Annotated in this window: 50 protein-coding genes, 29 tRNA genes and 2 pseudogenes (1 of these 81 only partly in view); 57 read left to right on the top strand and 24 right to left on the bottom strand. The window is 41.7% G+C overall.

Translation table 11 applies throughout. The features are described from left to right. Positions 1–48 carry the 3' end of a hypothetical protein gene (locus HWQ39_RS25660; protein WP_292851383.1) on the top strand. The gene continues 201 nt to the left of window position 1, outside the view, so only the last 48 of its 249 coding nucleotides appear in the window; its start codon lies beyond the left edge, outside the window; the stop codon is at positions 46–48. A 169-nt stretch (positions 49–217) separates the two neighbouring features. Next, positions 218–418 (top strand): PIN domain-containing protein, encoded by a 201-nt coding sequence (locus HWQ39_RS25655; protein WP_292851380.1) that lies wholly within the window; start codon positions 218–220, stop codon positions 416–418. Between the two features lie 161 nt (positions 419–579). On the opposite strand, the gene HWQ39_RS25650 is transcribed toward HWQ39_RS25655, so the two are convergent. Beyond that, on the bottom strand, positions 580–3,030 hold the full coding sequence (locus HWQ39_RS25650) for an ATP-binding protein (RefSeq protein WP_292851377.1): 2,451 nt from the start codon (positions 3,028–3,030) through the stop codon (positions 580–582). Between the two features lie 162 nt (positions 3,031–3,192). Between HWQ39_RS25650 and HWQ39_RS25645 the strand changes: the two are divergent. The 6 genes and pseudogenes from HWQ39_RS25645 (at position 3,193) to petJ (ending at position 6,824) form a co-directional block, all read left to right on the top strand. Next, positions 3,193–3,733, top strand: a pseudogene (locus HWQ39_RS25645) (sugar ABC transporter permease). Next, positions 3,730–4,571 (top strand): annotated as a pseudogene (locus tag HWQ39_RS25640) (carbohydrate ABC transporter permease). The pseudogenes HWQ39_RS25645 and HWQ39_RS25640 overlap by 4 nt, the downstream one beginning before the upstream one ends. Positions 4,572–4,725: 154 nt before the next feature. Then, positions 4,726–4,941, top strand: coding sequence for a hypothetical protein (locus HWQ39_RS25635; RefSeq protein WP_179065905.1), 216 nt, complete (start codon positions 4,726–4,728; stop codon positions 4,939–4,941). A 135-nt stretch (positions 4,942–5,076) separates the two neighbouring features. Continuing rightward, positions 5,077–5,568, top strand: a complete 492-nt coding sequence (gene psbV, locus HWQ39_RS25630) for a photosystem II cytochrome c-550 (RefSeq protein WP_292851372.1) — start codon at positions 5,077–5,079, stop codon at positions 5,566–5,568. A 243-nt stretch (positions 5,569–5,811) separates the two neighbouring features. Continuing rightward, entirely contained in the window at positions 5,812–6,228 is a 417-nt protein-coding gene (gene petE / locus HWQ39_RS25625; RefSeq protein WP_292851369.1) for a plastocyanin, read from the top strand. A 251-nt stretch (positions 6,229–6,479) separates the two neighbouring features. Beyond that, positions 6,480–6,824, top strand: a complete 345-nt coding sequence (gene petJ, locus HWQ39_RS25620; protein ID WP_292851366.1) for a cytochrome c6 PetJ — start codon at positions 6,480–6,482, stop codon at positions 6,822–6,824. A gap of 360 nt (positions 6,825–7,184) precedes the next feature. Here petJ and HWQ39_RS25615 read toward each other — a convergent pair whose 3' ends face one another. Next, positions 7,185–8,726, bottom strand: a complete 1,542-nt coding sequence (locus HWQ39_RS25615; protein WP_292851363.1) for a hypothetical protein — start codon at positions 8,724–8,726, stop codon at positions 7,185–7,187. 629 nt (positions 8,727–9,355) lie between these two features. Here HWQ39_RS25615 and HWQ39_RS25610 point away from each other — a divergent pair. Together HWQ39_RS25610 and HWQ39_RS25605 are read left to right on the top strand one after the other, a co-directional pair. Continuing rightward, on the top strand, positions 9,356–10,051 hold the full coding sequence (locus HWQ39_RS25610) for a triacylglycerol lipase (protein WP_292851360.1): 696 nt from the start codon (positions 9,356–9,358) through the stop codon (positions 10,049–10,051). Positions 10,052–10,151: 100 nt separating this feature from the next. After that, positions 10,152–10,754, top strand: coding sequence for a cytochrome b N-terminal domain-containing protein (locus HWQ39_RS25605; RefSeq protein ID WP_292851356.1), 603 nt, complete (start codon positions 10,152–10,154; stop codon positions 10,752–10,754). A 51-nt stretch (positions 10,755–10,805) separates the two neighbouring features. Here HWQ39_RS25605 and HWQ39_RS25600 read toward each other — a convergent pair whose 3' ends face one another. Next, complete coding sequence (locus HWQ39_RS25600; protein WP_292851353.1) at positions 10,806–12,725, bottom strand: cation:proton antiporter; 1,920 nt, start codon at positions 12,723–12,725, stop codon at positions 10,806–10,808. 327 nt (positions 12,726–13,052) lie between these two features. On the opposite strand from HWQ39_RS25600, the gene HWQ39_RS25595 reads away from it, so the two are divergent. Beyond that, positions 13,053–13,125: transfer RNA gene (locus HWQ39_RS25595), tRNA-Glu, on the top strand. A gap of 90 nt (positions 13,126–13,215) precedes the next feature. Here the strand turns inward: HWQ39_RS25595 and HWQ39_RS25590 are convergent. From HWQ39_RS25590 to HWQ39_RS25575, 4 genes are all read right to left on the bottom strand, one after another. Then, positions 13,216–13,803, bottom strand: coding sequence for an SRPBCC family protein (locus tag HWQ39_RS25590; RefSeq protein ID WP_292851350.1), 588 nt, complete (start codon positions 13,801–13,803; stop codon positions 13,216–13,218). Positions 13,804–13,811: 8 nt separating this feature from the next. Next, positions 13,812–15,830: a GAF domain-containing protein gene (locus tag HWQ39_RS25585; protein ID WP_292851347.1), complete on the bottom strand. Its 2,019-nt coding sequence runs from the start codon at positions 15,828–15,830 to the stop codon at positions 13,812–13,814. After that, entirely contained in the window at positions 15,827–15,955 is a 129-nt protein-coding gene (locus HWQ39_RS25580; RefSeq protein ID WP_292851344.1) for a hypothetical protein, read from the bottom strand. Before HWQ39_RS25580 ends, HWQ39_RS25585 begins: the two co-directional genes overlap by 4 nt. A gap of 523 nt (positions 15,956–16,478) precedes the next feature. Continuing rightward, positions 16,479–16,814 carry a hypothetical protein gene (locus HWQ39_RS25575; protein WP_096535028.1) on the bottom strand — a complete coding sequence of 112 codons (336 nt, stop codon included), beginning with the start codon at positions 16,812–16,814 and terminating at the stop codon, positions 16,479–16,481. 71 nt (positions 16,815–16,885) lie between these two features. Between HWQ39_RS25575 and HWQ39_RS25570 the strand changes: the two genes are divergently transcribed. From HWQ39_RS25570 to HWQ39_RS25560, 3 genes are all read left to right on the top strand, one after another. Further along, a complete protein-coding gene (locus HWQ39_RS25570; protein ID WP_292851341.1) occupies positions 16,886–17,137 on the top strand; it encodes a hypothetical protein in 252 nt (83 codons plus the stop codon). A 113-nt stretch (positions 17,138–17,250) separates the two neighbouring features. Further along, a complete protein-coding gene (locus tag HWQ39_RS25565; RefSeq protein WP_292851445.1) occupies positions 17,251–17,757 on the top strand; it encodes an HNH endonuclease in 507 nt (168 codons plus the stop codon). 16 nt (positions 17,758–17,773) lie between these two features. Then, positions 17,774–18,163, top strand: coding sequence for an alr0857 family protein (locus HWQ39_RS25560; RefSeq protein ID WP_292851338.1), 390 nt, complete (start codon positions 17,774–17,776; stop codon positions 18,161–18,163). A gap of 122 nt (positions 18,164–18,285) precedes the next feature. Here the strand turns inward: HWQ39_RS25560 and HWQ39_RS25555 are convergent, their stop codons facing one another. After that, on the bottom strand, positions 18,286–19,131 hold the full coding sequence (locus tag HWQ39_RS25555) for a polysaccharide deacetylase family protein (RefSeq protein ID WP_292851335.1): 846 nt from the start codon (positions 19,129–19,131) through the stop codon (positions 18,286–18,288). A gap of 199 nt (positions 19,132–19,330) precedes the next feature. Beyond that, positions 19,331–19,453 carry a hypothetical protein gene (locus HWQ39_RS25550; protein ID WP_262984296.1) on the bottom strand — a complete coding sequence of 41 codons (123 nt, stop codon included), beginning with the start codon at positions 19,451–19,453 and terminating at the stop codon, positions 19,331–19,333. Between the two features lie 187 nt (positions 19,454–19,640). Here HWQ39_RS25550 and HWQ39_RS25545 point away from each other — a divergent pair. The 27 genes from HWQ39_RS25545 to HWQ39_RS25415 all read left to right on the top strand — a co-directional run bounded on the left by HWQ39_RS25545 (position 19,641) and on the right by HWQ39_RS25415 (position 22,491). After that, a tRNA-Asp gene (locus HWQ39_RS25545) sits at positions 19,641–19,714 on the top strand. Positions 19,715–19,877: 163 nt separating this feature from the next. After that, positions 19,878–19,950 (top strand) — tRNA-Cys (locus HWQ39_RS25540). Positions 19,951–19,954: 4 nt separating this feature from the next. Further along, a tRNA-Met gene (locus HWQ39_RS25535) sits at positions 19,955–20,030 on the top strand. A 3-nt stretch (positions 20,031–20,033) separates the two neighbouring features. Continuing rightward, a tRNA-Trp gene (locus tag HWQ39_RS25530) sits at positions 20,034–20,105 on the top strand. A gap of 88 nt (positions 20,106–20,193) precedes the next feature. Beyond that, positions 20,194–20,264 (top strand) — tRNA-Glu (locus tag HWQ39_RS25525). Positions 20,265–20,271: 7 nt separating this feature from the next. Further along, positions 20,272–20,354: transfer RNA gene (locus HWQ39_RS25520), tRNA-Tyr, on the top strand. Positions 20,355–20,358: 4 nt separating this feature from the next. Continuing rightward, positions 20,359–20,444, top strand: a tRNA-Ser gene (locus tag HWQ39_RS25515). A 4-nt stretch (positions 20,445–20,448) separates the two neighbouring features. Continuing rightward, positions 20,449–20,542: transfer RNA gene (locus HWQ39_RS25510), tRNA-Arg, on the top strand. Positions 20,543–20,563: 21 nt separating this feature from the next. Next, positions 20,564–20,638: transfer RNA gene (locus HWQ39_RS25505), tRNA-Phe, on the top strand. Between the two features lie 6 nt (positions 20,639–20,644). Then, a tRNA-Asn gene (locus HWQ39_RS25500) sits at positions 20,645–20,719 on the top strand. A gap of 5 nt (positions 20,720–20,724) precedes the next feature. Further along, positions 20,725–20,797, top strand: a tRNA-Gln gene (locus HWQ39_RS25495). Between the two features lie 3 nt (positions 20,798–20,800). Next, a tRNA-Gln gene (locus HWQ39_RS25490) sits at positions 20,801–20,876 on the top strand. 6 nt (positions 20,877–20,882) lie between these two features. Then, positions 20,883–20,959 (top strand) — tRNA-Leu (locus HWQ39_RS25485). 6 nt (positions 20,960–20,965) lie between these two features. Then, positions 20,966–21,043 (top strand) — tRNA-Leu (locus HWQ39_RS25480). A gap of 1 nt (position 21,044) precedes the next feature. Next, positions 21,045–21,117, top strand: a tRNA-Pro gene (locus HWQ39_RS25475). 3 nt (positions 21,118–21,120) lie between these two features. Further along, positions 21,121–21,194 (top strand) — tRNA-Leu (locus HWQ39_RS25470). A 4-nt stretch (positions 21,195–21,198) separates the two neighbouring features. Then, positions 21,199–21,275, top strand: a tRNA-Leu gene (locus HWQ39_RS25465). An 81-nt stretch (positions 21,276–21,356) separates the two neighbouring features. After that, a tRNA-Leu gene (locus HWQ39_RS25460) sits at positions 21,357–21,429 on the top strand. Between the two features lie 96 nt (positions 21,430–21,525). Then, positions 21,526–21,598 (top strand) — tRNA-Thr (locus tag HWQ39_RS25455). A gap of 102 nt (positions 21,599–21,700) precedes the next feature. Beyond that, positions 21,701–21,772: transfer RNA gene (locus HWQ39_RS25450), tRNA-Gly, on the top strand. Between the two features lie 5 nt (positions 21,773–21,777). Further along, a tRNA-Val gene (locus HWQ39_RS25445) sits at positions 21,778–21,853 on the top strand. Between the two features lie 6 nt (positions 21,854–21,859). Beyond that, positions 21,860–21,933: transfer RNA gene (locus HWQ39_RS25440), tRNA-Arg, on the top strand. Between the two features lie 6 nt (positions 21,934–21,939). After that, positions 21,940–22,016 (top strand) — tRNA-Ala (locus HWQ39_RS25435). A 5-nt stretch (positions 22,017–22,021) separates the two neighbouring features. Next, positions 22,022–22,095, top strand: a tRNA-Ala gene (locus HWQ39_RS25430). A 6-nt stretch (positions 22,096–22,101) separates the two neighbouring features. Further along, positions 22,102–22,175 (top strand) — tRNA-His (locus tag HWQ39_RS25425). A gap of 7 nt (positions 22,176–22,182) precedes the next feature. Beyond that, positions 22,183–22,265, top strand: a tRNA-OTHER gene (locus HWQ39_RS25420). Positions 22,266–22,420: 155 nt separating this feature from the next. Further along, positions 22,421–22,491, top strand: a tRNA-Lys gene (locus HWQ39_RS25415). Between the two features lie 88 nt (positions 22,492–22,579). On the opposite strand, the gene HWQ39_RS25410 is transcribed toward HWQ39_RS25415, so the two are convergent. Further along, positions 22,580–23,668 carry a glycoside hydrolase family 3 protein gene (locus tag HWQ39_RS25410; protein WP_292851329.1) on the bottom strand — a complete coding sequence of 363 codons (1,089 nt, stop codon included), beginning with the start codon at positions 23,666–23,668 and terminating at the stop codon, positions 22,580–22,582. A gap of 437 nt (positions 23,669–24,105) precedes the next feature. On the opposite strand from HWQ39_RS25410, the gene pds reads away from it, so the two are divergent. The 4 genes from pds (at position 24,106) to HWQ39_RS25390 (ending at position 28,187) form a co-directional block, all read left to right on the top strand. Further along, a complete protein-coding gene (gene pds / locus HWQ39_RS25405) occupies positions 24,106–25,545 on the top strand; it encodes a 15-cis-phytoene desaturase (protein ID WP_292851326.1) in 1,440 nt (479 codons plus the stop codon). Further along, positions 25,529–26,461, top strand: a complete 933-nt coding sequence (gene crtB / locus HWQ39_RS25400; RefSeq protein ID WP_292851323.1) for a 15-cis-phytoene synthase CrtB — start codon at positions 25,529–25,531, stop codon at positions 26,459–26,461. The genes pds and crtB overlap by 17 nt, the downstream gene beginning before the upstream one ends. Before the next feature lie 119 nt (positions 26,462–26,580). Beyond that, a tRNA-Ser gene (locus HWQ39_RS25395) sits at positions 26,581–26,672 on the top strand. Between the two features lie 192 nt (positions 26,673–26,864). Then, complete coding sequence (locus tag HWQ39_RS25390) at positions 26,865–28,187, top strand: ABC transporter substrate-binding protein (protein ID WP_292851320.1); 1,323 nt, start codon at positions 26,865–26,867, stop codon at positions 28,185–28,187. A gap of 91 nt (positions 28,188–28,278) precedes the next feature. On the opposite strand, the gene HWQ39_RS25385 is transcribed toward HWQ39_RS25390, so the two are convergent. Then, positions 28,279–29,136 (bottom strand): hypothetical protein, encoded by an 858-nt coding sequence (locus HWQ39_RS25385; protein WP_292851318.1) that lies wholly within the window; start codon positions 29,134–29,136, stop codon positions 28,279–28,281. 507 nt (positions 29,137–29,643) lie between these two features. Between HWQ39_RS25385 and HWQ39_RS25380 the strand changes: the two genes are divergently transcribed. The 3 genes from HWQ39_RS25380 (at position 29,644) to HWQ39_RS25370 (ending at position 32,373) form a co-directional block, all read left to right on the top strand. Continuing rightward, positions 29,644–29,961 (top strand): hypothetical protein, encoded by a 318-nt coding sequence (locus HWQ39_RS25380; RefSeq protein ID WP_292851316.1) that lies wholly within the window; start codon positions 29,644–29,646, stop codon positions 29,959–29,961. A 364-nt stretch (positions 29,962–30,325) separates the two neighbouring features. Beyond that, on the top strand, positions 30,326–32,053 hold the full coding sequence (locus HWQ39_RS25375; protein ID WP_292851314.1) for a succinate dehydrogenase/fumarate reductase flavoprotein subunit: 1,728 nt from the start codon (positions 30,326–30,328) through the stop codon (positions 32,051–32,053). A gap of 134 nt (positions 32,054–32,187) precedes the next feature. After that, the gene (locus HWQ39_RS25370) at positions 32,188–32,373 is read left to right on the top strand and encodes a DDE transposase family protein (protein ID WP_292851312.1); all 186 of its coding nucleotides are present in this window, start codon (positions 32,188–32,190) and stop codon (positions 32,371–32,373) included. 71 nt (positions 32,374–32,444) lie between these two features. On the opposite strand, the gene ctpC is transcribed toward HWQ39_RS25370, so the two are convergent. Continuing rightward, on the bottom strand, positions 32,445–33,728 hold the full coding sequence (ctpC, locus tag HWQ39_RS25365; RefSeq protein WP_292851310.1) for a carboxyl-terminal processing protease CtpC: 1,284 nt from the start codon (positions 33,726–33,728) through the stop codon (positions 32,445–32,447). A 223-nt stretch (positions 33,729–33,951) separates the two neighbouring features. Further along, a complete protein-coding gene (gene ispG / locus HWQ39_RS25360; protein WP_292851307.1) occupies positions 33,952–35,178 on the bottom strand; it encodes a (E)-4-hydroxy-3-methylbut-2-enyl-diphosphate synthase in 1,227 nt (408 codons plus the stop codon). 179 nt (positions 35,179–35,357) lie between these two features. On the opposite strand from ispG, the gene HWQ39_RS25355 reads away from it, so the two are divergent. After that, positions 35,358–36,290, top strand: coding sequence for a hypothetical protein (locus HWQ39_RS25355; RefSeq protein ID WP_292851304.1), 933 nt, complete (start codon positions 35,358–35,360; stop codon positions 36,288–36,290). Positions 36,291–36,360: 70 nt separating this feature from the next. Beyond that, positions 36,361–37,395, top strand: a complete 1,035-nt coding sequence (locus tag HWQ39_RS25350; protein WP_292851301.1) for an isochorismatase — start codon at positions 36,361–36,363, stop codon at positions 37,393–37,395. A 73-nt stretch (positions 37,396–37,468) separates the two neighbouring features. On the opposite strand, the gene HWQ39_RS25345 is transcribed toward HWQ39_RS25350, so the two are convergent. Beyond that, positions 37,469–38,362 carry a M23 family metallopeptidase gene (locus HWQ39_RS25345; RefSeq protein ID WP_292851299.1) on the bottom strand — a complete coding sequence of 298 codons (894 nt, stop codon included), beginning with the start codon at positions 38,360–38,362 and terminating at the stop codon, positions 37,469–37,471. Positions 38,363–38,773: 411 nt separating this feature from the next. Here HWQ39_RS25345 and HWQ39_RS25340 point away from each other — a divergent pair, with 411 nt between their 5' ends. Beyond that, positions 38,774–39,982 carry an HhoA/HhoB/HtrA family serine endopeptidase gene (locus HWQ39_RS25340; protein WP_292851297.1) on the top strand — a complete coding sequence of 403 codons (1,209 nt, stop codon included), beginning with the start codon at positions 38,774–38,776 and terminating at the stop codon, positions 39,980–39,982. A gap of 43 nt (positions 39,983–40,025) precedes the next feature. On the opposite strand, the gene HWQ39_RS25335 is transcribed toward HWQ39_RS25340, so the two are convergent. The 4 genes from HWQ39_RS25335 to leuB all read right to left on the bottom strand — a co-directional run bounded on the left by HWQ39_RS25335 (position 40,026) and on the right by leuB (position 43,126). Then, entirely contained in the window at positions 40,026–40,373 is a 348-nt protein-coding gene (locus HWQ39_RS25335) for a DUF760 domain-containing protein (RefSeq protein ID WP_094347414.1), read from the bottom strand. Between the two features lie 220 nt (positions 40,374–40,593). Beyond that, entirely contained in the window at positions 40,594–41,415 is an 822-nt protein-coding gene (locus HWQ39_RS25330; protein WP_292851295.1) for an A24 family peptidase, read from the bottom strand. A 109-nt stretch (positions 41,416–41,524) separates the two neighbouring features. Next, on the bottom strand, positions 41,525–41,785 hold the full coding sequence (locus HWQ39_RS25325; protein WP_179065938.1) for a hypothetical protein: 261 nt from the start codon (positions 41,783–41,785) through the stop codon (positions 41,525–41,527). A 252-nt stretch (positions 41,786–42,037) separates the two neighbouring features. Beyond that, the gene (leuB, locus tag HWQ39_RS25320; RefSeq protein ID WP_179065939.1) at positions 42,038–43,126 is read right to left on the bottom strand and encodes a 3-isopropylmalate dehydrogenase; all 1,089 of its coding nucleotides are present in this window, start codon (positions 43,124–43,126) and stop codon (positions 42,038–42,040) included. Here leuB and HWQ39_RS25315 point away from each other — a divergent pair. After that, entirely contained in the window at positions 43,118–43,297 is a 180-nt protein-coding gene (locus tag HWQ39_RS25315; protein ID WP_292851255.1) for a hypothetical protein, read from the top strand. The two genes, leuB and HWQ39_RS25315, sit on opposite strands and share 9 nt — an antisense overlap. A gap of 199 nt (positions 43,298–43,496) precedes the next feature. Here HWQ39_RS25315 and cobO read toward each other — a convergent pair whose 3' ends face one another. From cobO to HWQ39_RS25300, 3 genes are all read right to left on the bottom strand, one after another. Then, positions 43,497–44,174 carry a cob(I)yrinic acid a,c-diamide adenosyltransferase gene (gene cobO / locus HWQ39_RS25310; RefSeq protein ID WP_292851252.1) on the bottom strand — a complete coding sequence of 226 codons (678 nt, stop codon included), beginning with the start codon at positions 44,172–44,174 and terminating at the stop codon, positions 43,497–43,499. A 472-nt stretch (positions 44,175–44,646) separates the two neighbouring features. Continuing rightward, positions 44,647–45,102: a GFA family protein gene (locus HWQ39_RS25305; RefSeq protein WP_292851249.1), complete on the bottom strand. Its 456-nt coding sequence runs from the start codon at positions 45,100–45,102 to the stop codon at positions 44,647–44,649. 128 nt (positions 45,103–45,230) lie between these two features. Next, positions 45,231–46,499, bottom strand: coding sequence for a plasmid pRiA4b ORF-3 family protein (locus HWQ39_RS25300; protein WP_292851246.1), 1,269 nt, complete (start codon positions 46,497–46,499; stop codon positions 45,231–45,233). A gap of 194 nt (positions 46,500–46,693) precedes the next feature. Here HWQ39_RS25300 and HWQ39_RS25295 point away from each other — a divergent pair, with 194 nt between their 5' ends. The 3 genes from HWQ39_RS25295 (at position 46,694) to HWQ39_RS25285 (ending at position 53,960) form a co-directional block, all read left to right on the top strand. Continuing rightward, positions 46,694–47,230 (top strand): nucleotidyltransferase family protein, encoded by a 537-nt coding sequence (locus HWQ39_RS25295; protein ID WP_292851244.1) that lies wholly within the window; start codon positions 46,694–46,696, stop codon positions 47,228–47,230. Positions 47,231–47,414: 184 nt separating this feature from the next. Continuing rightward, the gene (locus HWQ39_RS25290; protein ID WP_292851241.1) at positions 47,415–52,862 is read left to right on the top strand and encodes an ATP-binding sensor histidine kinase; all 5,448 of its coding nucleotides are present in this window, start codon (positions 47,415–47,417) and stop codon (positions 52,860–52,862) included. 435 nt (positions 52,863–53,297) lie between these two features. Continuing rightward, positions 53,298–53,960: a nuclear transport factor 2 family protein gene (locus tag HWQ39_RS25285; RefSeq protein ID WP_292851238.1), complete on the top strand. Its 663-nt coding sequence runs from the start codon at positions 53,298–53,300 to the stop codon at positions 53,958–53,960. 176 nt (positions 53,961–54,136) lie between these two features. On the opposite strand, the gene HWQ39_RS25280 is transcribed toward HWQ39_RS25285, so the two are convergent. Beyond that, positions 54,137–54,562 carry a (2Fe-2S) ferredoxin domain-containing protein gene (locus tag HWQ39_RS25280; RefSeq protein WP_292851235.1) on the bottom strand — a complete coding sequence of 142 codons (426 nt, stop codon included), beginning with the start codon at positions 54,560–54,562 and terminating at the stop codon, positions 54,137–54,139. Between the two features lie 256 nt (positions 54,563–54,818). Between HWQ39_RS25280 and HWQ39_RS25275 the strand changes: the two genes are divergently transcribed. Further along, positions 54,819–55,352: a dihydrofolate reductase family protein gene (locus tag HWQ39_RS25275; RefSeq protein ID WP_292851233.1), complete on the top strand. Its 534-nt coding sequence runs from the start codon at positions 54,819–54,821 to the stop codon at positions 55,350–55,352. A 128-nt stretch (positions 55,353–55,480) separates the two neighbouring features. On the opposite strand, the gene trxA is transcribed toward HWQ39_RS25275, so the two are convergent. Together trxA and HWQ39_RS25265 are read right to left on the bottom strand one after the other, a co-directional pair. Continuing rightward, on the bottom strand, positions 55,481–55,819 hold the full coding sequence (gene trxA / locus HWQ39_RS25270; RefSeq protein WP_292851230.1) for a thioredoxin: 339 nt from the start codon (positions 55,817–55,819) through the stop codon (positions 55,481–55,483). 220 nt (positions 55,820–56,039) lie between these two features. Further along, a complete protein-coding gene (locus HWQ39_RS25265; RefSeq protein ID WP_179065585.1) occupies positions 56,040–56,351 on the bottom strand; it encodes a hypothetical protein in 312 nt (103 codons plus the stop codon). A 201-nt stretch (positions 56,352–56,552) separates the two neighbouring features. On the opposite strand from HWQ39_RS25265, the gene HWQ39_RS25260 reads away from it, so the two are divergent. Then, positions 56,553–56,768 carry a hypothetical protein gene (locus tag HWQ39_RS25260; RefSeq protein WP_292851227.1) on the top strand — a complete coding sequence of 72 codons (216 nt, stop codon included), beginning with the start codon at positions 56,553–56,555 and terminating at the stop codon, positions 56,766–56,768. The last annotated feature ends 45 nt before the right edge of the window (positions 56,769–56,813 follow it).

Genomic DNA, 56,813 nt, shown 5'->3' with positions numbered 1-56,813 from the left:
CAAGGAGATGCGGTAGGAGCGCAGAGGGATCTACGCGATGAGTGGTAATCGCTACGTGTTAGATACGAATGCGATAGTAGCTCTGCTTCAAGGAAATTCTCAACTTATTCAATTAGTTCAAGGTGCTGATTGGATTTGAGTTTCAGTCATTAGCCAAATTGAATTTCTCGCGTTTTCTGGGCTGAGTCAAGAGGATTGTTAGCTTTTTGAGCAGTTTTTGCAACGAGTTGAGGTTGTCAATTTAGTGGCGAGTGATGCTGTTTTGATTAATAAAATCATTAAAATTCGCCAGCAATATCGGTTGAAACTACTAGATGCAATTATTTCAGCAATGGCGATCCAAAATTCAGCAAGTTTGGTGACTACCGATCAAGAGTTTGCGGAAGTAACAATTTTAACGGGAATCAATTGGTTTTGAAAAGGTTTAGGCGAATATAATTCGCTACTAAAAAAACTTAGTCCGCCTGCGCGGACTAAGCAAAAACTAGGTCTTTCAAACTCACGGAGGTGGGTTTAGTCTGTATAGCCCCGATTTCTAATCGCCGAGGCTAGTATTAATTTAGACTTTTGAAACAAGCTCTAATACAGTCCCCACTCTAATTTCAGAGTTTCTAACTTAGGATTCTTTACACTCATTCTCTTACACTCTTCCAAAAATTCTTTGACTTGTCCTTCGTTAAGACTTAAGCCACCATCTTGCAGATTATTGATGTAAGTAATCACATCTGAAGTTGTTAAAGCCGAACTGATTTCTTCTAGAAGAATAGCATTTCTAACTTCTCGACAAACCAACTCAATATCTGATGAAGTAAATCTCCCACTTTTATCTGCCAGAATTTCCAAGTTAACTAGCTGATTCATATCAATTTTGGACAGGTAGTGTTTGAACAAATCTATTCTCTCTGCTTTATCGGGTGGAAAAACAGGAATCTTCCAATCCAATCGACCAGAACGTTTCAAAGCACTATCAATACCACTCAAATAATTAGTAGCAGCAATGACAATTACATCACTATTTTGCAGATTATTTAGTTCTATCAGTAATTGGTTGATAGTCGCCTTTTGGTCTGTGTGTGCGTTGTCTTCGTTACGATTAAACCCAATACTGTCTAACTCATCAATGAATAAAAGCGAAGGAGATTTTTTCTTAGCTTGAGCAAAGATATCTCGAATATTCTTTTGACTTTGCCCTATCCAAACACTGACAATATCAGCAGGAGAGAACTTAAAGAAATATCTTCCAGATTCATTAGCAAAGGCATTTGCTAATAGAGTTTTGCCGCATCCTGGTAAACCATAGAAAAGAATTCCACCAATTGAACTTTTATGTCCTTTAGATTGCAACTTCAAAAGTCTAGTTAGTTTTTCTTTTTCTTCGTTTAGGCCTTGTACTTGGCTAAAGTCAAGCTTAAATTCTTTGATGCGGTTAGTAATTGGATATGCTTGGACTAAACTAGGTTTTTTGGCTCCATACTTAAAAGATGGATACTCGATAGAATCAAATGATACCGGGACTAATTGGTGTTTTTCATAATCAGGAGCCATGATTATAACTTGGAAGCGATCGCCATAATATCCAGAAAACTTATATTCTAATATTTCCTTAGCTTTTTTCAGTTGGTAATAGTTGCGTGCGATCTCAAAACCGGGAATTACCAACCAAAGACTTTCTAGTTTATTTGGCCATACTTTTGATTTTCTCAAAACTCTTTTAATTGAATCTAAAAAGAGATTGTTATCTTGAAACTCTTGGTATTTGAGAGTTTCTATCTCAACCACTACCTGATTTTTTACATAGACTTCTATGATTTCACTTTGGTACTCTTCATCCTCATCGGATGTATCTTCATCGATTGTTTCTTCATCCCTAGAAGTCAACTCAACTTCACAGTCAATATTAGACAATCCATATCCTAAGTTTTCCAATGTTTTAATAGCAAAATACTTAAGATAAATATATTCTTTACTTTCTTGCTGCCACTTCAGAGTATAAAAATGCTCAGACTTCATCTTCAGAAATAGCTGAGACTCAGCCTGTATTTGAGCCTTTTGTAATTCAACAAAATAATCTTGCAAAGAGGCATCATCTTCCTCTATTTCATAATATGGAAGTTCCAGCAGTAGACGGAAATGGGCGTACACTTCCTCTTTATATTCAATAGATGCTTCATTTGGATATTTACACCTGAGAGTAAAAGTAAAAGGAATTTTACTAGCAACTCTATCTACCAAGTATCCTAAAGCATCTTCTTGCTGGTGGGCTTGGATTTCTAATGCCGATGGACAATGAAATAAAATGAAGAACTGTTCGGAATTATATTTATTTGCATATAGAGATATCTGTTCAAACTGCTGATCGAATTTTTCAGAATCAAGCAACTCTAAACCAGTATTGCCAAGGATAATGCTGGTCATGGTTGAACGATAAAACTGAAAAATGCTAGCATCAAAAATGGGTTTTTCTTGCTCATCTTCACAATCTTTATCATCTGAAGCAATACTTGTAGGAATTTTCTTAGTGGCAAGTTTGGGTATACTACTATAGCCTCCATATTGATATTTTCTAATTAATTCATAATTAAAGATTTTGACAACAATATCACAGAAGAAATCTTCTCCTTGTGGAATCAAAAAAATACCTACTGGCTGATGAGAATCTAAACACGCTTGAAATCGTTCATATTCTTGTTCAGAACCAAAATCAAACAAGTAGTAGAAAAAATCGTGTTTGACTGAAATTGCCTCTTTTAGTTTGGCTGAAATTGATTTAGATTCAACAACTTCACTTGTTGGTTCTACACCTTTAATAGAAATAGCTATTTTTGTATCTAAGGGAACATGTAAATCTAACCGAGGATTTGCACAAAGCCCCAATTCATCAAGGGCAGTATTAAAATCGTCTATGAATGATTGACTTCTACGCTGGTAGCCAAACTGTTCTATGATGGTTTTGATCCGTAGATTTTTTTGAGTTTTACCAGTTCTTTGAAGTTTACTTTTAATTGAACGTAAATAGGCTGTATATGACATTTTGTGAGCATCCCAAAGAAACTAAATATATAGTTCCCTAACTGACATATCCAGCTAACGCACACAAGCAATGTCTTTAGTTTTGTCTGGGAATACGATAAATAATCATGCACAATTCATCGCTACAGCCGGGTTAGTGCGAGATTAGATGGAGGTTCAGTAGTGTATGAAATAAATAGGCGGCGGAGTAACCCCAGGTGGAACATCACCGAAGACTTGGCTGGGTATATGTTCATGATGCCCATAATTCTAGTTTTGGGAACTTTTGTAGTGTTACCCATTTTCTACGCCGTTTTTCTTTCCCTGCAAAAAGTCCAACTTCTCGGCGGTTATGAACATTTAGTCAACTGCACCGTTTTTCATGGTGATTTATCTGGCGGCGTTGCAAGATATACCCCAAACACTTTATGAGGCGGCGGAACTCGATGGTGCAAATGGGTGGCAGCAATTTATCTACATTACTCTTCCCCTGCTTAAGCCTGTAACCTTCTTTGTGGTAGCAATGGGGGTGATTGGGACTTTTCAACTTTTTGAGCAGTCTTATATCTTCTCTGGCGCTACTGGTGGGCCGAACAACGCTACCTTAACTGTGGTGCTGCTGATTTATCAAGCTGTATTTCAGAATTTACAAATGGGATATGCAGCAGCGATCATTCTCATTACTTTGATTCAGCGGCGACTTTTCGGAGGCGAACGCATTTGACTAACACCTCTGGCTTATCCTGGCTCAAAGCCCTGTTATACGTCCTGCTGACACTCTATGCCATCATTACCCTAATTACCCTTTCTCTGGGCACTTTCAGCATCATTTAAGCCGCTATCAGAGATTGTCAGTAGTGAACCCAACTTTCTCCCCAAGAATTTTACTCTCGATAACTACAGGCAAATCTTTCTCCAAGAACCGCTATTTGGCGCTGGTTATTCAACAGTGTAGCGATCGCAATCAGCGTCACCCTTTTAAACTTGTTGTTAAATTCAATGGCTGGTTATGCCTTGGCAAGATTGCATTTTGTAGGTAAGCGTTTTTGGTTCTTCCTAATCTTGGCTGTGCTGGCAGTCCCAGCGCAAATCACCATAATTCCCACATTTTTAATTTTAAAAGCGATGTCTACGGCTGGCTGAATTCTTACCAAGGCATGATAGCGTCTAGCATGGTGAATGCCACTTTTATCTTCATGATGCGGCAATTTTTTGTTAATTTTCCTAAAGAACTAGAAGAAGCCGCTTAACTCGATGGCTTAAATACCTTTGGGATATTCCGACATATTGTCTTACCTTTGGCAAAGCCAGCACTAGCAGCACAAGCAGTATTTGTGTTTATGGGAAGTTGGAATAATTTCTTACTACCTATAGTTATCCTATTTGACCCAGAAATGTTTACCCTCCCTTTGGGCCTGAACACCTTCAAAGGTCAATACATCAGCTATTGGAACTACATAATGGCGGCTTCTATGGTCTTTACCCTGCCAGCTTTAGGTATTTACGCCTTTTTTAATCGTTACTTTATCCAAAGCGTCACCTTCACTGGAGAAAAAGGCTAATAGTCATTAGTCAAGAGTTAAAAATTCTTCCCCTGCTTCCCCTGCCCCCTGCCCCCTCCCGATCCCCAAACAGTATTTTGGGCAACAAATTGGACTCCTAACGTGATATTGGTATTACAGAGACTCAATCTCTATCTATCAGTTAATAAGCATTATGGGTTTTGCAGACCTATCGATCGCAGAGATAGCAGCCGACTACAGCATTCCTGTAGAAAAAGTGTTTTCTCTGTGCAACCAACTGGGAATCGCCTACAAACACCAAAAGACCCGTTTGGCGTTAGAAGATGCAAAGGCAATTATTTCCCAAATATCGTCTGAAATACGCCCAAAAGGTACTAGCGACTCGGTGGGCGATAACGAAGTCACCTAAAGGGTTATCTCGGCTTTGGCTAATCACTGATAGCTAATGATAAAAAACAATGAGTCATTAGCAATTAGCAGCTTGGAGATTGAGAATCGCGTTCTTAGTTAGCTGTGTTGAGCGTCAAAATTTTTAAGGGGAAACATGTTTAGAAGACTAATTGGCGTTGTTGTGGCTACTGTTTTACTCTCGTTTCAGTTGCTTGTCGGTAGCGCGACGGCAGTGGAACTGGACAAAGCTACCCGAACAGTGCCATTAAATACTCAAGGTGATACCGTCGTACTCAGCCTTAAACAAGTAAAAGAAGGCAAACGCTTATTTAATTACGCTTGCGCCCAATGTCATGCTGGTGGAGTTACCAAGACAAATCAAAACGTGGGACTCACTCCAGAAGACCTGGCACTGGCAACACCCAACCGTAATAACATTGAAGGCTTAGTTGATTACCTGAAAAATCCCACTACTTACGACGGGGAAGAAGAGATTTCCGAAATACACCCCAGTCTCAAAAGCGCAGATATTTTCACAGCAGTGCGAAATCTGACAGATGATGACTTGGAGGCGATCGCCGGTCATATTCTTTTACAACCCAAAATCGTTGGTACTAAGTGGGGAGGCGGAAAAATCTATTACTAAATCCTGGAACTGAGTCATTGGGAATAGGGCATTGGGCATTGGGAATAGGGCATTGAGAAGAATTCATTCCCCATTCCCCATTCCCCATTCCCCATTCCCCATTCCCCTCTGATCACACAGGTTTTTGCAATAAATTTCTCTCCATATATTAAAAAAAAATTTATCTATGACAGATTGTCATATTTGGCGTTGATTTTATTTAAAATGAGAAAGGGAAAAAAATTTGTTTGTTAGGAGAGAGCTATGAAATTAATTTCGATAAGCTGGCGACGCCTTAGTTTAGCTGTGTTGACAATCCTTTTAGTTGTTAGCAGCTTTGCTGTTTTTACTCCCAGTGCTTCAGCTGAAACCTACAAGGTGAAATTAGGTAGCGATAAAGGACTGCTGCAATTTGAACCTAAAAAGTTGACAATTAAACCAGGTGACTCAGTTGAATGGGTGAACAACAAACTTGCTCCCCACAATGTTGTGTTTGATCCTTCCAAAAACCCTAATAAGGATGCCACTCTAGCACAATCCCTGTCTCATACAAAGTTGCTGTTGAATCCTGGTCAAACCACAACAACAACCTTCCCCGCAGACGCGCCTGTTGGCAACTACACTTTCTACTGCACTCCTCACCGTGGTGCTGGCATGGTTGGTACAATCACTGTCGAATGATAGAAACACCAGCGTTTGGCACAAGGTGATTACTCACTGAAATTAGTTCATCGCAACACGCCACACTCTTAGAGTGACGCACAAAAGACATCAATGGCTGGCGGCAACAAGTTCTATCCTTCCCAAAGACGCTAAGTAACCTGTAGCGATAGAGGAGTGAACTCGTTGCCGCCAATTTTGATCAAATTTGACTTAATCGGGGATTAATCGCGTTTATACTCTTCCTGGAGGCTTGTTGCGAGGAAATTCTGTTGAGAATACTTTTATTAATTTTAATGTCGGCGATCGCCATATTCAAATTGACATTCATTAGTCCAGCACTAGCTACCGAAACATCCAACGGTGCTAAAATTTTTGAGGCTAATTGCGCTTCTTGCCATATCGGTGGCGGTAATATCCTGATTATTCAGAAAACTTTGAAAAAGGAAGCATTATCAAAATACTTAGAAAATTATGATAGTGACTCAATCCAGGCGATTATCCACCAAGTACAAAATGGTAAAAATGCCATGCCTGCTTTTAAAGATAAGTTAAGTGCTGAGGATATTCTGGAGGTAGCTGCTTACGTTTTTCAGAATGCAGAACAAGGCTGGTAAATTCAGCTATACCGTCTAGTTCTTGTAGGGTGGGCCCGAAAGCCCGCCCTAATAGGAGCAAGTTTACGCTAACGAACTCCAAAATTAACTATATGTTATGAATCTACGATGAACTAGTGCATTAGACGTAGGTTGGGTGGAGCGGAGTGCAACCCAACATATATTAGGATATTGGCTTTGGCAAAGCCTCCAACGCCACTTGCTACAACGCCGGGAACCCGCGCAACGCAGTGGCTCCCCAACCTACAATTTTTTACAACTTGGGGCATTGGGCATTGGGAAATCTTACCCATTCCCCATGCCCTAACACTCCATTCCGCAAGTGGCGTGGAGTTTTTTATCCAAATCACGAGCGGATGATTATTTCTCTGGATTAGACTTTTCTCTGTTTTCCTTCACTTGACGCAATACTTCTACTAATTTTTGATCGGATTCAACCGAGGGTGTAGCCAGACCCTTATTGACTCTTGGCAGCAATAAGGCTTCGGAATTAGTAGCTGCTGATGAAGGCGTGGACTGGTTATTTTTTATTTTCAGTTCAGATAATGGTTTGGGAGTAGCTGCCGGTGAGAACTCAGGTTGATTGCCATTGACTCCTGGTGTAGCTAATGGTTTCAGAATACCTGTCGGTAAGGACATAGGCTGGTTATTTCTGATTCGCAAATCAGGTAACGGTTTAGAAGTAGCGGCTGGTAAAGGCGTAAGCTGATTGTTATTTATTCCTGGTGTAGATAATGACGAGGGCTTTTGCTCTTGAGTAGCCTCAGTAGTATTGTTAGTACTGTTTTGGAAACGTAGGTTAAAGGGATAAGAACTAATCTGTTTATCTCCCTTAGGGGATTGCTTGTTGAAGTATTCTCTTGCTTTTAGTTGCAATTCCGGGGAAATTAGCTTGTCTTGAAACTTGATATCTAAGACCTTACCATCAGGATCTACAACCAATACACCCAAAACGGCACCTTGAAGATTCGGCCGATCCGTAGGTAATGTTTGGCGAATGACTGGTTTTTGTTCAGCGTTGGGGTATTGTTGCTGGACTTCTTTTCTCAGGTTTGCGTAGGAGTCTAGCTGTGCGATCGCCTGCTGAGTTCCTTTCACCGATAAATCAGGTGTCTGGGGTGTGATTCCCCTACTCCCGATTAAAGCATCCCCATTTCTTGGAGCTTGTTTTAGAGAATTTATCAGGGGGTTTTGAGCAATTCTAGACGCATTATTAACTGGTTGCGTCATTGGCGAAGTCATATTTCCCTGTGCTGGTGCAATGGGGGTTGTGTTAGAGAATGTTGGAGATTGGGGATTTTGCAGAATATTATCTGGTATTTTCTGTGCCTGCAATTCTGGCAATCTATTTAAAGCTAGCGGCTTAGATGGCTGATAATTGCTGGCAATATTATTACTGGCAATATTATTGACACGAGGAACTGATGGAGAAAATTTTGCGCCAGTATTGTATTTAGAACTGTCAAATTTAGAGGCGTCAAATCGTAAATTATCACCAGGAATCATCCGCAAGGATTGCCTCGTAGGCAAGGATGAGACTGAATAGTTATTTGATGATGCGGGGAGCGGAGGCAGTACAAATTGACTGGATGGCGGTGGCGCTAATGGGGTTAATCCAGCTTGGGGGCTAAAGTTCGGTGCCGAAAGTGGTGCTACTGGAGGAAATTGTTGTAAACCAACCTGGGGCGTGGTTTGGGGCAAACGGTTTTGGTCGGCTTGGCTCAATTCCAAAAGTCCGACTGTTTTGGATGATGCTGTTTCTTTGGGCTTGTTAGACTCCATAGGCATCAAAGGCACAATCATGGCGATCGCACCGTGGATACCAAGGGACGCGATCGCTGCTATCCCAATTGGTTGGCTTAAGATGTCTGGTATATTTTTCAGCAGGGAGACGTAAGACATGGCTATTATCGTTCACTCGACTCAGTTGCAGTTGACTAGCGATTTTCTCTTTCCGACTATATTTTAATGTCTTGTAAGAGATGCGTTCCTCTAAGGAAATAGTAACTTCCTCTGCTGGCAATCAAAACGCCAAAATTGCCATTTATTCAACTTTTTAATTAATCAATGACGCTATATCATAATCTTCAAAATTTCAACTTGCTAAAGAGATATTTGAAAAATTACTACTTTTGACTTCTTATTTTTATGACGCACCCAATTAAACCTAATTAAAATTAATATCTGGGATATTTATAAATTTAAGTAAACGCACAAGTCTGGGTAAATTACAACTTCAGCAGATGTTGCCTTGTTATTTCTACTGGTTTCCAGTCAACTACGCTTCTGTAACAGATGGCACACTTGCTGATCCAAGAGTAGTCCCTATGTAAAAATACTACCACATAGGCAGCCCCTAAAACTGTTGCAAATTGTACAATTTTATGAGCATTCTCGTTCTAAACCCCACCAAAGCTATTTGGGTTTTTATCAAAGGAGTGAGTCAAACGATCGCAATTCTAGCTCTTGAATCATGACTAGTTCTTCAGCCAAAAAGTTCAAACCCTCAATCACTGCATCCAAAATTTAAAATGCCGTTACCGACAGTTATTTTACCTGGATATCTAGAAAGTGCGATCGCTTATCGCCAACTAGAACAATCTTTACAACAGTTAGATTTCCCCACCGTTACAGTACCACTGCGACGGCGTGACTGGTTCCCCACTCTGGGAGGAAGACCCGTAACACCAATTTTGCAACAACTCGATCGCACAATCAAGCATACATTGCAGCAATATAATGCTACTAAAGTTAATTTAATTGGTCACTCAGCCGGAGGTTGGATATCCCGTATTTATATGGGAGAAAAACCCTATTTGGGACGCGGTGGTGTCAAACCATTTCTCTGGGAAGCGCATCCCCTGGTTGCTAATCTCATCACTTTGGGTACACCTCACATTAGCCAAGAACGCTGGACGCGCTTCAATCTCGATTTTGTCACCAATAACTACCCAGGAGCCTTTCACAAAAACGTTCGTTACATTTGTGTGGCTGGCAAAACTATCTTTGGCCAAAGGCGGTCTGGTAGTTGGTTAGCTTACAGCAGTTACCAATTAACCTGTGGTCAGGGTAACACTTGGGGAGATGGCATTACCCCCATTGCCGCTGCTCATTTAGAAGGTGCAGAAAATCTAGTGATTGAAGGTGTCAGGCATTCTCCCAGAAGTCCTGGAATTTGGTACGGTTCAGCAGAACCTTTAAAAGCTTGGGTGCAATATTTGATTTAAAAAACTTTATCTTTTTCTGATAAATGCAACATTTATTAATATTTCTTAGCTAAAATTGTAACAAGAATAAATACTTAGTTAAGAACAGGAGGGGTGAACTATGCAAAGCACCCAGTTCGATCAGATTTTGCGACGAATAGCGACGATATTATCGATCGTGATTTTGACTCTGTGTTTAATTTATGTATCTACCGGAGTTCTGCTGTCTTTTTACTATGAACCGACAGCAGGCGGGGCTTATAACTCCTTAAAGATGATCAATACACAATTGCCATACGGATGGTTGTTTTGGAGAGCGCATAACATTGCTGGTAACGCGGTAATTACGATCGCCTTAATTCAAATTGTGGTGATGTTTTTAGGTAGGCAATTTCGCCAGAGTTGGCTAACAGCTTGGATTAGTGGGATTCTGTTAACCCTAAGTGCGATCGGTCTGGATTGGACAGCGATGATTTTAGATTGGACTCAGGAAGGATACTGGCGTTTTAGCATTGAGCTAGGAACTATCGAAGCTATTCCTTTCATTGGTGGCCAACTGCGCGACATCCTAACCGGCGGTGGAGCCATTAACACAGTTACCGTCGAACACCTTTACACAATACATACTTATCTGATTTCGGTGGCGACCCTAATTCTCGCCATAGTCCATTTCTCTGCTTTACTCTGGCAGGAATCGGAAGTTGAGTTAGGAGTTAGGAGTTAGGAGTTATTTTATTATTCTCTCCCAGTACCCAGTCCCCAATCCCCAATCCCCTCATACCCCAGAAGCCTCACTAGTAGAAAGTTGAGATAATTGAGCGAGGGACAAGTCTTCAACCTCTGGTAACTTTTCTAAAGAGAGGGGAGTGGATTGGGTGGCACCAGATAAACGTTTTAAAAGGCTAGGTCTGGGGTCATGCAACAGATAAATAATGCGATCGCCAATTTCCCAATCTTGGTTAGCTGGCATTACCTGTAAACGTTCTTCTCGTTCTATCAATAGCGGTATCAACACCCCAGTCCGAATCTTTTCTTGGATGCGATCGGATTGAGTAGAAAATTCCGACTCATTCAGCGTGGTTGTCCCCAATTTAACTCGCCCATCATTCAAATATTCATTCCAAGTTTTAATTGCTAAGTCTGAGATAAAAGCTTGATTAACTTTATTACTAACCGAAGTACTCGCCTGCGGATCGCGGGGGAAAACAGCTAAGACACGCGGCGGATTAAACTCCTCTGCGGCTCGTTGAGCCAAAACAAAATTCACCTCACCATTACTCGTCATCGCCAAAAAAGTACCCATAGAGGCAAGTCCGGCCTCTTCCAAAACAGCAGCATCTAGGGCACTGCTGGCAATAACCCGGAGATTTTGCGCCTCAGCTTGTACAAGACATTCGGGGTCAGTATCAATCATGACTACGTTTTCTCCCCGTTCTTGAAAAAACCGAGCAATCAAAAGACTCAAGGGATTACAACCCACAATCACTGCCCCAATTGCATCTTTAGAAGTGATTTGCAGCCATTTAGCAACCCAACCAGCTGTTAGTCCTTGGCAGACAACAGTCATAATAATTGTGAGGAATACCAGAGCTTTGATGGAATCACCGCCGTTAATGCCGCGCTGTGTCAGCGAAATCGCAAAAAAAGAAGCTACGGAAGCAGCAACAATTCCTCTTGGTGCAACCCAGCTTAAAAATAATTTTTGTCGCCAGTTTAGATCGCTGTTCCAAGTACACAAGAGAATATTAATCGGGCGAACGACAAACATTAGTACCAAAACAGTAAATAAACTACCCCAACCCAAAGCAAACACACTAGCAATGGATAGGTCAGCAGCTAATAAGATAAATAGCACCGAGACGCTGAGAATTGTTAGCTGACCCTTAAAGCTTCGTAAAAGACGTTCTTCTGGGACTGAGGAGTTCGCAAATACTGCTCCTGCAACTACTGTTGTCATTACTCCCGATTCACTGCGGATCATTTGCGATAAGGTAAACAGGCTCCAAAGTATCGCCAACACCACTAAATTTTTTAGCTCGAATGACAGAAAACTGGCGCGTTTAAAAATCAAACTCATCAGATAACCGCCAGCACCACCAATTCCTGCACCAACACCCAAACGCATCAATAAACCAACGATCGCATTAATCGGGTCAGCATCGCCGTTCAAAATCGTATCGAGGACAACGAAGGCGAGGATAGCCCCTACAGGGTCAATTAAAACCCCTTCCCCTTCCAAAAGTGTTGCTACTTGCCGATCGACATTAATTTGTTTAAGCAAAGGGCTAACGACGGTTGGGCCTGTTACCACAACTATGGAAGCGTAGAGAAAAGCTATGTTCCAGGGAAATTCCCCTAGCCAGTGGGCTGCCATACTCCCACCAAGTAATGTGATCAGCGTTCCGAGTGTTACCAGCAATTGCAGACTAACTGAAACTCTGCCTAATTCTCGTAGATCCAAGTTAAGTCCGCCTTCAAACAAAATTATTGCCGTTGCGAGGGCGACAATAACTTCTAGCCCAGTGCCTAGCGAATGGGGATGCAATAACCCTATGCCATCAGAGCCAAACAAGATGCCCAACAGCAATAACAAGACGATGCTAGGTACACGAAGGTATGCGGCTAGCACTTGGGCGCTAATGCCTGCAAAGACGGCGATCGCCATCTGTATGGTAATTTCAAAAGATGCTTCCATGCTGTAGATTTTGAGCGATTTATTTCAAAATCTTTTGTAAAAAACCGTAGATATTAACTCTACAGGGTACAACATCATACCCTTTGTTCCTTGCTGTCTTTAGCGTTTTTTCGATCTCTATATCCTCCTAAATCGCCAGCATCGTTAACTGACCACCTCTGCGGCTGACTGCAGCAGCATCTACGGACTTCTTTTTGTGTCTCCATATCCTTGTATCCTCTTTCAAGCTTTTGCCTCCACCCAGTTTAGCTGCCACAAACTTTTTTTGGCAAAACCTGTTGACAACTGCGAGGAAATTGGTTAACTTATAAAAGGTCTGAGTCAGATGCCCCCATCGTCTAGAGGCCTAGGACACCTCCCTTTCACGGAGGTAACGGGGATTCGAATTCCCCTGGGGGTACTTAAAAAGAATGAAAAGCAAAAGCTTTTTGTTTGAAGTTAAACGATAAAAACCATCATCCAGCAACACTACTGAATGATGGTTTAACTGTTATACATGCGCTTCTTTGCTGGCTAGTTCTTCTACACGTTGGTGAATAGCTAGGAGATTTAACCGCAAATCTTTACTCAGGCGATTTTCAATAATTCCCACCGGCATAGTGAGTTTAGGCCAAACTTGAATTGTGTAGGACAGATTTGTTCCTATATACTCACCGAAGGAATAAGGCTCTAAGCACCAGCTACCAGAAAAGCCTTTAAAATCTCCCTCTACCATACGGAAATTAATTGCTTTGGGGAAGTATTCTTCCAAATCCAGAACTACCCGCGCACAAAAGTTGAAATTCAGTAAGCGCTGGGAGCCTACTTGCTCCAGTCGAATTCCACCATTGGGATGCTCGATTAGGCAACTCTTGGCGAGGTTGGGGAGGAAGTCTGGTAAGGCTTCATAATTTGTCAGAACCTTCCAGATTTGCTCGACTGGATGGGGAATTTGGACTTTAGCACTGATTTGCCGCTGTCGCTCTGCTATTTTTTCAATTTGAATTTCTACCTGAGTAAGCAAATCTCCTTCTAGGTCGGTGTCATCAGTGGAAGACTGCAAATCAGGGTTCTCTGTTGTGTTCTGTTTTTTAGTCACTTTCAGAATTATGGTTTGCTTTCGTCAGAAAATTGGGGCAGAGTCAGGGTGAAGCAAATTTCGCTCTGTTCAGAATCCGAGATGGGGAGACTTTCAACTGCGATCGCTCCATTCAAATGCTGCACTAAAGACTTGACTAGAGCAAGTCCCAAGCCTGTCCCTGGAGTCCAACGCCCTTTTCCGCGACGGAACTTGTCAAAAATATAGGTCGCTTCTTCTTCAGAGATCGCGCGTCCTATATTCGTCACCTTCATGATAACTTGATCGATTTGTTGATCGACTCGGTGAGCCGCTTCCAGGCGCACTATTGTATCCTGCTCTGAGTATTTACAGGCATTTGTTAATAATTCTTGCAGGATTCGGTCAAAACTCTCCAGTTCTGTTTGCAGTTTTAGCGAATCTTCTGGTAAATCTACAGAAATCCTTAATCCTTTTTCGCTAAGTTTTTTCTCAAAAGATGCTGCTATATCCTGGATTCTAGTATTTAAATCTATAGATTGTAATAGCGGGGCTTCATGAGGTGACTCTAGTTTCTGGAGTGTCAACAAGTCATTAATCAAGTTGATTTCCTTAGAACATTCTTGCTCAAGGATATCCAGATATCTAGCTTGACGCTCTGGTGCTATTCCTGGCAAACGCAAATTTTTTATTGACATCAGCATATTTGTCAAGGGGTAGCGTAGGCGATCGCTCATGTTACTCAAAAATTCATCTTTGAGTTCATTAAGTTTACGTAGCTGATCGACATATTGCCGTGTTTTTTCATGCAATTTTGCCTGAAGTTCTATACTGCTCTGGAGTTTCGCCGTCCGATCGTCTACCAAAGTTTGCACTTGGCGCAATGTCTGTGACTGAATTATGGCGTTACTCATTTGAGCGCAAACCATTTCCACAAGATTTAATTCTGCTGGTTGCCAATTGCGAATCACAGATTGCTGTAGCACCAAGAATCCTAAGATTTTACCTTGGCTCTCTAATGGCACTAAAAGTACCGCAGGCAATTCCTCTATTGCAAATAATGAAGCCGCTGTCAAGGTTTCGTTTTGGTCTGTATAGTCATCGAAGATTACTGGTTTTCCAGAATCCATGAAGGCACGCTGGCATAAACCACACTCTGAAATCAAGAAAGACTGAGCTAAGGTGTCTGGTTTAGTAGTGCGGGAATTTTGTGCTTCCCTAGCCCATTCACCAATCACAGTAGCTCTTGCTCTGGGAATTTGTTTTTTACCTTGAGTCCTAAATAGTGGATCTGTATATTTCAGTGATATGAGCAAACCCCGATCTGCCTGTAGAGATTCGGCAGTAGAGGCGATAACTAACTGGAGCATTTGATTAAGCTCCAAGTTGCTGCGACTTAATACGGTCAGTTGCTTGATCAAGCTTTGATGCTGCTTGCTCTTTTGCACGTACTGCTCTTGATGAGCAATTAGTTGAGCTTGTGCCACTCTAGAAAAAGCGATCGCACAAGCCGACTCCACTTCTTTGAGCAATTGTTTTTCTGATTCACTCCATTCATAAGGTTGGAATTTAATCAGATTAATCACTCCGTTATTCTTGCCACCAAACCGAGTGGGAATTGCCAAAACCGCTTTTATCGGTAGTGGCAAATATTGACAACCAATTACCAGACTGTTCTGAATGATGGAAATGTCTTCAATAGTCAATGGTTGGGCAGCACATTGCAGCACTGGCGAGTGCATAAGTAACTGTTCCATCGAAAACATTTCTTCTGGGTGTGGCAACCCTAGATACTCATCAGCACACCAATTAGTAGTAGTTGCTTCGTCGGATGTTTCATCCGCCACTGAAACCAAGCAGCAGCAATCTACTTCAAAAGCAACTCCTAGTAATTGGGCAATATCTTGCAGCATCAATGCCGTAGCGGAGCTATTGGCAATGATTTGGTTAATTTTTTGTCCCAACTGGCGGGCACGTTCTTCCTGATGCTGCATCACCTTGACTTGGTAAGGTTGTAGTCGATCTATGTCATCTACGTAATGTGGCGGCGATGATAAAGGCTTTTTCATTCTTGGCACGCCCTTGGATAGTAACCCCATTGTTCTTGCACCCAACCTTTTGGCATATTCTTCACCGTTAGTTGTGTTGCTACACCTTGATAATTGACAAATTTTGTGTGAATACTTTCTCTCACCTGTTATAGCCCTTTTCTATCTCAGATGGCCAAATTTCCCCTGTATCAAGCAAATTGCTACATTGGTACATAAGTAATAGAATACTTAAGATATCCTATAAATGCTTCTGTCAGCTTATTTTTAACTGTTCTATCTGAAAATAATTTACTAACCTTATCCTGCCGGTAAGTATACACAAACCGTAATTTCTCTGGAATTACAGGAAAATTACCCTTTACATCACGTAAAATTACGTACCTGGCTTTATGAAATTTTATTACATTTTTTTTTAAAACCTAGTAGGTTTAACAAGCTACTCGTTGATCTCCGTAACTCTCAGTAAAATATTGAGTAATGAGTGATGAGTAATGAGTAAGTAGTTACTATTATCTCCCCAGTACCTAATCCCCAGTCCCCAGCTATTCTTTCATTCAAGGCTTTTGAAACTTTTTTCATCGGGACTGCCTTCCTTGATAGCTAAATTTTGAAGCAGCCCAGTTATTAGTAAAAATAACTGGGCTGCATTCGTTTGAATATGAAAAACTATCCAGCCAAGCTTTCGACACTCAGAGGAACCATATCGCCGTTCCTTGTCAGTCCTAACAACATCGGTTGTTGGGGTTGAATTAGTTGACCTGTTAGTACACAACGTTCTTCTTGCTGGGCTGTGGCAGCTATGCTAGCTCGAATGTCGGATCGCGAAAATCTAGGCTTCCACTCACCTGATTTTTGCTGGACATAATTCCAAAGGATATCTCGAATTAGAGCTTGATATCCCTGATTCCCAGCGATTTCTTTGAGCTTATCTTTGAGTTCCCGCTCTAGGCGGATGCTGGTAACTTCCATATCGGTGGTTGGGGTGCGAGCGATCGTATGCATCAGTTTTTCTCCTTAAAGGTATAGACAGGATAGTAATACAAGTGTAGTATGTTTAAAGGAATGTTCAATAGGTGAAATTTTCTGTGAAATCCATTTACCCCATCTCTACTTCAATTTTGTGCGCTACTAATTGCCGAATCAATTGGGAATCAGCCGCTATGGAAGTGGAGTATTTATTTATGGGCGATGGTAGCCGGAATCATGGGCAAATCACAGAAGGTAATGATGATTATAAACATCTCAGCATTATTGCACTAATTGCAAAGCCACAACTAGATGAACAAAGCGGGGGGTACAGACAAAGGAATCCTGTACCGATATAAGACCAGAAAATTTTCCGGTCAATTCTAACCCCCGCTTCACCAAAACAAGAAGCGGGGGTTTTTTTATAAGGAGTTAAGCTGTGACGATATCTTCCATGCGCGGCGCGAACGCAATGCAAGTGTTGGAGCAATCTGTGGTGGTGTTTTCTCAAAATTACTTGCCACTATGTCGGGTCAATATTAAGCGGGCAATTGTGCTGTTAGTAACCAACAAGGCGCAACCGCTGGGTTTTACCACAGAAGGCGGCTGGCAAGTTCACTCACCCAATTTGGTAATTGATGTGCCAAAACACATTCGCTTGACAATCACTTCCAATGAGCGGATGTGGAAAGTTCCGCCAGTGAATCGGCGGGAAGTACTGCGACGAGATCATCACAGTTGCCAATATTGCGGTAGCGGCAAACATCTAACGCTAGATCATGTGATGCCGCGTTCTAAAGGCGGTTCTCACACTTGGGATAACGTAGTCGCAGCTTGTGAAAGATGTAACTCCCGTAAAGGCGATCGCACCCTGTTTGAAGCTGGTATGCAGCTGCGTACCAAACCAAAAGCGCCAATTCACCCCGCGATTTCTTTTGCTGAACAGTTTTGGATAGATATGCAAGCAAACCTGGAATAACAGGAGAGCATAAGGAATGCTGAAATTAACTTACACTGAAAGCAGTTTTGATTTGGAATGTGTCACTCTGTCGCTAGAAGAATGGGTAGCGCAACGAGTGATTTTAGCCCTGCGAGTTGGGCAAAGTTTGTGCATTGAACCCAATACCGCTTCCTTTTTGCTTCCTGTTGATTTGCCAGGAGTAGAATTACTCAGGGCTGAGGTAAAAAGAGATGACAGAGAAATCATTGCCCTCTGTGCCTGCGATGCCGAATACCTGGAAGTCACCCTGCGGGGTTCTTGGCTATCAGATAGTTCTAAGGATTCTGTAGGTGTGTTCTTCACCGCTATGAGCGATCGCGCTGAGTTCTTTTTGCACAAACTTTGGCAGGAAGCTCAATCTTGTGCTTCTGTCCTGAGCGAATAAACGAAATAGTTGGGTGACTCAATTTTGGATTTTAGATTTGTTCTCGCCTGCGCGAACAGACCTTTTTGGATTTTGGATTAAATAATCCAAAATCCAAAATTTAAAATCTAAAATCAGGTGAGTCATTCCTTCATTTGCAGCAGTTCGGGAATTGTCACAAATCGATAGCCTTGTTGTTTTAGTCCACTGATGATTTGTGGCAAAGCTTCTACAGTTCTGCGGCGATCGCCACCACCATCATGCATTAAAACAATAAAACCAGGTTTTGCGCCTTTCAGGACATTATTTACAAATGCCTGGGGTTTGGCATGAGGATCGGTATCAGCGGAAGTTAGCGACCACATAATTACAGCATCTTTCTGGCTTTTGGCGTAAGCGGCTAGTCCGTTATTTAAAAAGCCTCCAGGAGGACGAAACAGAGCCGTTTTGACTCCTGTAGTTTTGTATATCAGATCCGCTGTGCGATCGATTTCACTTTTAGCTGTGGCTTCATCCATCTGCCGATACCAATGATGCCAAGTATGGTTGCCGATGGCGTGTCCCTCGGCTACTTCACGCTTGGCTAGGTCGGGATTTGCTTGTAAAGCTTGTCCTACCCAAAAGAATGTTGCTTTAACATCATTTTGCTTCAGGATATCCAGCATTTCTAGGGTTGTCTTTGGCCAGGGCCCATCATCAATGCTTAAAGCAATAACCTTTTCGTTGTTGCTGGGTTGCACCTTATAAACTGTTTTTCCCTGAAATTTAGCTGGGATTGTAAAAGTAGGGTTTTCTACTTGGGCTGATGGCGGTAGCTGGGCTTTAATTTGGCCCTTTGCTGGATCTTGAAGTGCAGTATGAATTTTGCTTAGTGGCTGGTTCAACCCCGATTGTGGGGAGGTGCCTGGAGCAATACTACAAGCTGTAATACTAGAGGCGATCGCGACAATACTAATTATCTTTTGTCGCTTGAGGTAGTTGTCTGTCACGTCAGGCTTTTAAAAACTCACCCAATCATAAGCTGTAGTTTGACTTTTCAGAGGGTTTAGCAAGTTCAAATCTAAGTGCAGAAGCTTTTCTAGACAATTTCAAAAAAACTTTCTAAAACCCCTTGACACCTCTTGTAGTATTTTGTAGTATATTTGTAGTAAAACGCAAGACAAGCTTCCCAAGAGTCAAAGTTACGTTCTACATACAACTAAAGGAAAGGCGTTGAAACAAACCAGAGTCCTTTGTCAACAAAGCTGCTTTTACTTGCAAACCATCGGCAGTAGAGGCAATAAACGAAAAAAGTTCTAATTTTGCACTCATCAAAACCACTGAATACATCCGTAATACACAACAGGCTTGCTACCTAGAGTTTCGGTTGTTTTCCTAACAGTTTCTAACAGTTAAAAGTAAATTTTCTGAACCTTGAAAACTAAATAAGAAATGGGCAAGTTCACCAACAAAATTTGTGCCTAAAAACTTCAAAGTTTAGGCACAGATTCCAAAAAATCGGGGTGTAGCTCAATTGGCTAGAGCGTTCCGTTGTCTGCGGAAATGTTGCGGGTTCAAGTCCCGTCACCCTGGTTGTAGTCCTGTAGGCGAATAGTTTAAGCCGTCAGCCTACGGCAGTCGCTACAACGGGTAGCGCAGCGTTAGCGAGTCATCGAGCGTCGGGAACCTCCGCAACGCGCTCGCTGCCTCCTCAAACTGAAGATTGCGAGTGCAAATCTCGTCGGGACTCCCAAATGGTCAGGTAGCCAAGTTGGTAAGGCGTTGGTCTGCAAAACCGATTAGCGCGGGTTCAAATCCCGTCCTGACCTCTGTCGCAGCGTAGCTTAACCAGCAAAGCCCCAGGTTCATACCCTGGTATATGCGGGTGCAAATCCCGCCGCTGCCACCAAATGCAGGGATGGTGTAACGGTAACACCTCGTGACTCCAAATCCGATGTTCTAGGTTCAAATCCTAGCCCCTGCGTCAGACAATTTTGGATTTTAGATTGCCAATTTTAGATAAAAAAATTTAATCCAAAATCTAAAATTGGCAATCTAAAATTCCAATTATGCCCTCGTGGACTAATGGTTAAGTCAGTGTTCTTTCAAAGCACAGATGCGAGTTCAATTCTCGTCGAGGGAATGATTATGGGTCGGTGGCCGAGTCTGGCTGAAGGCGACAGTCTGTAAAACTGTTCTTTTTTGCACGCAGGTTCAAATCCTGCTCGACCCACTATGGAGAGGTGGCTGAGTGGCTAAAAGCGTCCTCCTGCTAAGAGGAAACGGGTAGCTCCCGTCGCAGGTTCAAATCCTGTTCTCTCCGTTTTGAGAGTGTGGTGTAACTGGATAACATCTCAGTCTACGAAACTGTAGCTTGCTTCCCGAAGGGTAGATTTGAGGGTTCGATTCCCTCCGCTCTCGTTACATAATCTCTTCTTCTATCCCCCGGTAGCTCAGTTGGTAGTTAGCGCCTGTCTGAAGAACAGGAGGTCGTCGGTTCGATTCCGACCTGGGGGGCTTCGTTGCCTCATAGCTCAACGGTAGAGCAAGCGGCTGTTAACCGCGCGGTTGTAGGTTCGAGTCCTACTGAGGCAGCCATTCATTGCCGGGTGGACGAATTGGTAAGTCGCATCGCTCTGAACGATGAGGTTGCAGGTTCAAACCCTGCCCTGGCAATAAAGCCCTGTGGTGTAATTGGCAACATAGCGCCCTTTGAAGGCGAAGATTCCAGGTTCGAGTCCTGGCGGGGCTGCCAAACTCTGCTCTTGTAGCCCAACTGGAAGAGGCTGCCGTCTCAAAAACGGTATGTTGTGGGTTCGATTCCCACCAAGAGTACCAAAATTTGCTCCTGTAGCCCAATTGGAAGAGGTGGCAGACTTAAAATCTGTTTCGTTGTGGGTTCGACTCCCACCAGGAGTACCAACGGGATGTAATTCAGCGGCCAGAAGCCATGCTTTGGGAGCATGGAGTCGCAGGTTCAAATCCTGCCATCCCGATATGCCCCTGTGACGGAACTGGCATACGTGCTGGAATCAGAGTCCAGATTTTGCAGGTTCAAATCCTGTCAGGGGTACTAAGCTCTCGTGGCGGAACGGAAGACGCACTAGACCGAGGATCTAGTTTTTTGCAGGTTCAAATCCTGTCGAGAGTACCAAAATATCTGGGTGTGGCGCAGATGGGAGCGCGGGAGTTTCGGAAACTCCAGGTCGTAGGTTCACCCTACCACTCAGACTTTACCCTTGTAGCCCAACGGAAGAGGCGCTTCGCTTAGAACGAAGAGGTTGCTGGTTCAAATCCAGTCAGGGGTATTGGTAAATATGCGGGGATAGAGCAACGGTGGCTCGTGGGGCTGCATAACCTGAACATCGGCAGGTTCAACTCCTGCCCCCGTCACCAAAAATAGTGCTGGTGTAGCTCAATCGGCAGAGCAACTGACTTGTAATCAGTAGGTTGCAGGTTCAATTCCTGTTACCAGCTTGATGCGGCTGTGATGTAACGGCAGCATGAGACGTTTCCACCGTCTTCGTGCGAGTACCCTACGGGAAGCAAGCTACAAATCTCGCCGTCCGCTCTGAACTTGCGGGTGTGATGTAATCGGTAGCATCTGAGTACGCCATACTCAGTGCGTGGGTTCAAGTCCCTCCACTCGCCTGCGTAGTCCTGTAACTCAATTGGTAGAGTGTCTTCCTTACAAGAAGAATGTTGCGGGTTCAATTCCTGCCAGGACTACCAAATATTGGGAGTGTAGCTCAATGGAATAGAGCTTCGAGCTTCTACCTCGAAAGTTGTGGGTTCAAGTCCTACCACTCCCGCCTTATGGGTCTGTAGCTTAATTGGTAAAGCGTCTAACTGGCTGTTAGAAAAATGTCGGTTCAATTCCGACCAGTATCCACCAAATATGGGGTCATAGCTCAAATGGCTAGAGCGCCTGCCTTGCAAGCAGGAGGTTATGGGTTCAATTCCCATTGATTCCACTGATGGTGTCTGAAGCCAAAATGGTCGAGGCGCTGGTTTGTGGAACCAGTCATAGCGGGTTCAAGCCCCGTCAGACACCCCTAAATGGAAGATGCCGCTGAATGGACGGCAACTGGTCTTGAAAACCAGGGTATGGGCAACTGTAGGGGTTCGATTCCTCCATCTTCCTCTTTTTCCACCTGGAGCCGAAAAGCGAGGCGCTGTGCTGATAACACAGAAATAGGAGGGGGAGTACCTCCCTGGTGGATTTATATCTAAGTTTGGTGTTACAAAGCTTGCGATCGTATTAGATCGCACTTGCTCATTTCTTTTTCACATTAACTAGGGTGGTTGGCATACCGGCTGTGCAGCGGGCTTTTAACCCGCAGAAATAGGTTCGACCCCTATACCACCCACTAAAATAATTAAAAATTAAAAATTAAGAAATGCAATCCTAGCTAGCCTTTTGGCAATTGCTAATATGCAATTTGAATGCACGTTGGTTTATGAGTAGCAGCTAGCGATCGCTAGTTGAGCATGTTGCAATAATACATCTTTATCCAAAGCATGTATGGGATATTGCGGTGTTACTGCCAGTAGTTTCTCAATTCTTTCTCTGGCTGCTTCTACCACTGCTTCATCTAAGCTACCGTTACTGAGCGAATCAGCAAAATCCTCAGTAATCCGATAAGTTCTTTCTAAAGATGATGAGTTGATATTGCGCGAAACAATAAACAAGTCACAGCCTGCATTAAGTGACCGCGCCACAGTACCAGATTGAATAAACATATCTGAGATAGCTTTCATATCCAAATCATCAGATACAACCACTCCCTCAAAGCCAAGTTCTTCTCTAAGTATGGTTTTGAGGATAGCCTGGGAAAGGGTTGCTGGCACATCAGCATCTATTCTGGGAAATAAAATATGGACAGTCATAATCAAAGGAATCTGTACTTCGATTAAGGCTTTGAAAGGTATAAGTTCTCGAAGTTGCAGGTCTTCTAAAGTTAAATTCAGTATTGGTAACTCAATGTGAGAGTCCTTGCTGGTGTCTCCATGTCCGGGGAAATGTTTGGCGCATCCCAAAATTTCTGAATCTCGAAGTCCAAGGTAATAGTCACGGGCACCTTGAGTAGCAGTTTCGGGAGTGTTACCAAAGGCGCGAGGCCCAATCACGGGGTTGTCGGGATGGGAAAAAATATCGGCTACGGGTGCCCAAGATAAATTGATTCCTAGTGATTTTAGTTCTACCGCTGTGGCTTTTGCTACTTCATAAGCGTGCGATCGCAGCAACAAGGCATGAGGAAAGCGGGTAATTGGCGGTGGTGTACGAATTACACGACCTCCTTCATGATCGAGAGTGATGAACATGGAATCACGCTCAGTGTATTCTCGTATCTGCCTGTTTAAATCCTTGAAGCTTTCCAGCCAAACCTGATATGGGGTGCCGTCCAAAAAGTTCTTAGCAAAAAATATCGCCCCAATCGGTTTTAATTCATTGAGTGCGCGTTTATCGTCATCGCTTAATGTAGTGCCGGAAATACCTAAAATTAAGTGATGTCCAAAGCGCCTTAGCTCCTGCGATACACCCATAATCTTTTACCTATTAAGTTGTGGGGTAAACAACTTGGTTGTTCAACCTAGAGGACATAAACATTTATCCTACACCTTTATAGGGAGAGGAAAGTTTTCTTTAAGTAATGCCCCAGATATTTTCTAATAGCAAATACACAAATTAGCCAAGAAATCAACTACTTTAAGACAACTTTTAAAATTAGCTATTTTCAGTCAAAGGAAATACTTTTGTTTCTCTAAATCACTTGCATGTAAATATAGATAAAGTGCGTGCCGCAAAGCTATTACCAACAATGGTATTGGCAATTTTTTTGTGCAGGTGTGCGTAGGTAAAATTCCCTTTGGCAAAAGTTTTTTAGGGAAGCGATCGCACAATAACTGCCAAATGTAACGGATTGCAACGTATAATGAAAACGACAAAACAGTTAAGAAATATTGAAGAGCAGTAGGGTTACATGCGAGTAGCGATCGCGGGAGCGGGACTAGCAGGACTTTCCTGCGCGAAATATCTTACAGACGCAGGTCACACACCCATTGTCTTGGAACGTCGAGACGTTCTAGGCGGTAAAGTGGCTGCATGGAAAGATGCTGATGGAGACTGGTACGAAACAGGTCTGCACATCTTTTTTGGCGCATATCCCAATATGTTGCGGTTATTCAAAGAACTGGATATTGAAGATCGATTGCAGTGGAAAGAACACACAATGATCTTCAACCAGCCGGATGCACCAGGTACTTACAGCCGCTTTGATTTCCCCGATTTGCCAGCACCAATTAATGGTATAGTGGCAATTCTGCGAAACAACGACATGCTGACATGGCCAGAAAAAATCCGCTTTGGCATCGGGTTATTGCCGGTCATGATTCAGGGGCAAAAGTACGTTGAAGAAATGGACAAATATTCCTGGACAGATTGGCTGCGTAAACACAATATTCCAGAACGGGTCAATAAAGAAGTTTTTATTGCCATGGCCAAGTCGCTGAACTTCATCGACCCAGATGAAATTTCGGCAACCATACTTTTAACTGCCCTCAATCGTTTCCTCCAGGAAAAAAATGGCTCAAAAATGGCCTTTCTGGATGGTTCGCCAACAGAACGATTGTGCCAGCCACTAGTGGATTACATAACCGAACGCGGTGGAGAAGTCCGCTTGAATGCCCCTTTAAAAGAGATTTTGCTAAACGCCGATGGTAGCGTCAAAGGATACTTGATGCGGGGGTTGAATGGGGAGAAAGATGAAGTTTTCACGGCGGATTTGTATGTATCTGCTATGCCGGTTGACCCTCTGAAGGTGATTTTGCCAGCACTTTGGAAAGAAATGGAGTTTTTCCAAAAGCTAGACGGGTTGGAAGGCGTACCTGTAATTAACGTGCATTTGTGGTTCGATCGTAAACTTACGCAAATTGATCACTTGCTATTCTCGCGCTCGCCCCTCCTAAGCGTTTATGCTGATATGAGCAATACCTGCCGTGAATACGCCAACCCCGAACGCTCGATGCTGGAATTAGTTCTAGCCCCGGCAAAAGATTGGATTGCCAAATCCGATGAGGAGATTGTGGCTGCCACTATTGCCGAGTTAGAAAAACTCTTCCCCGACCACTTTGGGGGAGACAATCCAGCAACATTGCTGAAATCTCATGTGGTGAAAACGCCCCGTTCAGTTTACAAAGCGACCCCTGGTCGTCAACAGTACCGTCCCTCGCAAACAACCCCCATTAGTAACTTCTATCTCAGCGGGGATTACACCATGCAACGCTACTTAGCAAGTATGGAAGGTGCCGTACTTTCTGGTAAGCTGACAGCGCAGGCGATTTCTGAGGCCCTCCCGGTAGCAAATTCCTCAAACCTGCAAACGCTCACCCGACCGCCCGCAACGAATGCTGCAACTGCCTGATTCCCCCCCGCGCATGAAAACGCTGGTCTCTGTAGACGAGTCATACAAACTTTGTCGGCATCTCACAGCAAAGTATGCCAAGACTTTTTACCTGGGTACTTTGCTTATGAGTCCGGTAAAACGTCAATCTATTTGGTCAATTTATGCTTGGTGTCGCCGTACAGATGAATTGGTGGATGGTCCCGCATCTGCTATTACCACGCCAGAAACCCTAGACCTATGGGAACAGCAGCTGGAATCTATTTTTGCGGGGCGTCCATTAGAAAATTACGATGTAGCTTTAGTTGATACCCTCCAGCGCTTTCCGATGGACATTCAACCATTTCGGGATATGATTGCCGGTCAGCGTATGGACTTATATCGCAGTCGTTATGAAACCTTTGAGGATTTATACCTCTATTGTTACCGCGTTGCTGGCACTGTTGGCTTAATGTCAACATCAGTTATGGGTGTGGATAACACCATATATGCAGCACCGTGGCAACATAACAAACAACCTTATGTTCCCATAGAAGAAGCGATCGCTCTCGGAATTGCCAATCAACTCACCAACATCCTACGGGATGTGGGAGAAGATGCCAAACGGGGGCGAATTTACATTCCCCTTGAGGACTTGGAAAAATTCAACTACACCGAGCAAGACTTCTTCAAAGGTGTGGTAGACGATCGTTGGCGGGCATTGATGCGCTTTCAAATTGACCGTGCCCGCCAATTTTACAGCACATCCGACCAGGGAATTACTTATTTAGCATCCGATGCCCGTTGGCCTGTATGGGCAGCATCAATGCTGTACGGTCAAATTTTGGAGGCGATTGAACGCAACGATTACGATGTATTCAGTCAGCGGGCTTACGTTCACCAGTGGAAAAAGTTACGCACTTTGCCCATAGCTTGGATGCGATCGCAAGTCCTTTAAAAAATTAGTCATTTGTCCCTAGTTCTTAGTCATCAGTGCTTTCTAAATAACCAATGACCAATGACAAATGACTATTGACTCTTATTGGCAAGTCTGGTAACATTGATATTCGTGAGTCAGGAGAGGTGGCTGAGTGGTCGAAAGCGGCAGATTGCTAATCTGTTGTACGGCAGGCAACTCCGTACCGAGGGTTCGAATCCCTCCCTCTCCGTTTTTCAGCTTTTGATACACGGAGAATATTCTGTGTAGAAAAAGAATTACTAATATCGGCGTAAATATTTCTACTCCCAAAGATGGATGATATGATTTATCCTTTGGAGTCTTGATAAGATCCAGCTAAGTTACAAACCTAGCTTGGATATTATTTTTAGGCTCCTAAATATCTGAGGAGTGAAAGTAATTTATGAGAAAAATTAGCGCCGCCTTAAGTTTAAGTATAGCTACCCTAGCAACTGGCTTCCTACTTGGAGCTTGTGGTGATAGCAGTACCCCCAACGGCACAGCTAACAACGGAAGTACCGCTACCCCAGCGGCAAACTCAACTACTACAAGCAGTGCTAAAGGGCTAAAAATTGGTTCCTTGCTACCGACAACAGGCGATTTGGCTTCTGTAGGACAGCAGATGTTAGGCTCTGTACCTTTGCTGGTCGATACGGTTAACGCTTGCGGTGGAGTGAATGGCGAACCTGTTACCTTGGTGCAAGTAGACGACCAAACCGACCCGAAAGCTGGAGCTGCCGGTATGACTAAACTAGCAACTTTAGATAAGGTGGCAGGTGTAGTTGGTTCCTTTGCCAGTAGCGTTTCTAGTGCAGCAGTCTCCATTGCCACGCCGAATAAAGTCATGCTGGTTTCCCCTGGTAGTACCAGTCCTGTATTTACCGAAAAAGCCCAAAAAGGTGACTATAAAGGCTTTTGGGCGCGTACTGCTCCCCCCGATACCTACCAGGCATTAGCTTTAGCCCAACTTGCCAGAAAAAAAGGTTTCAAGCGAGTTTCTACAGTCGTGATTAATAACGACTATGGCGTAGGGTTTGAAAAAGCATTCGTGCAAACTTTTGAAAAATTGGGTGGAACTATAGTTAATAAAGATAAGCCTGTCCGCTACGACCCAAAAGCCCAAACATTTGATACAGAAGCGGCTGCTGCTTTTGCTGGTAAGCCGGATGCAGTTCTGGCTGTACTCTATGCGGAAACTGGTAGTCTGTTCCTGAAAGCCGCCTATCAGCAAGGTGTGGCGAAGGGAGTGCAAATTCTGCTGACAGATGGGGTAAAGTCACCGACTTTTCCCGAACAAGTTGGCAAAGCTGGTGATGGTAAATATATTTTAACAGGAGCGATCGGTACAGTACCGGGTTCCGATGGTAAAGCATTAGAAGCTTTCAACAAGCTGTGGAAGGATAAAAAGGGTAGTGCGCCAGGGGAATACGCTCCTCAAGCTTGGGATGCAGCAGCTTTGTTGACATTGGCGGCGCAAGCTGCTAAGGAAAATACAGGCGTTGGTATATCCAGCAAAATCCGGGAAGTTGCTGATGGGCCTGGCACAGAAGTTACTGATGTCTGCGAGGGACTGAAGTTACTTAAAGATGGTAAAAAGATTAACTACCAAGGAGCCAGTGGCAACGTAGATATTGATGCTAACGGTGATGTTGTTGGTGTTTACGATGTTTGGACGGTAGGAGACGATGGCAAAATTAAGGTAATTGATAAAGTTACCCCTAAATAGAAAGTTAGGAGTTAGAGGTTAAGAGTTAAGAGTTACGAATGAAACATTACTAACTCCTAACTCCTAACTACCAGTTCACAACTCCTAACTTTTAAAGCCCATTGAAGTTGTAACCAATTCCTAACAACAAGCCCACATCAGTTTTATCAAAAAATCCCGCATTTATAGCAGCTGTTGCTGTAAATTGAGGAGTTAGAGGCACATCAATGCCACCAGATACCAAAAAGGCAAATTTGGAATCATCACCTGTTTTGTAAGCTGCACCCACTCCGACGTAAGGTGCGATCGCTAATGGTTCGCTAAAAGCATCTGCTGATTTGAAGGTAAAATCATAGGTGATCGGAAGTAGAATTGTCGTGTTGTCCCCGAATACGGCTGAGGGTCGCACCGATATAGAATTTGTCAGTCCGATTTTGCTCACTACTGCAAAATTACCATCACCCAAAGACGTGTCACCATCACCACTCAAACCGATGTTAGCAGCGACGCCAACATAGCTGCTGCCACCACGAGTAGTTCTACCTAAATCAATATCCGATTGTGCCACTTTGGTAGCAGATGGTTGAGCAGTTGTTTGAGAAACCGATTGAGAAGTCGGTTGTACTACCTCAGAGGTGAGCGTCGCAGATGAGGTTGACACTGTGCCTGGAAAGGGTATAACTGTTGTGCTGGTGTTTTGTTCCATCGCAGTGTTGGGCAACTGCTGTACCTTAGCTAAATTTGTCGCTGTAAATATTTCAGTTGTTTCTGTAGAGAGATTTTGGCTTTCAGTGTCTAGTTCTGGACTAAACTCGTTGGGAGACGCTACAGTTGCAGAAGACTCAGTTAATGGCTGAATGCTCACCTTGTCCACAGTCTGGGCACTTGCAGATAAGCCGCTACCCAGGAAGGTAAGAGCAGCTACACTTGGCAACAAAAAAACACCTTTACGAAGAAAAATAGTATTCACGTTCACTCCTAAAACAATGTTGCCACGAAAAATAAAGATTTTTGTTGATTTAAGTCAACAAATTCGGGCAATACTCAAAATTTAACATCAAAAAATTGGTTTTTCCATCCTGACTTTACTCGATTTCTCTAGTTAATATTTACTCGCAAAAAATTAAATACTATACTAATCTGAATCGTTTGTGACAAACAAGATCGCTGACTTCTTTAAGAAGTCAGCGATCTGTGAGTTGCGATTTTCACAATCAAATACAATTGCTAGATATTCTGAAATATCCTCAATTTGATAGATGACATTCAGCAAAGAGATTATCTGTTTAAGAGGTTATGAAAATGGCGACCCCTGCCACGAAGAGAAAAAGTTTTCTTCCAGAATAGCTGCCTTCCTGCTAAAGGTGGCTTGATTGTGAAGTGATATTACGAAGCTTGCAAAAATATTTAGAAATTGCCGACAAGGCAAACATAGTTCTAACGTAGAACCTATTAGGAGAGACTTGAGGCAAATGTAATGAGCGAAAATAATATTCAAAAGTATCGGTTTGTCTGTACCTTGACTTTCGGTGATATCTACGGTCAAATAATTGTTTGGTTAATTACAATTACTCTCAGTTTGGCATCAGCTTTGGCATTGATGGGTGCCAAGCGACCTGTGTATGCTTTAGCAACGGCGGGTCTCGTCGTTCTGCTATCGCTACCTTTCTTGGTGTTTGCCTTTGTCACTACCTTGTTAAATCATATTGAAGTCGCTCCTGTAGGGCCGGGAACTAAATTGGAACCCATACCAGGTAATGTGTCTCAGCAACAACCTGTACAAGCAACGAGCTAAAGAGTTAGGAGTTAGGAGTAGGGATACGATTAATCGCGTCCCTAGAGGAGTTATGAGTCACTTTATCTGTCCCATAACTCTTCATTTTTAACTTTTTATTCCTAAATTTAAAAATTTTTCATAACATCCCTGTCTATAAGCCAATACAGTTCAGTTAAGCATTTGTCTCTTCTCTCAGTACCCTCTGCGTCTCTGTGATTTGTTAATAAAAAAATTGACTTTGACAAGGGGTTTTAGTCTTAACCCAAGCGTATTGGTCTATAAGCAGGGAATTTTTTTGTAGAGATGCCACTGTTGTAACCCACTGCCTGATTCATCACGTCTCTACAATAGAACAGCAGTGGTTTGCAGTCGGGGGCTAAATATGCTGGAACATGATGTGATTATTGTCGGGGGTGGATTAGCAGGATGTCGCGCTGCTGTGGAAATTGCCCGCACCGACCCTAGTTTAAATATTGCTGTGGTTGCAAAAACCCACCCAATTCGCTCCCACTCGGTTGCGGCTCAAGGTGGCATGGCTGCGTCGCTGAAAAATGTTGATTCGGAGGATAGTTGGGAAGCACATGCTTTCGATACTGTCAAGGGTTCTGATTACTTGGCAGACCAAGATGCTGTAGCAATTCTCACCCAAGAAGCGCCAGGTGTGGTAATTGACTTGGAACATCTTGGCGTTTTATTCTCTCGCTTACCCGATGGACGCATTGCCCAACGGGCTTTTGGGGGACACTCCCACAACCGCACTTGTTACGCTGCTGACAAAACCGGTCACGCGATTTTGCACGAATTGGTTAACAATTTGCGGCGTTATGGGGTGCAAGTTTATGAAGAGTGGTACGTGATGCGTCTCATTTTGGAAGAGAATGAGGCGAAGGGTGTGGTGATGTTCCATCTTTTGGATGGACATATAGAGGTGGTGCGGGCTAAGGCGGTGATGTTTGCCACAGGGGGCTATGGTCGCGTTTATAACACTACCTCTAACGATTACGCGTCTTCGGGTGATGGTTTGGCAATGACTGCGATCGCAGGTTTACCTCTCGAAGATATGGAATTTGTGCAGTTTCATCCCACTGGTTTATATCCGGTAGGGGTGCTGATTTCAGAAGCAGTACGCGGAGAAGGGGCGTATCTGATTAATAGTGAAGGCGATCGCTTTATGGCGAATTATGCCCCCAGTCGTATGGAACTAGCTCCTCGTGATATTACCTCACGAGCGATCGCTTACGAAATTCGCGCCGATCGTGGTATCCATCTTGATGGTAGTGCTGGTGGCCCCTTTGTCTATCTGGATCTGCGCCATCTGGGCAAAGAAAAAATTATGAGTCGCGTTCCCTTCTGTTGGGAAGAAGCCCATCGCCTAGTAGGCGTTGACGCAGTAACTCAACCAATGCCAGTTCGCCCAACAATTCACTATTGTATGGGTGGTATCCCAGTTAATACTGATGGACAAGTTCGTAGTAGTGGCGATGGTTTAGTTGATGCTTTCTTTGCTGCGGGTGAAACATCTTGTGTTTCCGTGCATGGTGCCAATCGTTTGGGGAGTAATTCACTTCTGGAGTGTGTAGTTTATGGTAAGCGGACTGGGGCTGCGATCGCCAAATTTGTCCAAAAACGTAAGCTACCCTCTGTAGATGAGCAACGTTATGTAACAGAAGCCCAGCAACAAATTCAAGCTTTACTAGAACAACCAGGACAGTACCGTATTAACCAAGTCCGTGAAGCTTTTCAGGATTGTATGACTGAGTACTGCGGCGTTTTCCGCACTGAGGCATTAATGACTGAAGGTTTGCAAAAACTAGAAGAAATACAACAGCAATACCCTCAAATTTATTTAGATGATAAAGGTAGTTGCTGGAATACGGAACTCGTTGAAGCCTTAGAATTGCGAAGTTTGATGGTAGTAGGACAAACTATTTTAGCATCAGCTCTAAATCGTCAAGAAAGCCGTGGCGCTCATTTCCGCGAAGATTATTCCCAGCGAGATGATACAAATTTCCTCAAACACACAATGGCTTACTATTCACCAGCGGGAATTGAGATTCAATATCGACCGGTGGCGATTACTATGTTTGAGCCAAAAGAGCGGAAGTATTAACCAAAGGTAAATTTATGTGAGAAATCGAGGGGACTACAAAAATTTTGTCCACCTCGATTAATAACAGTAAGTGCGAAGATATTTTCTGTATGCAGTAAAATTCTGACTATAAAAACAAGATTTTTATTTAAAGTATGAGCAAATCACAAACTTGGTATATTGTCAAGCGCTCTGGTGGAAACTGTGAAATTATCCCCAGTGACCAAGTTGCAGACGATAACCCAGAAATTATAGAACAATGGGGGCCTTTTAATTCGCAAGAAGAAGCGATCGCTCGGCGTGTCGGACTTATTAGGGCAGGAAAATGTCAACCAGTTTAAGTTAGCAGTTAGGAGTTAGAAGTTAACAATGATGGTTTTTATTCCTAACTCCTTACTATTCATTCCTAACTTTATTTTTCTGCGGTAGGTGTACCCTTAACAGCAATTTTTTTACCTATAACTTCCACCGCTTTAGCGAATTGAGGGTCTGCTAGGGTAGCGAGTTTGTCGCGTCCATGCAGCCACAAATCTTCCATTTGCTTTTTGGTCAAATCCACCTTCACATCTGGCTCAATGCCTTTATGATTGATGTCTGTACCATTGGGGGTATAGTAATGAGCAATTGTTACCGCCAATCCTGAACCATCTTCTAGAGGACGTACTGATTGCACCAATCCCTTACCAAAGGTTTGAGTACCTACCAAAGTCGCGCGCTTATTATCTTTCAAAGCCCCTGAGAGGATTTCACTGGCACTAGCTGAACCTTTATCTACCAGTACTACCAAAGGTTTATTTGTTAAGGCTCGTCCGTTTGCCTCTTCTTTTTCTGCCTCTCCTTGGCGTTCAACAGTGGAGACAATCTTACCTTTATCTATCCACATCCGGGCAATATCCACACTGGAGAAAAGTAAGCCACCTGGATTACCACGCAAATCTAGAATATATCCAGCTACTTTTTTGCTTTCTAAATTTTTGATAGCGGTTTGCATTTCTTTACCAGCATTGGCACTGAACTGGTTCAAGCGGATGTAACCAAGATTCCCCGCTGGGGTTTGCTTTTGGGAAAACTTAACTGGATGGATTTCAATTCGCGCCCGTTTGATGTCAAATTGTTTTGTCTGACTGTCGCGCTGAATAATCAGGCTGACTTGCGTCCCTGCTTCACCCCTAATCAAAGATACTGCCTGATTAGTATCCATCCCCTTAGTATCTTTGCCGTCAATTTTGAGGATGATATCTTTTGCCAAAACACCAGCTTTAAAGGCTGGTGTATCTTCGATTGGCGCAATTACAACCAACTGCTTGGTTTTTTCGTCCTGACTAATGGTGATCCCAATCCCTGTCAATTCTCCAGAGGTATCAACCTGCATATTCTTGAATTCCTCTGGGTCCATAAATCGGGTGTAGGGGTCTTCCAGCTTTTTCAGCATTTCCCGAATGGACTTATACGCCTCCTGTGGATTACTGTAAGACTTGCTCAAGTATTCCTTACGAACAGCCTGCCAATCAACCTGATTAAAAGTACCGTCTACATATTGGCGTTGAACAATTTGCCAAACTTCATCTACTAATTCTTTAGGACTTGCTTTAAATAAAGCCTGACCTCGCGAATGAATGCCAAGGCTAGTAACAGCGATCGTGGAGAGTGTCACTGCCGTAGCACCCAAAACAAGTCTACTTTTTGTAATCACCATAATGACAGCTGCATCAGAGGGAAAATTTATAGTCAGTATGCTCAATCTAACACAGGCTACCACTGTACAGACGGAGTATGTATTCCTAATTTACACAAAATACTTGACAATCTGGCAAATTGGGGGATTGGGGGTTGAAAAGAGGCAGAGGGGCAGAGTGCGGGGGGCGGAGGGGAAAATTCTTCTCCCTGCTCTCTGCTCCCTTGCTTCTCCCCTGCTCCCTTTAAGGTTCTACCCAGCGTTCATCTGCCTTAATAAGGTTAATTAATTCCTCTACACCTTTATCTTCTGGGACTTTTTTAATTTCTTCTCGACCACGATACAAAGAAATGTAACCGGGTGTTTTGCCGACATAACCATAGTCGGCATCGGCCATTTCTCCCGGGCCATTGACAATGCAACCCATAACTGCAATGTCTAACCCAGTTAGGTGTTTAGTGGCTTCCCGAACTTTGTGCAGCACTTCTTCTAGGTTAAACAAAGTGCGTCCACAGGAGGGACAAGCGACATATTCCACCATCGTTTTTCGCAATCCCAAAGCTTGGAGAATGCTGTAGCAGACGGGGATTTCTTTTTCTGGTGCTTCTGTAAGTGACACGCGAATTGTATCGCCAATGCCATCAGCAAGTAAGGTAGCAATACCAGCCGTGGATTTAATTCGCCCGTATTCGCCATCACCGGCTTCGGTAACGCCTAAATGTAGCGGATAATCCATACCCAGTTCATCCATACGCTTGGCGATGAGGCGATAGGCGGCGACCATCACCGGGACTCGTGAGGCTTTCATAGAAATTACCAAGTTGTGGAAATCCAAAGATTCACAGATGCGGATGAATTCTATGGCAGATTCCACCATTCCTTCGGGAGTGTCACCGTAAGTAAATAGCATTCTCTCTGCGAGGGAACCGTGATTTACCCCAATTCGCATCGATTTTCCTTGATCGCGCAAAGAAACTACTAGAGGTTCTAAGGTTTCCCGGATTTTATCGCCAATTTCGTCAAATTCGCTTTTAGTATATTCAGTTCGATTGATGTTTGGCTTTTCAAACACATACAAACCTGGATTAATCCGTACTTTCTCTATGTGCTTGGCGACTTCCACGGCGATTTTTAGCCCATTGTGATGGACATCAGCCACAATTGGCACGTCTTGGTAAGTTTTAATTAATTTTTGTTTAATTTCCCCTAAAGCTTTAGCATGAGCCATACTTGGCACTGTAACGCGGACAATTTCGCAGCCTATTTCGTGCAGACGACGAATACCAGCCACGGAACCATCAATATCAAGAGTGTCTTCGTTAATCATTGACTGCACTACAACGGGGTAGCCGCCGCCAATGGTGACATTTCCCACCTTTACAGGACGGGTTTTACGCCGTTTGATAGTTGTATCAAAGGTGGCTTGAGGTGATGTGATGCTTGAAGTGTTTACTGTGGGCAGAGTTTGCATAACCTGATTAGGTAAATTTGCTGTAGCTCAAATATCAGATTTAATAAATCTCTGTTTCCCAGATTGCCACAGCTAGCGCTTTTTTGGACGATTACTATAGAAAAAAATGGAGAAAATAACAATCTTCTTAGCCTTTAGGGAACCCTAGTAAATGAAAAATCTATTCAAAAAGAACGAACATGGGATTTATCGAAGCAATTTTTAGTGCTGGAGCTATTGTCATGAAGGCAATCCGCACTGTCAATCAAATAACCAAAACTGTCCATCAAGCAACCAAAAACCATATTAATAGCATTGTTGATGAGCGTTTCCAGGAAAGAGTTAAAGAAAATCAGACTGCGCCGAGTCCAACTCCTGTTACTGTAAATATTCAAATTGACATCAAGAATATTGACCTTCAGGAAACGGAACTTGAGAAAAAGCGGGCGCGTGATGGACTGCTAAAGCGAACTGAGCTAGAGAAACTCCAAGAATTAAAAAAACAACGTGAGGATAAGTTTGAGCAGTGGCAAAAGGCTAAAACTGAGGAAGTCGTAGCCGAACAAGTAAAAAATCCTGATAGATATGAAACATCATTCTTGAACAATGATAAAGCTCACATACTTCAGTTTCACATGGGGCAAGTTGTTCTTGAAAAGCAATGCGGGTGTGGCAGACCAATGTTTTTACAACATAAAAATCGACCTGACGGCAGTTTATTGATGTTAAATGACTTTTTCTGGTCATGTATTGGCTATTACAATCATGCAAATACTCAATGTAGAGGTACACAGAATTTTTCTACGCAGGATATTGGTTTAATGCACAAAGCAAATGTCTATGAACTTAAGTTATCAAATGCCGAACTAAGTCAGAGTTTTACACCTAAAAATATCCAAATTACAGTGGTTGATCGTGTTAGACAGTATTTGAAGGTAGAAAACAGCGATGTACTATGCCCCATACATCATGTGCCTATGGTCTTACGTGAAAAACGCAATCACTCAGATGTTGTTATAGATATGTTTTACCTGCAATGTCCGCATTTTGGATGTCAACAGCTTGTTAAATTGAAGTCAGCCGCACAAATTGCTGCATTTTTGCACAGTAAAGAAGGAAGGGGAATATTGTAGTAAAAACTTTGTAAAGTATTATATTTAACTTAGTCAAGCCTAGTAATTATCAACATAAGTGCAGAATTATATGAACACCCAAATAACACCCCAAATACTAATTCCCTCACACTTTAACCCTGAAGAAGTGGGCAAAGTCTGGCGCGTACCTTACCAAGAACGTGCCGCCGAAGCTGAAATCTGGGCACAACAACACGATATAAAACCTGCATCTTTAGATAAAACTCATATTTGCTTACTGTTAATTGATGTCCAAAACACCTTCTGCATCCCTGGATTTGAATTATTTGTAGGTGGAAAATCCGGGAATGCGGCGGTGGATGATAACGTCAGATTATGTGAGTTTATCTATCGAAACTTGGGAGTAATTACGAAAATTGTACCAACTCTAGATACTCACACAGCAACGCAAATATTCCATCCAATCTTTTGGGTGAACGCTGCCGGAGAACATCCCACTCCAGCAGCGACTAGCATCACACCAGCAGATATTCAACAAGGTATCTGGAAAGTTAACCCAGCAGTTGCTAACAGTGTTACTAATGGGGATTATGAATTATTAGAAAAACACGCTTATCATTACCTTAAAAAACTTAATCAAGATGGGAAATATCCCCTCACTGTTTGGCCTTATCATTCTATGTTGGGTGGTATTGGTCATGCTTTAGTTCCATCGGTAGAAGAAGCGATATTTTTTCACGGGATTGCTCGTCAGAGTCAGACGCAATTTGAAATCAAAGGTGAGAATCCCTTAACAGAAAATTATTCTATTTTGCGTCCAGAGGTGTTGGAAGATTTTGAACAACGTCCACTTGCTCAAAAGAACACGCGCCTAATTAAACAACTTTTAGAATATGATGCAGTAATTATTGGTGGTCAAGCTAAAAGTCACTGCGTCGCCTGGACAATAGACGATTTATTAACAGAAATTAAACAGGTAGATGCTGCCCTTGCTCAAAAAATCTATCTGCTAGAAGATAGTACTTCTCCTGTTGTTGTCCCTGGTGTTGTGGACTACACAGAACAAGCAGATGCAGCATTTACAAGGTTTGCAGATGCAGGAATGCACATCGTAAAATCTAGCGAAAATATAGCATTTTTTTAACGCAAAGGATCGCGAAGGTTTCGCAGAGGAACACAGAGATTTCCTTTGCGTCCCTCTGCGTTTAAAAACAAACCTATTTCTTCAAATAACCCTTGGGATCTTCTGCTACCCAACCCAGAGATGAGCTAGAACGCACTTCAAAATGGAGATGCGGTTGAGTGGATGTTGGTTTTCCACTAGTGCCTACTGTTCCTAGTAAGTCTCCTTTTTTCACTTGCTGACCGACAGTAACTTTGATGCTGTCAAGCTGGGCGTAGCGGCTTTGGAGTCCGCCACTGTGGTTAATAATGACCAACTTGCCATAAGAACCTTGATCGCTGGCAAAGGCTACGGTTCCAAGTGCGATCGCTTGCACATTTGTACCAACTGGTGCTAATAAGTCAATACCACTATGGAAGAAAACTTCACCTGTCGCAGGATTAATTTGCCAGCCGTAAGCTAATCCCACTGTCGTCACTTGTGCTAAGGGATATCCAGATAGCGATGCTCGATTTGGTGTACCTGCATCACTGGGTAAAGGGGATTTAGTTACAACACCATTGGGCGACCAGTTTACCCCCGGAACAAATACGATTCTGGGGTCTGGTTGGCAGCCATTCACCTCAAAAAGGCTATCAGCACGAACTTTGTATTGTGCCGCTACTTGTCGCCAAGTTTCACCGCGAGGGACTTCGACTACAATCCCATTGTAGGGAGGAATTTGAAGCACACTCCCAACGGCTGCAATCCCACCATTCTGCAAAGCTGGATTCATGCCGATAATAGTTGTAGGAATGAGATTGTAGCGCTGCGCTATGCTCTCCAAAGTTTCGCCACGAACAACTTTATGGCGTTGGAAGCGAGATAAGGCTGGAATTGGGCAACCACCTACAGCAGCGTTAGCACTGTTCGAGTATGGCAGTATGCTTACTAGGCCCAAGGCGCTAACTAAGCTACAGAGAAACAGTTGACGAAAGAGTAAAGTCATGTATAAAGGTCAATAGCGCATTAACTTTAGATTTTAGATGGGAAGAGTGGGGATTGGGGATTGGGGACTAGGGACTAGGAGATCGGAAGTGGGAACTAAGAAATAGGGACTAAACCTCGTCTAACTTGAGAACTGTAGTTTTTACCAAAGTTTTGCGATTGCTTCCTACCCTGCGGGAACGCTAAGAACGAATGTCGCAATAACACAACAGAATAATTCAAAACTCTAGGTTTCAACATGCACGAGGTTTAGAAAAGAGTTTTCTAATATTCAATACCCAATCCCCAATCCCCAATCCCCAGTCCCCAGTTCCCAATGCCCAATTTCCCGTAAATTGATCTGTCCACTTGCCGTTAGCTTGACTACACTTAGAAATTAGCAACTGCATTGCTGTCCTTGAGTAAAAAAATTATGAAGTTATCCTTAAAGCAACTGGCGGTTTATGTATTTTTACTAGTGATTGGCGGTGGTGCAGGCTTGTTTGGCAGTCACTATCTCCTGCCACAGAACCGATCGTTCCAACAGTTAAAAAATGTAACGATGTCTTCGCCTCCAGAATCCGTAGTTCCGAATTCTCCAAATGGAGCAACTAGTGCTACTGGGGGCGATAATGTGAATTTTATTGCGACGGCAGTGCAAAAAGTTGGCCCGGCTGTGGTGCGAATTAATGCCACTCGCAAAGTAGCTAATCCTATCTCTGACGCGTTGAAAAATCCCCTCTTACGACGATTTTTTGGAGAAGATGATCAACCAATTCCTCAAGAACGCATTGAGCGCGGTACGGGATCGGGATTTATTTTGAGTGAAGATGGCGAATTACTCACTAACGCTCATGTGGTGGCAGATACCGATACAGTACAAGTAACTCTTAAGGATGGTCGGAGTTTAGAGGGAAAGGTGGTCGGAGTTGATTCTGTGACAGATGTGGCAGTGGTAAAAATTAAAGCGAATAATTTGCCAACGGTAAAACTGGGCAATTCGCAAAACTTGATACCGGGACAATGGGCGATCGCTATTGGCAATCCTCTAGGTTTGGATAATACTGTCACTATGGGCATTATCAGCGCTACCGATCGCACCAGCACTCAAGTTGGTGTCCCAGATAAGCGAGTTAGCTTTATCCAAACTGATGCTGCGATTAACCCTGGTAATTCTGGTGGCCCCTTGTTAAACGCTCAAGGTGAAGTCATTGGTATTAACACTGCTATCCGCGCTGATGCTCAAGGACTCGGTTTCGCTATCCCTATTGAAACCGCCGCCCGCGTTGCCAATGAACTTTTTACCAAAGGGCATGTGGAACATCCCTTTTTGGGTATTGAAATGGCAGACCTTTCTCCTATCAGAAGACAGCAGATCAATCAAGACAATCAACTGAACATTCAGCAGGATGCGGGGATTGTCATTAAAGGCGTAACAGACGATTCTCCAGCCAAGCGTGGAGCATTGCTTCCTGGAGACGTGATTCAAAAAGTTAACGGTAGACCAGTCAAAACCTCAGCCCAAGTTCAGAGGCTAGTAGAGTCCAGCAAAGTTGGGGACATAATAGCGCTCGAAGTCAACCGCAGCAGTAAAATTCAAACCTTCAAAGTAAAATTAGGAGCTTATCCTGAAAGGAAATAATCAATAGTCAATAGTCCCAGAATGTTTGACTATTGACTATTAATTATTGACCATTAGACAAATGCTCTAACTGCATTCTTTGTTCCATCTGGCGCAGAAAATACCCTGTCATCATTGCCGACGCTAGAAGTCCAGCTAAGTTCTCCCGATCTGTCGTGATTTGCACGTTAAAATTTTCTGCCGGGAGCATTCCCACTAGCCCTTGAACATTTTGCGAGATGATTTGTTTAATTTCGGGGCTGGCAGACTGAGCAACCCTAGCTAAAACATCAGGAGACTGATGCTGTAGATATTTGAGTAACTGATTGGGGTATTCCTCAGAGTGGTCGGAAAGAAGTTGATTAGGGTGTTCCTCGGAGTTGTCATTCAAAAAGTCAGGATTAAACACCATTGGCAGTTTTATTTAGCTTAATTGCTAACTCTACTCTAAACCATAGTACAAGAGTAGCGCATTCACCACGGGTATAAGTCAAGAGGAATGGGGAATTGGGCATTGAAAAGATGCAGAGGGGCAGGGTGCGGGGGGCGGAGGGGAAAATTCTTCTCCCTGTTCCCTTGCTTCTTCCCCACTCAGCACTCCTGAAGGGCATTGGGCATTGCTATTCTCCTCATCAAGATGCTGGAAAAAATAACCGCAGGTAGCTAGACAAGATGGCTTCGCCGCTAAACAGAGTAATCACAGATCCTAAAGCCAGAAAAGGGCCAAAAGGCATCTTTTGTCCTAACCTTTGTCGCGATCGCATCATAGCACCGCTACCAATTAACGCTCCCAGCGCGCAGGCAATAAAACTAGCCAAGAGCAAATATTTCCAGCCTAACCAGGCTCCCATCATGGCTGCTAACTTGGCGTCACCTGCCCCCATTGCAGTTTTACCAAAAGCAATTGAACCCAATAAGGCGATCGCTTCAAATAACCATAAGCCCAATACTGCACCAACTATTGCCATCATCAGGTGATTTACCAATGCCACGGAACTAGCCTCCGGTAAAAAACCAACCACCATTTGAAACAAAATCCCCATAACCAAACCCGACTTAATAAGTGGATTGGGTAGAGTCATTGTATCTAGGTCGATAAGCGATAGCGCCAATAACCAACTACAAAAAGCCCAATAGCCTATTGTTAAAATCGAAACTTGAAATACTAAAAAAATCAGTAAAAAAATTATGCCCGTTACCCCTTCTACCACGGGATAACGGACAGAAATTTTGCTTTTGCAATATCGACACCGCCCTTTTAAGGAAATCCAGCCGAATACTGGTACATTGTCGTAAGCTTTTAGCTGGTTTAAGCATTTAGGACAACGAGAAGGTGGCCAAAGAATTGACAACCCAGCAGGTAGCCGATAAACAATAACATTGAGAAAACTACCAATAGATGCACCTAAAGCAAAGATCATTACACTCGCCGGAATGGCGAACAAAATGTCCATACAGTCATTTGTCCTTTGTCATTTGTCCTGTGTCATTTGTCGTTTATCTTTCGTCCTTTGTCCAGAACTAATGATTAATGACTAATGACTAATGACCAATGCCCAATGACTAATACATGTGCGATTCAATTTGACTCAAGGGCACAAAACATTCTTGAGGTAATAGAACTGGTTGGTTAGTAAAAATAACCTTACCTCGATGAGTCATGCGATTAATTGCTACACCGGAAGGTTGCCCAGCTATTTCGGGATGTACTTCACAGTGAGTGTAGTAAATCTGCCCAGCGGCTCTGATTACGGCGGGATCAATCAAAGGTGACTGGTTCTTTGGGGCGGTAAAAGTTGCTTGTCCTTGTCGTAATGCGTACACTATCGACTGTTATTTGATTGCTAGATTTCCCTCTAGTCTACCCGAAACTTTTAGCAAAGGTTGCCAAATTGCCCAGGTTGCACTTTAAAATTCGCAATTCGTAATTCGTAATTCCCTAACGAAGCGGGATTTAGCCATAAAACCTGAGTTTAGGAAACCTCTATAGACGTTTTACGTTGAGGAAATCGCAGTCTTGGCAAAAGTGAAAAACTTTTGCCAAGACTGCCTGGCATTCATCTTCAACCAACAACTTTAAGGTTGGTCGAGTACTTTGATCAAGGCATCGCCCATAGCGCGGCAACCTAAAAGATTTTTTCCTGGGGAAATTATATCCCCTGTGCGATCGCCTTGTTCTAAAACTTGCAATACGGCTTGTTCGATGCTATCTGCTGCTTTTGGTTGGTCTAAACCGTAGCGTAACATCATCGCCGCACTCAACACTTGTGCTAGAGGATTTGCCTTATCCAGTCCGGCAATATCTGGGGCGGAACCATGAACTGGTTCAAATACACCAGGCCCAGAAGCGCCTAAACTAGCTGACGGTAACATCCCAATACTACCTGTGAGCATAGCAGCAGCATCAGAAAGAATATCGCCAAACAAATTACCTGTGACGATGGTATCGAACTGCTTGGGAGCGCGTACCAACTGCATGGCAGCATTATCTACATATAAATGAGAGAGTTCGATATCTGGATATTCCTGAGAAAGTTGAGTGATGCGATCGCGCCACAACTGAGATACTTCTAATACGTTTGCCTTATCCACCGAACAAAGTTTTCCGCCGCGTTTTTTAGCTGCCTCAAAAGCCACCCGTCCAATGCGTTCAATTTCCGATTCGGTGTAAACCATTGTATTTACACCGCGTTTTTCACCAGTTTCCGTAGCAAAAATTCCTTTAGGTTTACCAAAGTAAATCCCACCAGTGAGTTCACGCACCACCATAATATCTACGCCTTCGACAATTTCGCGTTTCAAAGTCGAGGCATCGATTAGCTGAGGCAAAATTTTCGCTGGGCGTAAATTGGCAAATAATCCCAAACCTGCACGTAGTCCTAACAAACCTGCTTCTGGGCGTAAATTAGATGGCAGGGAATCCCACTTATAACCACCAATGGCGGCGAGTAACACAGCATCACTATTACGGCAAGTTTCTAGAGTGGCAGATGGTAGGGGTTCTCCCGTGGCATCAATTGCTGCACCACCAATGAGGGCTTCTTGGAATTCAAACTGAATATCAAATTGCTTCCCTACGACTTTCAGCACATCTACCGCCACTGCCATAATTTCAGGGCCAATGCCATCGCCGGGAAGTAGAGTAATGCGGTAGTTATGTGTCATAGCTGGTTATTACTAGGTAAATGCTTGCAGATTAAATATCATACCGAGCAAGATGTACCGATGGAGTTTTTAATTTATAGCAGTTCTCGCTTGGATGCAACATACAGTCAATTTAAGCCGTGGCGATTAGAAATCGCGGCTACACAGGCAAAGTCCGCCTCCGCAGACTAAGGTAAAATTAGGGCTAAACCTACGGAGGTAGGTTTTGTTTATGTAGATGCAGTTGCTACACCCCTAAGAGTGTTCTATATTCTATGCAATTGAGAACCGCTTTACTTAATTAGTTATTGACATCCGAGAATTAAAAACCAGGTTTCTAATCTCAACAGAGATTCAGAAACCTGGTTTTTTAACAATTCTGAATTCTGATTTAATACTCAATTCCCGGTTGTGCTTTCACACCTTGATCGCGGAAAGGGTGCTTAACTAGAGTCATTTCAGTTACTAGGTCAGCACGTTCAATTAAAGCCGATGGTGCGCCTCTACCTGTGAGAATAACGTGTTTGTTAGCTGGTTTTTGCGCCAAACCGGCTAAAACGTCTTCTACTGGTAAGTAAGCCATTTTGAGGGCGATATTGATTTCGTCTAACAATACCAGATGAAAGTCTGGGTTGCGGATGTATTCTAATGATTTTTCCCAGGCGGCGCTAGCTTTGTCAAGATCGCGATCGCGGTCTTGAGTTTCCCAGGTAAAGCCTTCGCCCATTGCGTGAAATTCTATCTGGTCTTCCCAATAGCTGAAAACCCTTTTCTCAGAAGGTTCCCAGCTACCTTTTATGAATTGAATGATCGCTACTTTATACCCATGACCTAGCGATCGTAACACCATCCCTAAAGCCGCAGTGGTTTTACCTTTGCCGTTACCAGTATTTACAATAATTAACCCTTTTTCTGGTACGGCTTCTGCTATACGCTTGTCTTGAACTTCTTTGCGTCGCTGCATCTTTTTGCGGTACTGTTCATCAGTCAGAGACGAAGACATTACCTCATCAATCAAGCGCCCAATTTCTGGGTCTGAGTTCAATTCTTGCGGTGTATCGTTTTTCATCAAGCTTGTCTAGAAATAACTGTTAAAAGTGTTGAAAATGAACCAAAATTGTCTTACTTATCCAGTTTCACCTAAATTAATTGATTGGAAATGTCCAGTAAGTCTTCATGTGAAATATTCATAGTGTGTTAGCTTTATTAATGATTTGCAGACAAGTAGAAATATATATGATACACAAACTGAACTTATAATTTGAGTTTACTATTACTATTTTAAATAATTTAATATGTTCATTAAAGTAGTTTACCAGTAAAAAATTATCATTATCACATTTGGTATAGTCATGAATTAGACTACCAACCAAGGACTTTGGTTTAAGTGTCAGGGGACTGATGTCTAATATTGGAAATTGTGCATTGATCATAAATACAAGGGTTTAAGACCCCTACTATATGTAACATCAGTTACCCTACGGGAAGCAAGCTACAGTCAGGGTTAAATCCCCGTCTGAAATGTCTTTAATTTTGAATTATTAAGGATGTTGTTGTTTCCATTTTTCCCATAACGGCTGCGTATCCTCTGGTTGACCGTCATAGTTGAGTAATTGGTCTGAAATGATTACCCATGACTGGGCACTGCCTGTCCAAATGTTACCCACTGGGTGTAACCAACTTGTATCATCTAAGGTTCCAGCTTTGACATTGATAGTATCTGGTTTGTAAGTCCGTTCATGGAACAATCGCGTTCCGCAGTCGCCACAAAACAGGTTATTTACTTCACGTCCGCTATCATTTTTCCGAGTCCAAGTTTTGGGTTTTCCCTGAACAATTACAACAGCATCTCGTAGTACTGTAAGAGACATTCCAAAAGCACTAGATGATTGTTTTTGACATTCCTTGCAGTGACATAGGTAAAGTGTTAATGGTTGGGCATGAATTTCATAACGAATCTGTCCGCATTGACAACCTCCAGTATATGGAAAAGTCACAGATTATTATCTCCTGATAATTTGTGTTGCCTGATTATAACTAAAACTATCTCTGTCTTAAAGTGGGTTTTACTAGACACAAACAGAAGACACGTGGACACGATTCTCTGTGCGCCCCTAAATCTCCTTTATTCTTCATCTTCATCCGATTCATCATCCTCACTCCAATACTGTTGAGGTGCATTTCCATGAACATCTAAAATTTTGGCTTTTTTAATTTTATTATCAGGTGGATTAATTACTTCTAACTGCACATCAAATTTCCAGTTGTCACCAAAATCATAAAGATAGGTCATTTTACCACCTGGCTCTAGCGATAAATCACCAATTTGCACTTGGTCTGCAAATGGCGGTGTTTCCATGTAGGCATGACCGATTTTTATGATGCGACCGAAATGGTCTTTATAACTAAACTCGTATAGGTGATCGTAATCAAAATCAAAAGCATCAAGAATTGTCTCTGCTAACCAGCTTAATGGTTTATTTGCTGGTATCGCAATGCGTCGCCAAGCTTTAAAAAGGGACACTTTAAAAATATAAATACCATCCGTGAAGCCTTGCATAGGAACAAGTAAATTATGCTCCCATTCTGGAAAAAATGGTTGTAAATGTGACTGTAATTTTCCAAAATTCACATTTACACCATCTTGTAATTCTCCTCGTATTCCCAATGGAAAAAGTAATTGTAACAGAGCATCACCAAAGGGTAAGCGTTGTAAACTAGTAATGCGCCATCCCTTACCTTCTTGTGGTTTACCATGTTTGATAGATAACAATCCAAATAACTCTAACAGGGCAACATTATGCAGACTAGGATAATAACTAATATTGTTTTGAGCTTCATATTTAGGAAACTTTAAACCTTTATCTGGGACGCGGGGCCAAAGCTGCATACATCTAAATAAATTCCCTAATGAATCTTGATGTTCACCCAAAATTTCGTTATTTCCCCAAATCAACCAAGCTTCTAATAAGTTGAAATAACGTTCTGTTAAGTTCAGGCTTAACCATGATTGTAAAGTTGCTGCATCTAAAACTAAAACCTGCTTCTTCCCTTGGGATCTAATTTGGGCTATTCCAGAACTGCGTAATAACAGATATAGTCCATTAATGTAGGGGTATGATTTCTGTACGGGGCGTTTAAGTTTAGTTTCAATTCGGTGACTTAACCGAGAATTAACTTCTGATAGTACTTTTAGCGGTAGAAGGTTATTAACACTACTAACTTCCACTCCGTTTGGTTGCAAGAAATCTATCAGAGTTTGAAAGTCATGCAGAATCGTACCGGGTTGATTTTCATCAATACTGAGTTCTTGTAGTAGTTGTTGTTGTGACTCTGCAAGGGTTGGCAGTTCAGGATTAAGTGTGCGTTCTAGTCGCGCAAATAGATCTTCCATAAATAAAAATTCTTAATTATCAATTCACAATTTAACCTTCGTATAACCTTGTTTTCTTTATACTATGACTTCAGCAGTTAGCCTCAAAAAGATTGACTTGCCAAGTGTCATAGCAGGACTATCAACACCGTAAGTTTCATGAAATGTGAATGATAATATTTTCACCTTTTACTTGACAATCCCAGGTATTTAATATGAATAGTAACACTCGCCTACAGATGATTTTAGCTGATACACGTATTAATACAGTATTACCTGCGATCGCTCAACTAAATCTACCGAACTGGTGGTTAGCCGGTGGTGCAGTCCGAAACACCGTTTGGTCGTCAATTTTTGACAATGATTGTGGGTTAGGTATTAAAGATTTTGATATTGCATTCTTTGATATAGAAGGAAATCGTTCCCAGGAACAAGTAGCAAAGACAACCCTCACAGAAAAATTTCCTCATGACGAGTTTGATGTTAAAAATCAAGCCAGTTTTGCTCGTTGGCGGCTTGGCAGCAGACCTTACAATAATACAGAAGATGCGATCGCAGATTGGCTGCATACTGCTACTGCTGTGGGAGTTCGACTAGATGCACAAGGCCAATGGCAATTTTTCACACCCTACGGCTTGGATGACCTATTTGGTGGCATTATTCGACCGACACCAATGCATACTCATAATATAGACGCCCACAATAAGGCCTCTGGTTTTTTACAAAAGTGTCCTTATCTGCGGTTGGCGTAAAAATTACAGTCAGATTTTAGCCACTACTTTCCGTTACAAGGGAACAATTGCTTTTTAATGTACAACCCTTTAGTACGGAATCCCAATGTTAATAATTTTCTCCTGCTGGGAATAATTAAACTAGAACCCCTTTCACGACAGAACGGGGGTGACGCTAATTTTATAACTTTATAGTCAAAAATCAATGCCAAATCGTACTGGATATCAAATCAACTCGACTCTCCACGAAGGAATTCAAACAATTATTTATCAAACACAAAGGTCAAAGACGCAACAGCGAGTTATCCTCAAGCTGCTTAAAAATGAATATCCAACTCTTGAAGCCTTTACTCGGATTAAAAACGAGTACCAAATTCAGCAAGGTTTAGACCATCCTAATATAGTTAAAGCTATCAGTCTAGAAACCTTTGAAAATCGTGTAGGACTGTTATTAGAAGACTTCGGAGGTCAGTCTTTAACTCAACTGCTACAAATAGAAAAACTCGATTTAATTAACCATTTAAAAATTGCCATTCAACTGACTAAAGCCTTAGATTATTTGCACAAACAGCAGATTATTCATAAAGATATTAAACCTAGTAACATCATCATTAACTCTCAGACTGGTATTGTTAAACTCACTGACTTTGGTATCGCCTCCCGCCTCAATAAAGAAAATCCCCAATTTAATAACCCTAACTGCGTTGAAGGCACACTTGCCTATATGTCTCCTGAACAAACTGGGAGAATGAATCGCATTCTTGATTATCGCACTGACTTTTATTCTCTTGGTGTGACTTTATATGAAATGCTCACTGATAAAACACCATTTTTCAGCCAAGACCCCTTAGAAATAGTTTATAGTCATATTGCTGTTCAAGCTATAAACCCGCAGTCATTAAATTCACAAATTCCTACCGCCGTCTCTGAAATTGTGATGAAGCTGATGGCAAAAAATGCGGAAGACAGATATCAAAGTGCCACAGGATTATTAGCAGATTTAGAATTATGTCTCAACCAATTAGAAACTAAGGGAATCATTACTGATTTTGTTCCAGGTCGTTTAGATGTCTTGAGCCAGTTATTAATTCCTCAAAAATTGTATGGTCGTGAAGAACAAGTTAATAAACTGTTAGCTGCGTTTGATCGCGTTGCTAACCCTCCTGAATCCGAGGGACTAAGAGGGGTAGAAATGATGCTAGTTTCTGGTTATTCTGGTATTGGCAAATCAGTTTTAGTCAATGAAGTTAATAAACCCATTACCCGCAGACAAGGCTACTTTATTTCTGGTAAATTTGACCAATTAAAGCGGAATATACCTTATACTTCTTTAATTCAAGCTTTTGCTTACTTAATGCGGTATTTGCTGACAGAAAATAATGAACAAATAGAAATATGGCGTCATAAAATCTTGTCAGCTTTAGGAACAAATGGAAAAGTCATTACTGATGTAATTCCAGAAGTAGAATTAATCATTGGTACACAGCCGGAAGTAGCTCAAATTGGGGCAACAGAATCACAAAACCGCTTCAATCATGTTTTTAAAGAACTTATCCAAGTTTTTACTCAAAAAGAACACCCCTTAGTTATCTTTTTAGATGATTTACAATGGGCAGATTCAGCTACTTTAAATTTAATTCAACTACTCATAACTGATACCGACAGCAAATATTTTTTATTTATTGGGGCATATAGAGATAATGAAGTTAATCCGGCACATCCTTTAATCCAAAAAATAGAAGAAATTAAGAACAGCGGCACGGTTATTAATAATCTTGTATTGCAACCTTTAAATTTAGATAATGTAATTCAGCTAGTTGCCGAAACTATCCAAGAAACAGAGGTTAACCAGAATGAACAAATTGGAATATTTAACAAAGAAATTATTAAATTAGCTGAGTTAATTCTTAACAAAACAGGTGGCAATCCATTTTTTATAACACAACTAATTCAAGTACTTCATCAAGAGAAACTGTTAACATTTGACTTTCCTAATGCTAAATGGCAATGGAGTCTAGAAGATATTCAAGCAATTGGTATTACTGATAAAAATGTAGTTGAGTTAGTTGCCAGTAGAGTTGAAAAACTACCAAACTTCACCCAAGAGGTTTTAAAGCTAGCAGCTTGTGTGGGTGACAGATTTAGTTTAGATATTTTATCGATAGTTAATGAAAAATCGCCTTCTTTGACAGCAAATGATTTGCACTCAGCTTTGCAAGCGGGATTAATTCTGCCTTTAAGTGAAGCTTATCGTATTCCTTTGGTTTTTAATCAAGAAGAAGCGGTTAATTTGAATTTCGATACTTCACGAGTAGGTTACAAGTTCCTGCATGACAGAGTACAACAAGCAGCATATTCGTTAATTCCAGAAGAACTGAAGAAATCTACTCATCTGAGAATTGGACAATTACTTCTCCAAAATATACCCAAAGAAGAAATAGAAGCTAATGTTTTTGATATCGTCAATCAGTTGAATGTAGGTATTGTTAACCTGATAGAGCAATCTGAAAAAACTGAATTAGCACGATTAAATTTAATTGCTGGACGAAAAGCTAAAGCTTCTACAGCTTATGAAGCGGCTCTTAAATACTTCACAAATGGGATAGAACTTTTAAGTATAGAGGCTTGGCAAAATGAATATACCTTAACCATCAGTTTATATGAAGGAGCCGCAGAGGCAGCCTATCTAGGCGGTGATTTTGAGCAGATGCAAAAATGGGCCGAGGTGGTGCAGCAAGAAGCCAAAATTCTTCTAGATAAAGTGAAAGTATATGAAGTACAGATTATTGCTTCTATAATTCAAAGCAAGCAACTAGAAGCCATTCAGATAGCAGTATTGATTCTGCAATTATTAGGAATAAGTTTTCCAGAGGAGCCGACATCAACTGATATTCAGCAGGGGATGGATGAAATCGCTACCTCTTTGAGAGGTAAAGCCATTGCAGATTTAATTAACTTACCATTAATGACCGATCCTAACAAGATTGCAGCCATGAGAATCTTAATGGGAGTTCTCCCTGCGGCTTTTCAAACTGCACCTGCAATGATGCCAATTATTGTTTGTAAAATGGTCAATTTGTCCTTAAAGTATGGCAATACCGCTGTATCTGCCTATGGTTACAGTCTTTATGGATTACTTCTTTGTGGAGTTCAAGGAGAAATTAATTCTGGCTATGAATTTGGGAAGTTAGCTTCTAGTTTAGTATCACAATTTAATGCCGAAGAACTCAAGGCTAAGATTCTGACGGTTGTTAGTGCCCATGTTATGCATTGGAAAGAGCATGTTAGAGAGACATTAACATCATCAATGTCAGGGTATTCTAGCGGTCTGGAAACTGGAGATTTAGAATATGCTGGCTATTGTGGTTACATTTATCCCTATCATTCATTTTGGCTGGGTAAGGAACTTTGGGTTCTCGAAAAAGAACTGATAGCTTATTGTGATTCTCTGAAAAAAATTAAGCAGCAAGTAGCTTTCACTTGGAACTCAGTGTATTTACAAACAGTTCTGAACTTGAAAGGAAGTTTTGAAAATGTAGACTGTTTAATTGGAGAAGCCTACGACGAGCAAAGGATGCTACCGGTTCATCAGCAAGTAAATGATCTTTACACAATTAACCATTTATTTGTGAATAAGCTAATGCTCTCTTACATATTTGGAGAGTATTTTAAAGCTGTAGAAAATGCTGCGATCGCAGAAAAATCTTTAGGTGGTGTTACAGGCTTGTTTGTTGTTCCACTGTTCTACTTTTACGATTCTCTAGCCCACTTGGCAATATATCATACTGCTAAAGAGTCTGACAAGCAAGCTATTCTAGAAAAAGTCCGAGCTAATCAGCAAAAGATGGAACTCTGGGCTACTCATGCTCCCACAAATCACTTACACAGATTTTATCTCGTGGAGGCAGAAAGGTATCACATTTTGGATCAAAAACTTGAGGCGATGGACTACTATGAACACTCGATTGCCAAATCTCAAGAAAACGGTTTCCTCCAAGAAGAAGCTTTAGCCTATGAGTTAGCTGGAAAATTTTATCAGTCTTTAGGTAAAGAATTGATTCATCAAGCTTACATAACTAAATCTTATTATGCCTATATTCGCTGGGGTGCGATCGCTAAAGTTAAATACTTAGAATCCAAGTATGCTTTTCTAGTAGGACAAACTATTACGGTAGAAAACACTACTTCAACAATAGATACAATTCATCTTACCGCTAACACTACTACCAATAGCAGCCTGAGCGATTTTCTAGATTTTAATGCATTCATCAAGTTTTCACAAGCGATTACCAATGAAATTGTTTTAGAAAATTTATTGGGCAAGCTGATCAAAATTTTACTAGAAAATGCTGCTGCCCAAAAAGCAGTACTGCTCTTAGTTAAAGATAATCACTTATATATCGAAGCTTCTGGAAATGCTACTGATGACGTGGTGACAGTTTTACGCTCTATTCCTGTTAGAACCTATCAGGATTTACCGCTCTCTGTGATTAATTATGTTTCTCGAACTCAGCAATACATTGTATTAAATGATGCGACAGTTGCCGAACCATTTAACTTTGATATATACATTCAGAAATCTCAAACAAAATCAATCTTTTGTTTGCCCATTATGTATCAATCACAGCTTACTGGGATTATTTATTTAGAAAATCAGTTATCATCAGGAGCTTTTGTTTTAGAAAGAGTAGAGGTATTAAAAGTCTTAGTTTCGCAAATGGCCATTGCCATAGAAAATGCTAGCTTGTACACAAGGGCACAAGATAAATCTAAGGAATTAGAACAATCTATAAAAGATTTACAAGAGGCGCAACTACAACTTATCCAAAGTGAAAAAATGTCTTCTCTAGGAAATTTAGTTGCAGGTGTAGCACACGAAATCAACAATCCCATTGGTTTTATTACAGGTAGTATCACTCAAGCCAAAGATGTTGTTAAAGATTTAATAGATTATCTGCAACTATATCGAGAAAAATTTCCCAATCCTGGCATTGAAATTGAAGAAAAAGCTGAAGAAATAGATATAGATTTCTTGCTAAAAGATTTACCAAAAATGATTGATGGTATGACGGTAGGGACACAGCGTATTCGTAATATTAGTACCTCTCTCCGTACTTTTTCCCGCGCTGATACTACCTCGAAAGTATTAGCTAATATTCACGAAGGTATCGATAGTACTTTGTTGATTTTACAGCATCGTCTAAAAGCGGATCACAATCATCCTGCTATTACAATCATTAAACATTATACAGATATTCCATTAGTAAAATGCTATTTGGGACAATTAAACCAGGTTTTTATGAATATCCTTGCGAATGCAATTGATGCTTTAGAAGAAGCAAATATCGGCCGTAACTTTTTAGAGATTCAAGAAACATATCCTAACATTATTACTATTGAAACTAATGTGGCGATAGATAATAAAAATGTAGTAATTAAGATTCAGGATAATGCCAAAGGAATGACTGAAAAAGTTAAAGAATGCATTTTTGAGAATTTATTTACTACCAAATGTGTAGGAAAGGGGACGGGATTAGGATTATCTATTAGTCGGCAAATTATAGTTGAAAATCATGGTGGAGATTTGATTTGTGAATCAGTCTTGGGACAAGGAACACAATTTATAATTTATATTCCCATTTTGGGAGAATGAATAAATTTTGATAGTTTTAGCCGCAGATTCTCGACTTTTCAAAGGAGTTGAGGAGCTTATCATAAATATTTTAGAATTGCTATAGTAATTCTATTTAGGACTTGCTGAAAATTAGTAAACTAAAATTCATTTTACTATTACTAAAACTATGTAAGTGCTAACTTTATTACTTAATCAAATCAACACAAACTTAGTTGCAATTAACACCTCTAACTTAGTAATTAACTGTTATAACTAATTGTATACATCAAATCTTGTACATACTAGCTTTTTAATTTACTAGAAAATATATTTTCTAGCGAATATAAAATATCATTGCTAGCAAAATATCCAAGCATTTTAGCCAGCTTTTATTGGCTGAAGTTATTAGCCAAAACTAAAGTTTTGGCTACAGTACAAGATGCGAAAGATATAAATAATTAAGGGAGTAATCTTGTGGAAAAAAGAAGAGGAAATGGGCGGATAGTTGCAAATGCTATCTCGTTTCTGTTAAATCGAATAACTGTGGTTGTGATTGCAGTTGCTCTTGTGCTGTTTATTGGAGGTAGATTTGAAATAGCAAGTGCAAGTCAACCTGACGCAGAATTAGAAATTCAAAAATTAACATCCTGTTACGCTCTGGGAACTGATGCTATTGGTAGAGGAAATCTTCAAGAAGGCAAGAATATTTATCGGAATTGTTTTACTCAAGATGCAGTTCTCACCGCCATTTTCCCTGATGGGGCAACTCAAACAAATTATGGGACAGATTCTTGGGCAGATTTTGTCTATTCAGTATTCCAAGGAAATGGTTATACAGCTACTCAACACTTGATGGGTACAATAAACATTTCAATTGAAAATAATAAAGCAACGATGACCTCTTATCTCCATGCTACTCACAAACGTTCGGAAACTAGCATTGATGTCGCTAATGGCACTTATGAAGATAAAGTCGTCAAAACAAATGGGATCTGGAAAATTCGTAATCGTACCCTTAAACTCATTGATTTCTTGAATCTCAGTTCGCCAACTACTGCTTCTTCAAGCACTAATGCTCGAAGCACTAATTCCTCAGCTACCTTTGTAAGACCAAATATACCTCGTTTAAAAGAATAATTCTTCAGATGAGAATGGTATTAATACAGGTTGGATAGTATTATTTACCTTCCTAATAACCTAGAAAAGGAGTGAATATTTACAATTCACCCCTTTTTTTCACTTGATTGAAACATACTGCAAGATAAAATCCAGTTTGATATTCAATAATTTGCAGCTTTAGCAAACTTTTGCAGTCAGCCTTTATTCTGTTTGATGTATGAATAGAGAAGTTCGCGATCGCTGCGAGGATTTATAATTAAGCAGGGGCTATTACCGTAATTTCCATTACTTACAAGCACAACAGTAACGCCTATTCGGGGACAAACACCTAAACAACTGGTGCTAACTACCCGAAAATCACCCCATAATCCCTCAAATTTTAAACGCGATTTCAACCAATTTTCTAAGTCTTCGGAAGCCGTTGAGCCTGACTGCTCGTTTGTACATTGCGAACACACAAGCACCAAACCAGACTCCCATCGGGGAGAAACACTGGGAATAGAAGTCTCTAATGAGCGAGGGCGAGAATCTATTAAGGGCGATGGTTGCTGAGAATTGAATGCAAACCTTCTGAGGATACGTTGAAGTAATATTTTAATACGCCGGAGCAATTTTTTCATGGACGACCCTACCTGTTTCTCTCAGTGAGAGAATAATATAAGTTTCCCGTTTAGTCTGTTCTACTAGATCAAAGCATTTATCAAGAGCGAGAATTTATTGCAGGTCGGTTTAAAAGATACAATCAAAAAACGTAAGTAATTGGGTAAGCTACCGCTATTTTGTGATATAAACCATCCAAGGCTAAAATACTGTAGAAGAAATCAGCCTGCGATCGCTTGCACTAATTGAGTGAAAACTACCAAATTCAGAAGCACAATGACAAAAGTTACACTCTACATTGCAGCTAGTTTGGATGGCTACATTGCTCGCACCGATGGCGGAAGTGATTGGCTATCAATTCTTGATACAGAAGGTGAAGACTTCGGTTACACTGCTTTCTACGAATCACTTGATGCGATCGTTTTAGGTAGCAAGACGTATGAAGTAGGGCTTGGTTTTGAACAATGGCCTTATCCAGAAAAAAAATCCTTCGTTTTCACCCAGCGCCATCTCCAATCTGAGCGTGAGGACGTTGTGTTTGTTTCTGAACCAGTAAAACAGGCGTTAGCAAGTATAGAGACTGAAGGTTTTAAAAATATCTGGCTAGTTGGTGGCGGAAAATTAATCAATTCCTTTCTTCAGCACAGCTTGATTGACGAATATATTATTTCAACTATTCCAACTATCTTAGGTGGCGGTATACAACTTTTCCCACCGCCTACCCCGGAAGAAAAATTGGAACTGATTAACTCAAAACAATATACTAGTGGTTTAGTCCAGGCACATTACAGGCGACAAATCAAAAATTAAAATAATTCGTAATTATTAATGATAATATCTAGGACTTACGCATTACGTTAGCAAGTCTTCTCCCTTCGCTCTTAGCGTCTCGTAGAGAAGGGGAGACGCTAAGAGCGAAGAGCGTCATTACGAATTAGCTAAAGAAGTTTCTGAACGGCGTTGCTAAATTCTTCGTAAGGAGAAACCCCTACTATCGTTTCTGCTAAGATACCATCTTTGAAAATTAAAACTGCTGGAATACTGCGAAGACCGAATTTTTTGAAAATTGGCTTGTTACTGTCAACATCCACCTTAACGACTTTAGCGCGACCTTTGTATTCTTCGGCAAGTTGATTCATTAACGGACTGACTAAGCGACAGGGGCCACACCAAGTAGCAGTAAAATCAACAACAACAATTTTTTCTTCACTTCCGTTTAAAACAACATCAAATTCGCTTTCTTCAACGTAACTAACGATGTCAGTATCAGTAGACATTTTTTAATTCCTTAGTATCAAACTAAAATCTCAGCAAAAAGCTAACTATATAAACTATACTCCCTTCTGAGTGTCAGATTCACCAGTTACTTACATTGGGAAATCCTCGCAGATGAGTAGCGTATATTTAATAACGTACAATTTTTGTAGGTAGAGTGCGTTATGCGATCGCACCCTACCAACCGAATCTAAAAACCTATGCCTTCAAGGCGTATAAGCCTCAATAGTCATCCTGTCGATCAAACAGTTCTAACAAACCAATTGTACCGACAAAAAAAGTATAAATAGCATATTTTATTGGTATTTTTTGTCTTGAAGGTGCATAAAAAGCTGCTATAATACCTTCGATAAAATGGCTGATCGTGGCAAAACGCTCAATCCAAAAAATTGGATTCAGACTGCTTGGTACATTAGTATTAGTGATTACTGCATAAATATTCCACGATTCCAATCCAATTGCGCTTGTTATAAGCACTGTAGATATAATTTTTACAAAGGTATAAATCTTTTTCTTGATAAACTTTAAGTCCATACTGTTCACAAAAATAATGTTTATAGCGTTTCCTAATCATACAAGGTACATCATAGTCCCCTCTACGAAACCAGCGGCATTGGGTGTGAGGTTCTTCTAACTCACCAAGAACAGCTATATTTAAAAAATGACAAAAGTGTGGAATAATACATAGGTGAAAAATTTCACTGCACTCCATACATTGATCGTAAAACTAAAGCTATGATTGCTCAACATTACAACTCAACCCATGTTGAAAATAATTTGATTAAACAAATCAAAATTAAAGAAAATCAGCTAAAAATTGCACAAGAATCTGATATGATCCATGTGGCAGAAGAATTACAGGGCCAATTATTAAAGCTACAATCTCAATTATCAGAGCCGCAAGATCAAAACGTTGAAATTCAAGCGTTGATGGGTTTGCTAGACGATTAAAGTTGTAACTTTGTGTTGCAAATTTTCTTGAAGACACAAAACCTC

This window comes from Nostoc sp. NMS8 (genome assembly GCF_017115045.1).
In the GTDB taxonomy this organism is placed as follows: domain Bacteria; phylum Cyanobacteriota; class Cyanobacteriia; order Cyanobacteriales; family Nostocaceae; genus Nostoc.
This window is presented reverse-complemented; position numbering and strand designations above follow the sequence as displayed.

Excerpts from the sequence above, each read along its gene's own strand:
- HWQ39_RS25650 (WP_292851377.1), bottom strand. The coding sequence starts at position 3,030 with ATGTCATATACAGCCTATTTACGTTCAATTAAAAGTAAACTTCAAAGA.
- HWQ39_RS25635 (WP_179065905.1), top strand. The coding sequence starts at position 4,726 with ATGGGTTTTGCAGACCTATCGATCGCAGAGATAGCAGCCGACTACAGC.
- psbV (WP_292851372.1), top strand. The coding sequence starts at position 5,077 with ATGTTTAGAAGACTAATTGGCGTTGTTGTGGCTACTGTTTTACTCTCG.
- petE (WP_292851369.1), top strand. The coding sequence starts at position 5,812 with ATGAAATTAATTTCGATAAGCTGGCGACGCCTTAGTTTAGCTGTGTTG.
- HWQ39_RS25615 (WP_292851363.1), bottom strand. The coding sequence starts at position 8,726 with ATGTCTTACGTCTCCCTGCTGAAAAATATACCAGACATCTTAAGCCAA.
- HWQ39_RS25610 (WP_292851360.1), top strand. The coding sequence starts at position 9,356 with ATGCCGTTACCGACAGTTATTTTACCTGGATATCTAGAAAGTGCGATC.
- HWQ39_RS25605 (WP_292851356.1), top strand. The coding sequence starts at position 10,152 with ATGCAAAGCACCCAGTTCGATCAGATTTTGCGACGAATAGCGACGATA.
- HWQ39_RS25600 (WP_292851353.1), bottom strand. The coding sequence starts at position 12,725 with ATGGAAGCATCTTTTGAAATTACCATACAGATGGCGATCGCCGTCTTT.
- HWQ39_RS25585 (WP_292851347.1), bottom strand. The coding sequence starts at position 15,830 with ATGAAAAAGCCTTTATCATCGCCGCCACATTACGTAGATGACATAGAT.
- HWQ39_RS25575 (WP_096535028.1), bottom strand. The coding sequence starts at position 16,814 with ATGCATACGATCGCTCGCACCCCAACCACCGATATGGAAGTTACCAGC.
- HWQ39_RS25565 (WP_292851445.1), top strand. The coding sequence starts at position 17,251 with ATGCAAGTGTTGGAGCAATCTGTGGTGGTGTTTTCTCAAAATTACTTG.
- HWQ39_RS25560 (WP_292851338.1), top strand. The coding sequence starts at position 17,774 with ATGCTGAAATTAACTTACACTGAAAGCAGTTTTGATTTGGAATGTGTC.
- HWQ39_RS25550 (WP_262984296.1), bottom strand. The coding sequence starts at position 19,453 with ATGAGTGCAAAATTAGAACTTTTTTCGTTTATTGCCTCTACTGCCGAT.
- HWQ39_RS25410 (WP_292851329.1), bottom strand. The coding sequence starts at position 23,668 with ATGGGTGTATCGCAGGAGCTAAGGCGCTTTGGACATCACTTAATTTTA.
- pds (WP_292851326.1), top strand. The coding sequence starts at position 24,106 with ATGCGAGTAGCGATCGCGGGAGCGGGACTAGCAGGACTTTCCTGCGCG.
- crtB (WP_292851323.1), top strand. The coding sequence starts at position 25,529 with ATGCTGCAACTGCCTGATTCCCCCCCGCGCATGAAAACGCTGGTCTCT.
- HWQ39_RS25390 (WP_292851320.1), top strand. The coding sequence starts at position 26,865 with ATGAGAAAAATTAGCGCCGCCTTAAGTTTAAGTATAGCTACCCTAGCA.
- HWQ39_RS25380 (WP_292851316.1), top strand. The coding sequence starts at position 29,644 with ATGAGCGAAAATAATATTCAAAAGTATCGGTTTGTCTGTACCTTGACT.
- HWQ39_RS25375 (WP_292851314.1), top strand. The coding sequence starts at position 30,326 with ATGCTGGAACATGATGTGATTATTGTCGGGGGTGGATTAGCAGGATGT.
- HWQ39_RS25370 (WP_292851312.1), top strand. The coding sequence starts at position 32,188 with ATGAGCAAATCACAAACTTGGTATATTGTCAAGCGCTCTGGTGGAAAC.
- ctpC (WP_292851310.1), bottom strand. The coding sequence starts at position 33,728 with ATGGTGATTACAAAAAGTAGACTTGTTTTGGGTGCTACGGCAGTGACA.
- ispG (WP_292851307.1), bottom strand. The coding sequence starts at position 35,178 with ATGCAAACTCTGCCCACAGTAAACACTTCAAGCATCACATCACCTCAA.
- HWQ39_RS25355 (WP_292851304.1), top strand. The coding sequence starts at position 35,358 with ATGGGATTTATCGAAGCAATTTTTAGTGCTGGAGCTATTGTCATGAAG.
- HWQ39_RS25350 (WP_292851301.1), top strand. The coding sequence starts at position 36,361 with ATGAACACCCAAATAACACCCCAAATACTAATTCCCTCACACTTTAAC.
- HWQ39_RS25345 (WP_292851299.1), bottom strand. The coding sequence starts at position 38,362 with ATGACTTTACTCTTTCGTCAACTGTTTCTCTGTAGCTTAGTTAGCGCC.
- HWQ39_RS25340 (WP_292851297.1), top strand. The coding sequence starts at position 38,774 with ATGAAGTTATCCTTAAAGCAACTGGCGGTTTATGTATTTTTACTAGTG.
- HWQ39_RS25335 (WP_094347414.1), bottom strand. The coding sequence starts at position 40,373 with ATGGTGTTTAATCCTGACTTTTTGAATGACAACTCCGAGGAACACCCT.
- HWQ39_RS25330 (WP_292851295.1), bottom strand. The coding sequence starts at position 41,415 with ATGGACATTTTGTTCGCCATTCCGGCGAGTGTAATGATCTTTGCTTTA.
- HWQ39_RS25315 (WP_292851255.1), top strand. The coding sequence starts at position 43,118 with ATGTGTCATAGCTGGTTATTACTAGGTAAATGCTTGCAGATTAAATAT.
- leuB (WP_179065939.1), bottom strand. The coding sequence starts at position 43,126 with ATGACACATAACTACCGCATTACTCTACTTCCCGGCGATGGCATTGGC.
- cobO (WP_292851252.1), bottom strand. The coding sequence starts at position 44,174 with ATGAAAAACGATACACCGCAAGAATTGAACTCAGACCCAGAAATTGGG.
- HWQ39_RS25300 (WP_292851246.1), bottom strand. The coding sequence starts at position 46,499 with ATGGAAGATCTATTTGCGCGACTAGAACGCACACTTAATCCTGAACTG.
- HWQ39_RS25295 (WP_292851244.1), top strand. The coding sequence starts at position 46,694 with ATGAATAGTAACACTCGCCTACAGATGATTTTAGCTGATACACGTATT.
- HWQ39_RS25290 (WP_292851241.1), top strand. The coding sequence starts at position 47,415 with ATGCCAAATCGTACTGGATATCAAATCAACTCGACTCTCCACGAAGGA.
- HWQ39_RS25280 (WP_292851235.1), bottom strand. The coding sequence starts at position 54,562 with ATGAAAAAATTGCTCCGGCGTATTAAAATATTACTTCAACGTATCCTC.
- HWQ39_RS25275 (WP_292851233.1), top strand. The coding sequence starts at position 54,819 with ATGACAAAAGTTACACTCTACATTGCAGCTAGTTTGGATGGCTACATT.
- trxA (WP_292851230.1), bottom strand. The coding sequence starts at position 55,819 with ATGTCTACTGATACTGACATCGTTAGTTACGTTGAAGAAAGCGAATTT.
- HWQ39_RS25265 (WP_179065585.1), bottom strand. The coding sequence starts at position 56,351 with ATGGACTTAAAGTTTATCAAGAAAAAGATTTATACCTTTGTAAAAATT.
- HWQ39_RS25260 (WP_292851227.1), top strand. The coding sequence starts at position 56,553 with ATGATTGCTCAACATTACAACTCAACCCATGTTGAAAATAATTTGATT.